The sequence below is a fragment of the Cellulomonas sp. GbtcB1 genome (genome assembly GCF_019091725.1).
Lineage (GTDB): Bacteria > Actinomycetota > Actinomycetes > Actinomycetales > Cellulomonadaceae > Cellulomonas.
Map to the genome: position 1 here is coordinate 1 of NZ_JAGXJG010000002.1, position 57,545 is coordinate 57,545.

Here is a 57,545-nt window from a genome sequence, read left to right on the forward strand (position 1 = left end):
GACCGCCTGCTCGTGCGCGTGGCGGAGAGGCTGCGGTCGGCGGTGCGCGAGGTCGACTTCGTCGCGCGGTTCGGCGGCGACGAGTTCGTGGTCGTGCTCGTCGGCGACCCGGACGGGCTCGAGGCGGAGGCGACGCGGCGGCTGGACATGGCGCTCGCCCGTGAGTTCGACCTCGGTGGGCTGACCACCGCCGCGCGCGCCAGCGTCGGCACCGTGGTGCTGCGCCCCGGGACCCGCACGACGGCCGAGAAGGTGCTGTCCGCCGCCGACACCCGCATGTACGCGACCAAGCGTCGCCGCCACGACGCGGCCCGCCCCACGAGCGGCGCGGCGATCCCGAGGCCGGCCCGCACCTGACAGGACCGGGCCCGCCGGGATACTCCCGGCGGCGGATGCCGGCACCCGCGGTCCTCGCGCACGATGGTGGTCCCACCGCGCGTCGGCTCCCGGCCGGCGGCGCACCCGAGACGAGGCGGACCTGCATGCCCTCGCGACCTGCTCGCGCGTCGTGGCGCGACGTCGCGCGCTCGACCGTGCTCCTCGGGAGCGGCGGCCGGCCCACGGCGGGGCAGCTGGCCCTCACCCTCGCCTGGCTCGGCGGCATGTACTGGACGACGTCGGTCCGCACGGGGGGGTGGGACGCGCCCGACACGCGCCTGCTCGTCTCGATCGTCGGGGCGTGGGCGCCCCTGCTGCTGCGGACCTACCGGCCCGTCCTGGCGCTGCTCGGCACGCTCGTCGCCGAGTCGATGATCCTCATCTTCCTCACGGTGCCGGACCCGATCTCCCAGATGCACAGCGGGATGGGCGCCTACCAGCCGGCTCCGCTCGCGACGATGCTCGCGGTCGCGACGCTCGCCTCGCGCGTGCCCCGGCGGGTCGGGTGGACCGCCGGGCTGGTCGGAGGGACCTGGCTGGCCGTCATCGGCGTCACGATGAACACCGGCGACACGCTGCTGACCGACCTGCTGTTGTTCTACCTCGTGGTCACGGCCGCGGCGGCCGGCGTCTGGCGGACCGGCCGCCGGGAGCGCGCGCTCCGGATCGAGGCCGAGAACGCCGAGCGCACGCAGACCGCGGTGCTGGACGAGCGCCTGCGCATCGCCCGTGAGCTCCACGACGCCCTGGCGCACAACCTGACGCTCGTCAACGCGCAGGCGGGGGTCGCCCGGTACCTCCTGCGCTCCGACGTCGACGCGGCCGAGCGCGCGCTGGGGGACATCGCCCAGCACACGGGCCGGGCGATCGACGAGCTCCGGGCGACGATCGGCCTGCTGCGTCGACGCGACGACCAGGAGGCTCGCCGGGCGGACGACGACCCCAACCGCTCGCTGCGGCCCGTCCCCGGGCTGGCGGCGCTGGACGAGCTCGTCGCCGGCCTCGCGAGCGCCGGGGCGCACGTCTCGGTGTCCGAGTCCGGGACGCCGGTGCCCCTGGCGCAGCACGTGGACCTCGCGGCCTACCGCATCGTGCAGGAGTCGCTGACCAACGCGACGAAGCACGCACCGGGCTCACGCGTGGATCTCGCCATCGCCTGGACCTCCGCCGGCGTGCGGCTGCGCATCACGAACCCCGTCGACCCGGAGCGCGCGCCCGGCCCGGGGACCCGGCACGGCCTGATCGGGATGCGGGAGCGCGCGGGCACGGCCGGGGGCACCTTCCGGGCGGGGCCGACGGCGGGGGGCGACTTCGAGGTGGTCGCCGCGCTGCCGGCGGCCCGGCGTCCCGTGGACGCGTGACCCGCCGACCCGTACGACAGGGGGCGTAGCCGCGGATACCGCGCCCGGGGGATCCGCGACGAGCGCCGGGTCGCGAGACTGACGACGCACCAGCCCCGCGGGAGCCGCCCTGCGGGTCGCGACGAGGGGAACCGCATGAGCCCGAACCCGATCACCGCCCGCTCGACCGTCGGCGAGTGGCTCGACCACCCGGTGGGCGGACCCGTGCTCGGCGAGCTGCTCGCGGCGGCCGGGAGGGACGCCGCTGCCCTCCAGCCGGCCCGCGCGCTGCCGCTCGAGCGCCTCGTCGAGCTGGGCGGGGGCGTCGTCCCGCAGGAGGTGGTCACCGACCTGGTGCGCCGTGCGAACGGCGGGGTCCTCCCCGAGGAGAGCGAGGCGCCGACCACCGGGTGGCGGGAGCGGATCGTGCCGGGCCGGTTCGACGGTCAGACGATCATCGTGACCGGCGCGGCGTCGGGGATCGGCCGGGCGACCGCGTCCCGGGTCGCCCGCGAGGGCGGTCGCGTGATCGCGGTCGACCTGACCGAGGAGGGTCTGCGTGCCCTCGCCGCGGAGCTCGACGCCTTCGCCGTCGAGGCCGTCGCCGCCGACATCACCGATCCCGAGGCCGTCGCCCGGATCGTCGCGGTCGCGGGCGACCGGGTCGACGGGCTCGCCAACGTCGCGGGCGTCACCGACGACGTCACGCCGCTGCACGAGGTGTCGGACGCCGTGTGGCGCCGGAACTTCTCGGTGAACGTCGACGGGACGTTCCTGCTGAGCCGCGCGGTGCTGCCACTGATGCTGGCGGCCGGTCGCGGGTCCGTCGTGAACGTCGCCTCCGAGGCCGCCCTGCGCGGTTCGGCCGCCGGGGTCGCGTACACCGCGTCCAAGCACGCGGTCGTGGGCATCACGAAGAGCTCGGCGTACATGTACGGGCCGTCGGGGATCCGGGTCAACGCGGTCGCCCCCGGCCCGACCCTGACCGCGATGCGCCCCGTCGTGGCGTCCGAGCTCGGCCGCGCCCGCGTCGAGACCGGCTCGGCCATCCGCCCGCCGGTCGCCGAGCCGGCGCAGCTCGCCGGCCCGATCGCGTTCCTGCTGAGCGACGACGCGGCCGACGTCTCGGGTGTGATCATGCCGGTGGACGGCGGCTGGTCGGCCGCCTGATCGTCCCTGCTCCCGCCCGCGCCGACGGACCCCGCGGTCCGTCGGCGCGCGACCGCACCTCCCGAGAGGCACGACCGATGACCATCCGCGTCCTGCTGGCCGACGACCAGACCCTGCTGCGCGCCACGTTCCGGCTCCTGCTCGACTCCGCCCCCGACCTGGAGGTGGTCGGCGAGGCCGCAGACGGGGCGGAGGCCGTGGCGCAGGTGCGCGCGACCCGTGCCGACCTGGTGGTCATGGACATCCGCATGCCCGGCGTCGACGGGATCGAGGCGACCCGCCGGATCACCGCCGACGAGGCCCTGGCCGGCGTCAAGGTGCTGATCCTGACGACGTTCGAGACGGACGACCTGGTGGTCGAGGCGCTCCGGGCGGGTGCGAGCGGCTTCCTGGGCAAGGGGGTGGACCCCGCCGACCTGATCGCCGCCATCCGCACGGTGGCGGCGGGGGACCAGCTGCTCTCCCCGCACGCGACGCGGGCGCTGATCGAGCAGGTGGTCAGCGCGCCGCGGGCGCGGGACCGCAGCCCGCTGCCAGGGATCGAGGACCTCACCGAGCGCGAGCGCGAGATCGTCGGGCTCGTCGCGCGGGGCATGTCGAACGACGAGATCGGCGAGCATCTCTACATCAGCCCCGCGACGGCCAAGACGCACGTCAGCCGCTCGATGCTCAAGACCGGGGCGCGCGACCGCGCCCAGCTCGTGGTCTTCGCCTACGAGAGCGGGCTGGTCGACGAGTCGCGGTGAGCGGCGTCGCGACGCCCCCCGGGCCCGCGTACGCCCGATGTCTGCTCATCCGCTCCCCGGGTCGTAGCCGCCGGCCCCTGGGCGTACCCCGGATGCGGTACCGGACGCGCTCTCCCCGGCCGATTCGCGGGACCGCTCGCGTTGCGACGATCGACGACGTCGAAGTCGGACCCGCAACGAGAGTAGAGACCCATGGCAACGTTCCTCGCAAGGCTCGGGCGCTTCGCCGCCCGACGCCGCCTGGTGGTGGTGATCGCGTGGGTCGCCGTCTTCGCCGGCCTCACCGGCATCCTCGCGGTCAACGGGATGGGGGAGACCGCGGACGACTCGATCCCCGACTCGCGCGCCTCGCTCGCGCTCGACCGCATGAACGAGGAGTTCCCGTCCGGGGGCTCCCCGGAGGGCGCCCAGACGCTGCAGCTCGTCTTCCACCCGGACGCCGGCGCGGTGACCGACCCGGCCGTCGCGCAGGAGATCCGGTCCGTGCTCGACGAGGCCGCGTCGCTACCCGGGGTGCAGTCGGTGAGCGACCCGCTCGACCCCGAGAGCCCGTCGGTCTCGCCGGACCAGACCCTGGCGATCTCGACGCTGACCTACGTCGGTCTCGACGAGGAGCAGCAGGAGACCTCCTACGCCGCGGCGCTCGACCTGCAGGAGTCCGCGCCGGCCGAGCTGGGGGTGGAGCTGGGCGGCAATCTCGTCCCGCTCGGCGCCCCCGAGCAGGGCGTGGGCGAGATGATCGGCGTCCTGGCGGCGTTCCTCGTGCTGCTGCTGACGTTCGGGACCCTGCGGGCCGCGGGCGCCAACCTGCTCACCGCGGCCTTCGGCGTCGGCGTCGGCCTGGTCGGGGTCTTCGCGTACGGGTCGATCACCCCGATCGGCGAGAACTCGATCATCCTGGCCGCGATGCTCGGTCTCGCGGTCGGCATCGACTACGGCCTGTTCGTCCTGTCCCGCTTCCAGCACGAGCTGCGTGGTGGGCGGACGGTCGACGAGGCCATCGGCCGGGCGACCGGGACCGCGGGGACCGCCGTGGTGTTCGCCGGCGCGACCGTGATCGTGGCCCTGGTGGCCCTGATGGTCGCCGACATCGGCTTCATCTCGGTGATGGGCTTCGCCGCGGCGCTCGCCGTCCTCATCGCCGTCCTGCTGTCGCTGACCCTGCTGCCGGTCCTGCTCAAGACGATGGGCCTGAAGGCGCTGCCGAAGAAGCACCGGCGGGCGCTCGCCGAGGGCCGCATCTGGACCGAGGGGGCGACCGGGAAGCGCGGCTTCCTCAGCCGGTGGGGCGCCACCGTCGTCAAGCACCCCGTCCTGGCCCTCGTCGGCGGCGCCGCGGTCCTGGTCACCGTCGCGATCCCCGTGCTCAGCATGAAGACCGCGTTCCACGTCCCGGGCGGCGCGGACCCCGCGTCCACCGAGCGCGCGGCGTACAACCTCGTCCTGGACGAGCTCGGCGGCGTGCAGAGCCCGCTGATCGTGCTCGCCGAGGGCGACGACGTCGCGGCCGACGCCGGGGCCGTCGAGGAGGCGCTGTCCGCGCTCCCGGGCGTGCAGATGGTGACGCCCGCCGAGATCAGCGCGAGCGGCGACGTCGCCCGGGTCACCGTGATCCCCACGGGTGGCCCGATCGACGACTCCACCAAGGACCTCGTCCACACGATCCGCGACCACGAGGACTCGATGGTCGACGGCGTGCGCCTGGAGGTGACCGGGGAGACCGCCATCGGCATCGACCAGGACGCGGCCCTGAACACCGCCCTGATCAAGTACGTGATCGTGATCGTCCTGATCTCGATGGCGCTGCTGGTCCTGATGTTCCGCTCGATCCTCATCCCCGTGATCGCCACCGCCGGCTACCTGCTGTCCGTCCTGGCGTCCTTCGGTGCGAGCACGGCCGTGTTCCAGTGGGGGTGGGAGTTCCCGCTCATCACGGCCGCGCAGGGCGACCCCATGATGAGCCTGCTGCCGATCCTGCTGGTCGGTGTGCTGTTCGGGCTCGCCATGGACTACCAGGTGTTCCTGGTCTCCCGGATCAAGGAGATGCACGACCGCGGCATGGCCCCCAAGGACGCGATCGTGGAGGGCTTCTCCCGGGCGGCCCCGGTGCTCGTCGCCGCCGCGTCGATCATGACCGTCGTGTTCGCCGGCTTCGCGTCCAGTTCCTTCGCCATCGCCGCGTCGATCGCCTTCGGCCTCATGATCGGGATCGTCGCCGACGCGTTCATCGTCCGGATGATCCTCATGCCGGCCGCCCTGTCGCTGCTCGGCAAGGCCGCCTGGTGGATCCCGGCGTGGCTCGACAAGGCGCTGCCCCGCATCGACTCCGAGGGCCACGCGCTGCAGGACACGGTCCACGAGCCCCAGCCCCAGCCCGAGCTGGTCCGTCCGTAGGGTGCGGCGTCGGCCGGGGTCACCGCACCGGTGACCCCGGCCGACCTCTGCGCGGGTGCGGGCGCCCCCGCACCTGTGCTTCGATGGGTAGACGAACTCGTCTACCCAGGGAGCGGACATGGCGGAGCAGCAGGCGCGGCGGGGTGGCGGCCTCGCACGAACGGTGGGCCGGGTCGGCCTCGGGGCGGTGCTCGCGTTCGCCGGGACCAGCCACCTGACGTTCGCACGCGAGGAGTTCCAGGCGCAGGTCCCGCCATGGGTGCCGCTCGACGAGGACCTCGTCGTCCTCGGCTCGGGGGTCGTCGAGATCGCGCTCGGCACGGCGCTCGCCGTGGCGCCCGCGCGGCACCGCGCGAAGGTGGGATGGGCCGCGGCGGCGTTCTTCGTCGCGATCTTCCCCGGCAACGTGTCCCAGTACCTGACGCACACGGACGCCTTCGGGCTCGACACCGACGCCAAGCGGCTCGCCCGGCTGCCCGGCCAGGGCGTCCTGGTCGCGTGGTCGCTGTGGTCGACCGGCGCCTGGCGCGCGTGGCGGGACCGCCGCCGGGACTGAGCGTGCTTTGGCGGCGGTGCGCGCCCGTGGCGTAGTCTTCGTGGGCCGGTGCGGCGAGCCATGCCCGCGCGCGCCGAAGCGTGCCGCCCCTCGGGGTAGAGCGGGGAACCGCCCGACCGGCCCGCCCCAGCGCCCACGCCGGGCACCCCGGCGCAGACGAATCCGAGCAGTTGGAGAGCACTGAAGTGAAGAGCGCCGTCGAGACCCTGGAGCCCACCAAGGTCAGGCTGACCGTCGAGGTTCCGTACGACGAGCTCAAGCCGAGCATCGATCACGCCTACTCGCACATCGCGGAGCAGGTGAACATCCCCGGCTTCCGCAAGGGCAAGGTCCCGCCGCGGATCATCGACCAGCGCGTCGGCCGCCCGGCGGTCATGGAGCACGCCGTCAACGAGGGCCTGTCCGGCTTCTACGCCGAGGCCGTCCGCGAGAACAAGCTGCGCCCGCTCGGCCAGCCCGAGGTCGACGTCACGAAGGTGCCCGGCCTGGTGCCCGGCGAGACCGACGGCGACCTGGTGTTCACCGCCGAGGTCGAGGTCCGCCCCGAGATCGAGATCCCGTCGCTCGACGGCCTGTCCGTGACCGTGGACGACTCGGAGATCACCGACGAGGACGTCCAGGCCCGCCTGGACACCCTGCGCGAGCGCTTCGGCACCCTGGTCGGCGTCGACCGCCCGGCCGCCGACAAGGACTTCGCGGTGATCGATCTGGTCGCCAAGATCGACGGCGAGGAGGTCGACACGGTCTCCGGCGTCTCCTATCAGATCGGCTCGGGCAACATGCTCGAGGGCCTGGACGAGGCGCTGACCGGCCTGTCGGCCGGCGAGACCACGACGTTCTCGACCACGCTGGTCGGCGGCGACCACGCCGGCGAGCAGGCCGAGGTGACCGTCACCGCGTCCTCCGTCAAGGAGCGCGAGCTGCCCGAGGCCGACGACGACTTCGCGCAGATGGCGTCGGAGTTCGACACGGTGGAGGAGCTCCTGGCGGACCTGCGCGAGCAGGCCACCAAGATCAAGGCGCAGAACCAGGCCGTCCAGGCCCGCGACCTGCTCCTGGAGCAGCTGCTCGAGCAGCTCGAGATCCCGGTCCCCGCCGGCGCCGTCGAGGCCGAGGTGCACCGCCACCTCGAGTCCGAGGGCCGCCTGGAGGACGACGTGCACCGCGCCGAGGTCACGGAGCAGGCGCAGACCGCGCTGCGCAACCAGATCCTCCTGGACACCCTGGCCGAGAACCTCGAGGTCAAGGTCAACCAGGGCGAGCTCGTCGACTACCTCGTGAGCGCGTCCCGCCAGTACGGCATGGACCCGAACACGTTCATCCAGACCATCGACCAGCAGGGCCAGATCCCCGCGATGGTCGCCGAGGTCGCGCGCTCGAAGGCCCTCGCGGTCGCGCTGCGGCACGTGGCGGTCGTCGACGGCTCCGGCGCGGCGGTCGACCTGTCGGAATACATCGGGACCGACGAGGAGGACGCGGCGCAGACCGCGCTCGAGGACGCTGCCACCGCGGCCGCCGAGGGCGACGAGGACGCGACCGAGGCCACCGAGGCGCCCGCCGAGGACGCCAAGGCCTGAGCCCCGGCACCTGCACGACGCGAGGGCCCCGCACCGTCACCGGTGCGGGGCCCTGTGCGCGTCCCGGGCCGGGTGCACCCCCTGCGCCGACAGCGAAACGGGGCCCGACCGGGACTGATGCCGGGCGGGCCGGGCGTTAGGGTCGCTGACAAGCAACCAGTCCTGATCGAGGGAGCGTTCGTGAACGACCAGACGCCGGCCATCGCCCGGGCAGAGTCCGGGGGACTCGGCCTCAACGACTCCATCTACAACCGGCTCCTCAAGGAGCGGATCATCTGGCTGGGGTCGGAGGTCCGGGACGAGAACGCGAACGCCATCTGCGCCCAGATGATGCTGCTCGCGGCGGAGGACCCGGACAAGGACATCTTCCTGTACATCAACTCGCCCGGCGGCTCGATCACCGCGGGCATGGCGATCTACGACACCATGCAGTACATCCAGCCGGACGTCGCCACGGTGGCCATGGGCATGGCGGCCTCGATGGGGCAGTTCCTGCTGTCCTCGGGCGCCAAGGGCAAGCGGTACGCCACCCCGCACGCCCGCGTGATGATGCACCAGCCCTCCGGCGGCATCGGCGGCACCGCCACCGACGTGCGCATCAACGCCCAGCTGATCCTGCACATGAAGACGGTGCTCGCGGAGCTGATCGCCGAGCAGACCGGCAAGTCGGTCGAGCAGATCACGGCGGACTCGGACCGCGACCGCTGGTTCACCGCCCCCGAGGCCCTCGACTACGGGTTCGTCGACAAGGTCGTCACCCACGCCGGCGCCGTCACCGGCGGCGGCGGCACCGCGGCCTGACCCACCCCCGTCGACCACCACAGACCTAGTCAGGAGAACTCGTGAGCACCGAGTCGCAGTTCATCGCCCGCGCCGGGCGCCTCGCCGGCGGCTGGGGCGGCACCGCCGGGTCCGTCGCGACCTCGCCGTCGTCCCGCTACGTGCTGCCCCAGTTCGAGGAGCGCACCGCCTACGGCTACAAGCGGCAGGACCCGTACACCAAGCTGTTCGAGGACCGGATCATCTTCCTCGGCGTGCAGGTGGACGACGCCTCCGCGGACGACATCATGGCCCAGCTGCTGGTCCTGGAGTCGACCGACCCCGACGGCATCATCACGCTGTACATCAACTCGCCCGGTGGCTCGTTCACCGCGCTGACCGCGATCTACGACACGATGCAGTACATCAAGCCGCAGATCCAGACGGTGTGCCTCGGCCAGGCGGCCTCGGCCGCGGCGGTCCTGCTGGCCGCCGGCACCCCGGGCAAGCGCCTGGCGCTGCCGAACGCCCGCGTGCTGATCCACCAGCCCGCGATGGAGGGCGGCGGCTACGCCCAGGCGTCGGACATCGAGATCCACGCCAACGAGCTGATCCGGATGCGCGAGTGGCTCGAGGAGACCATCGCGCACCACACCGGCCAGCCGCTGGACAAGGTCCGCCAGGACATCGAGCGCGACAAGATCCTCACCGCCAAGCAGGCGCACGAGTACGGGATCGTCGACCAGGTGCTCGAGAGCCGCAAGGGCGCGATCGCCACCCGCGTCGAGCCGTGACGCCGCCCGGGGGCCGCTGAGGTCCCCGCGGTAGCCCGCGCGCCCCGCCGCGACCGCCTCCAGGGCGGCCGCGGCGGGGCGCGCGACCACCTCCGGACGGGCGAACCCGGCCGACACGCCCGGCGCCCGGTGCGTGGCGGGCTGACACCGGGCCCGCCGTGGTGTGCAATGGACCGATGGGCGGTCGGCCGTGGTCGGCCCGCCCAGGAGCGCAGTGACTCGCGACCGACCGGTCGCACCGAGGGAAGGGGACGCACGTGGCTCGCATCGGGGACGGCGCGGACCTTCTCAAGTGCTCGTTCTGCGGGAAGTCGCAGAAGCAGGTGAAGAAGCTCATCGCGGGTCCGGGCGTCTACATCTGCGACGAGTGCATCGAGCTCTGCAACGAGATCATGGAGGAGGAGCGGGCGGAGGCCACCGAGATCGGGATGGTCGAGCTGCCCAAGCCGAAGGAGATCTTCGGGTTCCTCGAGCAGTACATCGTCGGCCAGGAGCCCGCCAAGCGGTCGCTCGCGGTCGCGGTCTACAACCACTACAAGCGGATCCAGGCGGGCGAGGCGACCCCGTCGGTCGGCACCGCGCAGGCCGAGGACTCGGTCGAGATCGCGAAGTCGAACATCCTGCTGATCGGCCCCACCGGCTGCGGCAAGACGTACCTCGCCCAGACCCTCGCGCGGATGCTCAACGTCCCGTTCGCGATCGCGGACGCCACGGCCCTCACGGAGGCGGGCTACGTGGGCGAGGACGTCGAGAACATCCTGCTCAAGCTCATCCAGGCCGCGGACTTCGACGTCAAGAAGGCCGAGACCGGGATCATCTACATCGACGAGATCGACAAGATCGCCCGCAAGAGCGAGAACCCGTCGATCACGCGCGACGTCTCCGGCGAGGGCGTGCAGCAGGCGCTGCTCAAGATCATCGAGGGCACGACGGCCTCGGTGCCCCCGCAGGGCGGCCGCAAGCACCCGCACCAGGAGTTCATCCAGATCGACACGACGAACGTCCTGTTCATCGTGGCCGGCGCCTTCGCCGGGCTGGACGAGATCATCACCAGCCGCTCGGGCCGCAAGGGCATCGGCTTCGGCGCCCCGCTGCACAGCGCGGACGACAAGGACGTCTACGGCGACGTCATGCCGGAGGACCTGCTGAAGTTCGGGCTGATCCCCGAGTTCATCGGCCGCGTCCCGGTCATCACCACCGTGTCGCCGCTGGACCAGTCCGCGCTCGTCCGGATCCTCACCGAGCCGCGCAACGCCCTGGTCAAGCAGTACCAGCGGATGTTCGAGATCGACGGCGTCGAGCTCGAGTTCACGCAGGACGCCGTCGAGGCCATCGCCGACCAGGCGCTGCTGCGCGGCACCGGCGCGCGCGGCCTGCGGGCGATCATGGAGGAGGTTCTCCAGCAGGTGATGTTCGAGGTGCCGAGCCGCGACGACGTCGAGCGCGTCGTCGTCAACCGCGGCGTGGTCCTGGAGAACGTCAACCCGACCCTGGTCCCGCGGCAGGCGCCCGCCAAGCGCACGCCCCGCGAGAAGAGCGCCTGACCTCGTCGTCGCGCCCCCTACGATCGGGGGCGTGACGACTCCCAGCACCCCGGTCGGCGCCCCCGCGCTCCCGCCCGAGCTCGCGCGCCTGCGCGGCAGCATCGACAACATCGACGCGGCCCTCGTCCACCTGCTCGCGGAGCGGTTCAAGGCGACGCAGCAGGTCGGGGTGCTGAAGGCCCGCCTCGGCCTGCCCGCGTCCGACCCGGGCCGCGAGGCGCGCCAGGTCGCCCGGCTGCGGGACCTGGCGCACCAGGCCGACCTCGACCCGGTGTTCGCGGAGAAGTTCCTCGCGTTCATCGTCGAGGAGGTCATCCGGCACCACGAGGAGATCGCGGCGGGCCCCGACGGCCAGCGCGCCCCGGCGACGGCCTCGGACGACCCGGTCACCGACTGACGGCACCGCCCCGGGACACGCCCGGCCGCCAGCTCGTCGCGCTCCGGGGTGGCGCGGTGCGACCGGCTGTCAGAGGGTGGGAGGGGTCAGGACCGGTCGGTCGGTGCGGCCCGGACGGCGCTGCGCCGGCACGACCCACGCAACCGGACCCTCGGAGGTCGCTCGTGGAACTGCACTGGCTCAAGCCCCTGCTCGGACGTCCCGCCCCGTTCATCACCATCCACCTGGACGCGACGCGTGCCGACGCGTCCGGTGACGAGGAGGTCTCGGGCCGGTGGCGGGCCCTGCGCAAGGAGCTGGAGCGATCGGGGGCGGCCGCGGCCGTGCTGGACGAGATCGAGGAGCGGGTGACCCGGCCCACCGGGGTCGCCGGCCCGCACGGGCGCGTGGTGATCGCGGACGCCGAGGGCGTCGTCGTCGACCGCGTGCTCAAGGAGTCGCCGGCGCAGTCGACCGCGCACCTGGACGACGTGCCGGTGCTGCTGCCGGCCGTGCGCGCCGCGGACCAGGCCACGCGGTTCCTGCTGGTCGAGGTCGACCGGCAGGGCGCGGACCTCACCTGGTCGGACGGCTCGGGCCTGCGCACCGCGCAGAAGGAGTCCGTCGAGGGCGACCACGACGAGCTCCGGAAGGTCAAGGAGAGCGGCGACGGTTGGAAGGCCCGGCGGGTGCAGATGCGCGCCGAGGACTCCTGGGAGCGCAACGCCGAGACCGTCGCCGCCGAGCTCGACAAGCAGGTGGTCGAGAAGAAGCCCGAGATCGTCCTCGTCACCGGTGACGTCCGCGCGGTCTCGCTGCTCTGCCACGCCGTGGCGCCGCGGACCAAGGACATCCTCGTCGAGGTCCCGGGCGGCTCCCGCGCCGACGGCGTCAAGCAGGACGTGTTCCACCAGCGGGTCGCCGAGGCGCTCGAGGCGTTCCGGCAGCGCCGGCGCGAGGAGACCCTCGCGCGCTACCGCGAGGAGCTCGGCCGCGGGGGAGCGGCGGTGACCTCCGTCGACGACGTGGTGACCGTGCTGCAGCGCGGCCAGGTCCGCGAGCTCGTCCTGCACGAGGACGTCACGCTGCCCGGCTCGGCGCTCGGCGAGCGGCAGCTGTGGGTCGGCCCGGACCCGCTGCAGATCGCGTCCAGCGAGGACGACCTGGCGGGCATCGGTGTCACGGAGGGCGCGCGGCGGATGCCGGCGGACGTGGCGCTGCTGCGCGCCGCGCTCGGGCAGGACGCCGGGCTGGCGATCGCGCTCGACGGGCAGGTCGAGGCGGTCGACGGGGTGGGCGCGGTGCTGCGCTACACCGACGGGTCGACGCCGAGCGAGGCGGTGCCCACGCAGTCGGCCGACCAGCGCCGGCTGCACGACGTGGTCTGACGGTCGCAGGGAGAGGTCCGGCCCGGCACGCGCACGGCGTGCCGGGCCGGACCTCTTCCTGCTCGAGCGGTGGGGCGTCAGTGCTCCCGGGTGTCGACGTAGAGCTCCTCGACGTCGGCCGCGAAGTCCTTGAGCACCAGCGCGCGCTTCACCTTGAGCGACGGGGTCAGGTAGCCGTTCGCCTCGGTGAAGTCGCCGTCGAGCACGCGCACCTTGCGGATGGACTCCGCGCGGGACACGGCCTCGTTGGCGCGCGCGGCGGCGCGGTCGAGGGCCGCCAGCACCTCGGGGTGCTTCCCCGCGGCGCGGACGTCCATCGGCGGCAGGCCGTGCATCGACAGCCAGCCGGGGAGCATGTCGGCGTCCAGGGTGACCAGCGCGCCGATGAACGGGCGGCCGTCGCCGACGACCACGACCTGGCTGACCAGCGGGTGGCCGCGGAACCGGTCCTCGAGCACGGCGGGCGCGACGTTCTTGCCGCCCGCGGTGACGATGAGCTCCTTGGCGCGGCCGGTGAGCCGCAGGTAGCCGTCGTCGTCCAGGGTGCCGATGTCGCCGGTCGCGAACCAGCCGTCGGCGTCCAGGACCTCGGCGGTGGCCTCGGCGTTGTCGTGGTAGCCGCGGAACACGTGCGGGCCCTTCGCGAACACGTTGCCGTCGTCGTCGACCCGGAGTGAGGTGCCCGGGTAGGCGGGGCCGACGGTGCCGATCTTGATGAGCCCGGGGCGGTTGACCGCGGACGGCGCGGTGGTCTCGGTCAGCCCGTAGCCCTCGAGCACCACGAGGCCGAGGCCCCGGTAGTAGTGGCCCAGCCGCTCGCCCAGCGGGGCGCCGCCGGAGATCGCGTACCGCAGCGAGCCGCCCATCGCGTCCCGGAGCTTGCGCAGCACCAGGGACGACGCGAGGGCGTGCGCGGCCTTGAGCTGCGCCGACGGCCCGGCGGCGGTGTCCAGGGCGCGGGAGTAGGTGATGGACACCTTGGCGGCCCAGCGGAACAGCTTGAGCTTCGCGCCGTGGCCGGCCTTCTGCTCGGCGGAGTTGTAGACCTTCTCGAACACCCGCGGCACGGCCAGGATGTACGTCGGCCGGAACGACGCGAAGTCGGCGAGCAGGTTCCGGGTGTCGGGGGTGTGGCCCAGCGGGGAGCCCGCCTCGATCGCGACCATCTGGATGAACCGCGCGAACACGTGCGCGAGCGGCATGAACAGCAGGGTCCGGGACCCCGGGGTCGCGCACACCTCGGCCAGCGCGGCGACGCCGTTGCGGGCGTTGTCGACGAAGTTCCCGTGGCTGAGCTCGACGCCCTTGGGCCGGCCCGTCGTGCCCGAGGTGTAGATGATCGTCGCGAGGTCCGCGGCGGTGGCCAGGGACCGGCGGCGCTCGATCTCGGCGTCCTCGACGTCCGCGCCGTCGGCGACAAGGCCGGCGAGCCCGCCCTCGTCGATCACCACGACCTCGCGGACCGCGGGCACGGCCTCGCGCACCTGGCCGACGACCGCGGCGTGCGCGGCGGTCTCGACGACGACGAGCGAGGCGCCGGAGTTCGACAGGATCCACTCGACCTGCTCGGCCGAGGACGTCTCGTAGACCGGCACGCCCACGCCGCCGGCGAACCACACCGCGAAGTCGGTGAGCGTCCACTCGTACCGGGTGCGGGACATGATCGCGACGCGGTCGCCCGGCTCGAGACCCTGCGCGACCAGGCCCTTCGCGAGGGCGGTCACCTCGCGGACGAACTCGGCGACCGTCACCGGCGCCCAGGAGCCGCCGAGCCCGGTCGAGCGCTCGAAGATCACGCTCGACGCACCGCGGGCCAGGCGCCGCAGCAGCAGGCCGGGCACGTTGAGCGCGGGGTCGTGCGGGGCGGGCGTGTCGGCGCTGAACTCGCGCATCGGTGCTCCTGGTGCGGGGGTCGGGGGACCGGGGCGCGCACCGCGCTGACGAGCGGCGACGACCGTTCGCGCCATGCTATCGGCCCCCTGTGCGCCCACCCGGGACCCGGGGACGACAAGACCGGGCCGCCGGGATCGTGGGATCCCGACGACCCGGTCGGGGTCGTGCGTGCCGTCGCCCGGCGGCCGTCGTGCGGCCGGTCAGGCCACGTCGGTGTGCGTCGGGTCGAGCACCCGCTGCAGGAACGTCCGCGTGCGCGCCTCCCGGGGCGCCCCGATGACCTGGTCCGCGGGACCGTCCTCGACGATGACGCCGCCGTCCATGAACACCACGCGGTCGCCCACGTCGCGCGCGAACGCCATCTCGTGCGTGACGACGATCATCGTCATGCCGCCGTCGGCGAGGTCCCGCATGACGCCGAGGACGTCGCCGACGAGCTCCGGGTCGAGGGCCGAGGTCGGCTCGTCGAAGAGCATGAGCTGCGGGTCCATCGACAGCGCCCGGGCGATCGCGACCCGCTGCTGCTGCCCGCCGGACAGCTGCGCCGGGTGCGCGTCCGCGCGGTCAGCGAGGCCGACGCGCTCGAGGTTGGCGCGGGCGATCCGGTCCGCCTCCGCCGCAGAGCGCTTGAGCACGCCCCGCTGGGCCATCGTGCAGTTCTCCAGCACGGTCTTGTGCGCGAACAGGTTGAACTGCTGGAACACCATGCCGACGTGGGTCCGGACCTGGTCGATGTCGACGTCCGGGTCGGTCACGTCGACGCCCAGCACCTCGACGGCGCCGCCGGTCGGCTCCTCCAGGAGGTTCACGCAGCGCAGCAAGGTCGACTTGCCGGAGCCCGACGGGCCGATGACGCAGACCACCTCGCCGGCGTGCACGTCCAGGTCGATGCCGGTGAGCACCTCGCGCTCGCCGAACGCCTTGCGCAGGCCGGTGATCCGGACGACGGGGGCGCCGGTGGGGGAGGTGGCGGTCATGTGCGGCTCCTCGCGCCGGTGCGCTTCTCCAGGTACCGCGCGAGCTGGCCCAGGGGGAGCGTGATGAGCAGGTAGCAGGCGCCGATGAGGAACAGCGGCGTCAGGCCGCCCTGCGCGCTGTTGAGCGCGTCGCGGCCGATCTTGGTCAGGTCGTACTGGCTGACGGCGAGGCCGAGCAGGAACACGAGCGAGGTGTCCTTCGTCAGCAGGATCAGCTCGTTCGTCATCGGCGGCAGCACGATCCGGAACGCCTGCGGGATCACGACCTGGCGCAGCGTGCGCCCGTGCGACATGCCGAGCGAGCGCGCCGCCTCGACCTGGCCCTTCGGCACGGCCTGCAGGCCGGCGCGCAGCGTCTCGGCGATGTAGGCGGCGGAGACCAGGCCCAGCGCGAGCGCGGCCTTCGTCGTGACCGACGGGATGTTCACGCCGAACGCGATCGGCACGGCGTACCCGAACGAGATCACGACCAGCAGCGCCGGGATGCCGCGGAAGAACTCGATGTAGACGATCGCGATCCACCGGTACAGCGCGACCGACGACATCCGCATCAGGGCGAGGGCCGTGCCGAGCGAGAGGCCGACCGCGAACCCGGCCGCGGTGTACGTGATCGTGTTGAGGAACGCCCGCGGCAGCTGCGGGGCGATCGCCGCGATCGCGTCGGTGTTGAAGAAGTTCGTCCCGACGTTCTCCCAGTCGATCGCCAGCGCGACCGCCACCAGGACGACCACGAGCAGCGCGTACTGGGCGAGCCGGAAGACCCGCGCGCGCCGGCGCGGGCTCCACCGGCGCCGGGACGCGGGGAGCGTCCCGGGCGCCGGCGTGGACGTGGTCGTCACGTCAGCCGTCCGACGGGCTCGGCGACGCCGACGCGGTCTCCGAGGTCATCGGCGCGGTGCCGATGTACTGGGTGTAGAGGTCGTCGTACGTGCCGTCCTCGCGGATCCGCTCCAGGGTGGCGTTGATCTGGTCGAGCAGCGCGGTGTTGCCCTGCTTCACGCCCAGGCCGTACTGCTCGCCGGTCGAGAAGTTCGCGCTGACCTCGAAGCCCTCGGAGACGTACGGGCCGAGCACCGCGATGTCGTTGACGACCGCGTCGACCTGGCCGGTCTTCAGCGCCTGGATCTGCAGGCCGAGGTCCTCGAACTGGACGGTCTGCAGGCCGTTGTCCGTGGCCCAGGTCTCGCCCGTCGTGGCCTGCTGCACGCCGATCGTCTTGCCCTCGAGCGACTCGACGCTGTCGAGGTCCGAGCCCTCCGGGACCAGCAGGCCCTGGTCGGCGTCGAAGTACGGGTCGGAGAAGTCGATCTTCTGCTGACGCTCCGGGGTGATGGTGATGCCCGAGGCGACGACGTCGCAGTTGTTCGTGTTCAGGTCCGCGCCCGACTGGATGCCCTCGAACGGGGTCACCTTGGTGGTGAGCGTGACGCCCAGGTCGGTGGCGACCTCGTTGACGATCGCGATGTCGAGGCCGACGACCTCGCCGTCCTCCTCGTACTCGAACGGCTCGTAGGGCGGGTTCGTGCAGACGGTGAGGGTGCCGTCGCTGACGAGCTGGACCCCGCCGTCGGACGAGGCGGCGTCGTCGCCGCTGCCGCCGCAGGAGGCGAGCAGGAGCGCCGCCGCGACGGCGGCGGGCAGGGCGGCGAGGGTGCGGGTGCGCATGGGTGACTCCTGGTGGGGGAAGACCGGCCGCAAGACTATACATTCGCGACGATACGTATGCATAACCAGTCCCGGTGGGGACGAGAGTCCCAGACTGCCACGCCGGCGCGCACCCGCACGGCGGCCGCAGACGCCACGAGGGCGCACCCCCGCGCGGGGGGTGCGCCCTCGTGTGCGCGTGGAGCCGTCAGGCCGTGGGCTTCTGCTTCGGCTCCGGCGGGAGCAGCTCGGCGTCCCGGGCCACGACCGTCGCGTCCGGGGCGTCCGGGACCTCGACGACGTCGAGCTCGCCCGTGGCCCGGCCCGCGGCGCGGACGTCGCCGAGCGCCACCTGCACGCCCGGCAGCAGCGCCGCCGGGACCTCGAGGCGGGCCCGCAGGATCTCGGTCCGCATCGAGACCTTGGCCTCGGACTTGAGCTTGCGCAGCGCGGCCAGGGCCGAGCCCGCGGCCGCGACCACGGCGTAGTCCCCGTCGCCGGCGGCGGCGCGCAGCGGGTCGGCGTCCGGCCACGGCGCGCGGTGCACCGAGCCCTCGCGCCACCAGGACCAGACCTCCTCGGTCGCGAACGGCAGCACCGGGGCGAACAGCCGCAGCAGCACGTCGAGCGCGAGGTTCAGCGCGGCCCGCGCCGACGCCGTCTCGGCCGTGACGTCCGCGTCGGCGGCGCCCGCGCCGTACGCGCGGTCCTTGACCAGCTCGAGGTAGTCGTCGCAGAACGTCCAGAAGAACGTCTCGGTCAGCTCGAGCGCGCGGGTGTGGTCGTACGCCTCGAGCGCCGCCGTCGCGCGGTCGACCACGTCCGCCAGGCCGGCGAGCATCGCGCGGTCCAGCGCCTCGGTGACCAGGGCCGGGTCGAGCGCCGCGGCGCCCTGCTCGGCCGAGCCGAAGCCCAGCACGAACTTCGACGCGTTGAGCACCTTGATCGCCAGGCGGCGGCCGATCTTCATCTGGCCGACCTCGAACGCCGCGTCGGTGCCGAGACGGGCCGAGGCCGCCCAGTACCGGACCGCGTCCGAGCCGTGCTCCTCGAGCAGGCCCATCGGCGTGACGACGTTGCCCTTGGACTTCGACATCTTCTTGCGGTCGGGGTCCAGGATCCAGCCCGAGATCGCCGCGTCCTTCCACGGCAGCGAGCCGTGCTCCAGGTGCGAGCGGACGACCGTCGAGAACAGCCACGTGCGGATGATGTCCTGGCCCTGGGGGCGCAGGTCCATCGGGAACACCCGCTCGAACAGGTCGGGGTCGGTGCGCCAGCCGCCCGCGATCTGCGGGGACAGCGACGACGTCGCCCAGGTGTCCATGATGTCGGGGTCGCCCACGAAGCCGCCCGGGACGCCGCGCTGCTCGGCGGTGTAGCCGGCGGGCACGTCGGACGACGGGTCGACCGGCAGCTGGTCCTCGGACGGGAGGATCGGGTGGTCGTGGTCGACCTCGCCCTCCGCCGACACGGGGTACCAGACCGGGAACGGCACGCCGAAGAACCGCTGGCGCGAGACGAGCCAGTCGCCGTTCAGGCCGCCGACCCAGTTCTCGTACCGGACGCGCATGAAGTCGGGGTGGAAGCCGAGCTCGGTGCCGCGGGCGAGCAGCTGCTCGCGGAGGTCGGCGTCCCGGCCGCCGTTGCGGATGTACCACTGGCGCGAGGTGACGATCTCGAGCGGCTTGTCGCCCTTCTCGAAGAAGTTCGCCTTGCGCTGGGTCGTCTGCGGCTCGCCGTCCAGGTCGCCCGACTCGCGCAGGCCGGCCACGACCGCCTCGCGCGCCGAGAACGTCGTCTTGCCGGCCAGCTCGCCGTACAGGGCGCGGCCCGCCTCGTCGGTGATCCAGTCCGGGGTGTCCCGGACCAGGCGGCCGTCGCGGCCGATCACCGAGCGGGTCGGCAGCTGCAGCTCGCGCCACCACTGCACGTCGGTCAGGTCGCCGAAGGTGCAGCACATCGCGATGCCCGCGCCCTTGTCCGGCTCGGCGGCCGGGTGCGCCAGCACCGGGACCTCGACCCCGAACAGCGGGCTGGTCACCGTGGTGCCGAACAGGTGCTGGTAGCGCTCGTCGTCGGGGTGCGCGATGAGCGCGACGACGGCGGGCAGCAGCTCCGGGCGGGTGGTCTCGATGTGCACCGGGTCGGCGCCGGCTCGGTGGAAGGCCACCTTGTGGAACGCGCCCGGGTAGTCCCGGGCCTCCAGCTCGGCCTGCGCCACAGCGGTCTGGAACGTCACGTCCCACAGGCCCGGGGCCTCGGCCTGGTACGCCTCGCCGCGCGCGAGGTTGCGCAGGAACGCCTGCTGGGCGACGGCGCGGGCCTCGCCGGAGATGGTCTGGTAGGTGCGCGACCAGTCGACCGACAGGCCGAGCCGGCGCCACAGCGCCTCGAACTGCTGCTCGTCCTCGACGGTCAGCCGCTCGCACAGCTCGACGAAGTTGCGCCGGCTGATCGGCACCTGGTCGGCGGCCTTGACGCTCTTGCCCTCGCCGCCGACGTGCGGCGGCTCGAAGCCCTCGTCGTACGGCAGCGACGGGTCGCAGCGCACGCCGAAGTAGTTCTGCACGCGGCGCTCGGTGGGCAGGCCGTTGTCGTCCCAGCCCATCGGGTAGAACACCTCGGCGCCGCGCATCCGGCGGTACCGGGCGACGACGTCGGTGTGCGTGTACGAGAACACGTGGCCCACGTGCAGCGAGCCGGAGACGGTGGGCGGCGGGGTGTCGATGGAGTACACCTGCTCGCGGGTCTTCGACCGGTCGAACGCGTACGTGCCCTGCTCGGTCCACGCGCCGTCCCAGCGGTCCTCGACGCCGTCGAGCGACACCCGGTCCGGTACCTCGCGCACCGCGCGTACGGCCGCGGCGGCGGTCGTCGGGGGTGCGGCGGGCGTGGCGGCGGGGGACAGGTCGGTCATGGGCACACATCTTCCCAGATGTCCGGGCCTGCCCCGACGCCGCTCCCGGTGACCGGGACGCGAACGCCGGGCGACGCCCCGGTGAACCGTCGTGGGCCGCCGCGACCCGCGCGGGGAGGCTGTGTCACAGTGCCGGTCGGCCGCCCGGGACCTGGCGCGGCCGACGGGCGGGAGGAACACGTGGGCGAACCGGACGGGCTGCTGCGGTCGGGGCTGGCGGCGGCGCCGCGGACCCTGGCGGACGTGCTCGCGGCCACGGTCGCGGCGCACGGCGACGCGCCGGCGATCGACGACGGCACCACGGTGCTGACGTACGCGGAGCTGGACGGGGTCGTGCGGTCGGCTGCGGCGGCGCTGGCGGCCGAGGGGATCGGGCCGGGGTCGCGGGTCGGCGTGCGGGTGCCGTCGGGCACCGCCGAGCTGTACACGGCGATCCTGGCGGTGCTGGCCGCGGGCGCGGCGTACGTGCCGGTGGACGTCGACGACCCTGACGAGCGGGCACGCACCGTGTTCGCCGAGGCGGCGGTCGACCGGGTGCTGGCCGAGGGCGACCTGCGGGCGCTGGTGGCGGCGGGGCGGCGGCGCGGCGCGGGCGCGGGCGGGCCCGTGCGCGGTCCCGGGCTCGGCGACGACGCCTGGATCATCTTCACCTCCGGGTCGACCGGCGCCCCGAAGGGCGTGGCCGTCACCCACCGGTCGGCGGCCGCGTTCGTCGACGCCGAGGCGCGGCTGTTCCTGCAGGACCGCCCGCTCGGCCCGGGGGACCGGGTGCTCGCGGGGCTGTCGGTGGCGTTCGACGCCTCCTGCGAGGAGATGTGGCTGGCCTGGGCGCACGGCGCCTGCCTGGTGCCCGCGCCGCGCGCGCTGGTCCGCACCGGCATGGACCTCGGCCCGTGGCTGGTGGCGCAGGGGATCACGGTCATCTCGACGGTGCCGACGCTCGCGGGCCTGTGGCGGCCCGAGGAGCTGGCCGGCGTGCGGCTGCTGATCTTCGGCGGCGAGGCGTGCCCGCCGGAGCTCGCGGCGCGGCTGGTCACCCCGGCCCGGGAGGTGTGGAACACCTACGGGCCCACCGAGGCGACCGTCGTGGCGTGCGCCGCGAGGATGTCCGGCGAGGGCCCGGTCCGGATCGGGCTGGCGCTGGACGGCTGGGACCTCGCGGTCGTCGGCGAGGACGGCACCCCGGTCGCCGAGGGCGAGACGGGCGAGCTGATCATCGGCGGCGTCGGGCTGGCGCGGTACCTGGACCCGGCCAAGGACGCCGAGAAGTACGCGCCGGCGCCCGGGCTGGGCTGGGAGCGGGCGTACCGCAGCGGCGACGTCGTCCGGCTGGACCGCGCCGGGCTGCTGTTCGTCGGGCGCGCGGACGACCAGGTCAAGATCGGCGGCCGGCGGATCGAGCTCGGCGAGGTCGAGGCGGCGCTGGGTGGGCTGCCGGGCGTCGCGGGCGCGGCCGTCGCCGTGCGCCGCACCCCGGCGGGGACCGCCGTGCTGGCCGGGTACCTGGTGCCGGCCGAGGGCGCGACGCTCGACCTCGGCGACGCGCGGGCGCGGCTCCGGGAGGTGCTGCCCGCGGCGCTGGTGCCGCTGCTCGGGGTCGTCGACGCGCTGCCCACCCGCGGGTCGGGCAAGGTCGACCGGGACGCCCTGCCGTGGCCGCTGCCCGGGGCGGGGTCGCCGGGCGGGGACGGGTCGGGCGATGGTGCCGGGCCGGTGGGCCTGTCGCCGACCGCCGCCTGGGTCGCCGAGCGGTGGACGGCCGCGCTCGGCGCGTCGGTGTCCGGGCCCGACGACGACTTCTTCGCGGCCGGTGGCGGCAGCCTCGTCGCGGCCCAGCTGGTGTCGGCGCTGCGCGAGCGGTTCGGCACCGTGACCGTCGCCGACGTGTACGAGTACCCGCGGCTCGCGGACCTCGCCCGCCGGCTGGACGAGCTGGAGCCGGCGGCGCCCGCCACGGAGCGGGTCGTCGTGCCCACCCCCGGGCGCGCGCAGGCGCTGCAGACCCTGCTCGGCGTGCCGCTCGCGGCGCTCGTCGGGCTGCGCTGGCTCACCTGGCTGCTCGCGGCGGAGCAGCTGCTCGCCGTCACCGGGGCCGTGCCCTGGCTCGAGCCCGTGCCGGCGTCCTGGTGGTGGCTGGCCCTGGGGTGGCTCGTGCTCATCAGCCCGCTCGGCCGGATGGGCTCGACCGTCCTGGTCGCGCGGACGCTGCTCCGGGGGCTCAGGCCCGGGCGGTACCCGCGGGGCGGGTCGGTGCACCTGCGGCTGTGGTTCGTCGAGAGCTGGGCCGCGGCCGCGGGCGCCGAGAACCTGTCCTGCGCGCCGTGGACCGCCGTCTACGCCCGGGCGCTCGGGGCCAAGGTCGGGGTCGACGTGGACCTGCACACCGCGCCGCCCGTCACGGGCCTGCTGACGCTCGGCGACCGGTGCGCCGTCGAGCCCGAGGTCGACCTGCGCGGGCACTGGCTCGACGGCGACGTCCTGCACGTCGGGCGGGTGCGGATCGACAAGCGCGCGACCGTCGGCACCCGGAGCACGATCGCCCCGGGCGTCCGCATCGGGCAGGGCGCGCAGGTCGCGGCCGGCTCGGCGGTGCTCTCCGGGGTCGCGCCGGGCGAGCTGTGGGCGGGGTCGCCGGCCGCGTTCGTCGGGCCGGCCGCGGAGCCGTGGCCCGAGGGCCGGGCGCCGCGCGGGCGTCGGTGGGTCGGCGTGTACGGGGGCACGGCCGCGGCGCTCGCGGCGCTGCCGGTCGTCGCCGCGACCGTCGGCCTGCTGGCGGTCGCCGCGGGGGTGCGCGACGCGGGGTCGTGGGGCGGGGCGTGGGACGACGCGCTGCTGGCCGTGCCGCTCGCGGCGCTGGCGTCGTTCGCCGTGCTCGCGCTGGTCACGCTCGTGGGCGTCCGGCTGCTCGGGATCGGCGTCGCGGAGGGCTACCACCCCGTGCGCAGCCGGGTCGGCTGGCAGGTCTGGGCCACCCAGCGGCTGATGGACGACGCGCGCAGCACGCTCTACCCGCTGTACGCGAGCACTCTGACGCCGCTGTGGCTGCGGGCCCTCGGCGCACGGGTCGGCCGGGACGTCGAGGCGTCGACCGTCCTCATGCTGCCGTCGCTCACCACGGTCGGCGCCGGGTCGTTCCTGGCCGACGACACCCTGATCGGCTCCTACGAGCTCGGGCGCGGGTGGCTGCGCGTCGAGCGGGCGAAGGTCGGCAAGCGGGCGTTCCTCGGCAACTCCGGGATGATCGCGCCGGGCCGGGCGGTGCCCAAGCGCGGGCTCGTCGCGGTGCTGTCGGGTGCGCCCGAGCGGGCCAAGCCGGGCACCTCCTGGCTCGGCTCCCCGCCGGAGCCGCTGCGCCGCACCCCGGGGGACTCGGACACCTCGCGCACCTTCGACCCGCCGGCGCGGCTGCGGGTCGCCCGGGCGCTCGTCGAGGCGTGCCGGCTGCTGGCGGTGGTCGTGGCGTTCGGGATCGGCGTCGCGGTGCTGCTGGTGCTCGGGGAGGTCGCGCACGCGCGCGGCCTCGGCGCGGCGGCGCTGCTGTCGCCGGTGGTCGTCGTGGGCGCCGCGGTCCTCGCGTGCGCCGTGGCCGTCGTCGCCAAGTGGGCGCTGGTCGGCCGGATCCGGGCGGGGGAGCACCCGCTGTGGAGCGGGTTCATCTGGCGCAACGAGCTCGCCGACGCCTTCCTCGAGGTCGTCGCCGTGCCGTGGCTCGGCCCCGCGACGGTCGGCTCGCCCGCGATGAACCTGTGGCTGCGGGCGCTCGGCTCCCGGATCGGCCGCGGGGTCTGGTGCGAGACGTACTGGCTGCCCGAGGCCGACCTCGTGACCCTCGGCGACGGGGCCACGGTGAACCGCGGGTGCGTGCTCCAGACGCATCTGTTCCATGATCGGGTGATGAGCATCGACACCGTCCGCCTGGACGACGGCGCGAGCGTGGGCCCGCACGGCGTGGTCCTGCCCGCCGCGAGCCTCGGCGCGGGCGCCTCCGTCGGCCCCGCGTCGCTCGTGCTGCGCGGCGAGTCCATCCCGGCGGGCAGCCGCTGGACCGGGAACCCGGTCGCGCCGGTGACCGCGTGACGGGGGGTGCGGGGGCGGTCCCGGTGACGGCCGCGGCACAGGGCGTCGACCCGTACCTGCCCGACCGCGGCCCCGGCGGGCTCGACGTGGCGCGCTACGAGCTCGACCTGGACTACCGGGTCGCGACCAACCGGCTCGACGCGCGCGCGGTCGTGCACGCCACCGCCGCGACCGACCTGGACCGGCTGTCCCTCGACCTGGTCGGGCTGCAGGTGTCCCGGGTCCTGGTCGACGGGCGGCGCCCCGGGCGGTTCGCCGTGCGGGACGGGCGCCTGGAGGTGCGGCTGGCGCGGCCCGTCGCGGCCGGGGCCCCCGTCACCGTCGAGGTGCACTACGGCGGCAGCCCCGGCCCGCGCCGCGGACCGTGGGGCGAGGTCGGCTGGGAGGAGCTGACCGACGGCGTCATCGTCGCCGGCCAGCCCGACGGCGCGCCGTCCTGGTTCCCGTGCGACGACCGGCCGTGCGCCAAGGCCGCGTTCCGGATCGCCGTCACCACCGAGGTCGGCTACGAGGTCGTGTGCAACGGCGCGCTCGTCTCCCGCCGCCAGCGGTCGAGCCGGGTCCGCTGGGAGTTCGAGCAGCGCGAGCCCACCGCGCCCTACCTCGCGACGGTCCAGATCGGGCGGTACGAGCGGACCGCGCTCGCCGGCGGGCCCGTCCCGCAGGACGTCGTCGCCCCGCCGCGGCTGCGGGCCGCGCAGGCGCACGACTTCGCCCGGCAGCCCGAGATGATGGCGCTGTTCGTCGACCGGTTCGGGCCGTACCCGTTCGACCGGTACGACGTCGTCGTCACCGACGACCCGCTGGAGATCCCGCTCGAGGCGCACGGCCTGTCCGTGTTCGGCGCCAACCACGTCGACGGCCGGCGCGGGACCGAGCGGCTGGTCGCGCACGAGCTGGCCCACCAGTGGTTCGGCAACAGCCTGACCGCCGCGACCTGGCGGGACATCTGGCTGCACGAGGGGTTCGCCGCGTACGCGGAGTGGCTGTGGGAGGAGGCCTCCGGCGGCCGGTCCGCCGACGCCCAGGCGCGCTCCGTCCGGCAGCGGCTCGCCGGCCTGCCGCAGGACCTCGTCATCGGCGACCCCGGCCCCGACCTCATGTTCGACGACCGGCTCTACAAGCGCGGCGCCCTCACCCTGCACGCCCTGCGGACCGACCTCGGCGACGGGGCGTTCTTCGACGTGCTGCGCGCGTGGACGGCGCGGCACCAGCACGCCACGGTGACGACGGCGGCGTTCGCGGCGTGCGTCGCGGACCTGGCGGGTGTGGACCCGAGCGCGCTGCTGGGCGCGTGGGTGGGCGCGGCGCCGCTCCCGGCGCTGCCGCGGAGGCGCTGACGCGGAGGCGCTGACCCGCCCGCCGCCGCTGATCCGCTGCCGGACCATCCCGCCCCGCCGAGTTCGGTGGTTCCTGCCGAGTTCGGTGGTCCCTGCCACCGAACTCGGCGAGGACCACCGAACTGGGCGAGTCGGTCCGCGGACCGTGTGCGCGGTGCCGCTCGGGACGGCCAGTTGCGGGGTCGACGTCGGCCCACCGGCGGCAGTGCGACGTCAGGCCAGGGTGCTGGCGCGGTCGTCGACCGTCGGGCGCGCGCCCTGCGGCAGCAGCGCGGCGAGCGCGGCGATGTGGTCGGCGCCGGCGTCGAGGTCGGTCAGCCACCAGCGGGTTCCGGGCGCGGGCGCGAGGGCCGCACCGGCGGCCGGGTCCACGACCCGCACCTCCGGCCGGCCGGCCGCGTCGGACACGCGCAGCGCCCGCGGGTCGACCGCGAGGCCCGTGCCCGCGGCCTTGAGCACCGCCTCGGTGCGCGCCCACGTGCGCAGCAGCCCGTGCGGCCCGGTGGCAGGCGGTTCGCCGGGCGCGAGGACGACGCGCGCGAGGTCGTCGCCGCCCCGGGCGCGCACCCCCGCACCGTCCCGCGGGTCGCCCTCGGTCCGGCGCACGGGCTCGACATCCACGCCGACCGGCCCGTCGTCGCTCAGCGCGACGACGACCAGGTCGCCCCGGCGGGTCAGCGACACGTGCGGCACCGGCCCGCCGTCCGCGCGGTCCGCGACCGGGACCCCGTGCGCCGCCGACCCGCAGCGGGGGCAACGGCGCCGCACCCGGACGGCGTCCGGCTCCACCCCGCACGCCTCCGCGACGGCGCGGCGCGCGAGCAGCAGCACCGAGGCGACGGCGGCCCGGTCGGCGGGCGCGGCGCGGTCGAGGCGCGCGTGCTCGTCGGGGGTCAGCCGCCGGCGCAGCACCGCGGCAGGGACGACGCCGGAGCGGCGCACGCGGATCAGGGGCACGGCGCCATCCTCCCGCGGCGGGGTCCCCACCCGGTTCTCGCCGTGCCACCCGAACGAGAGGGTGGCAGGGCGAGAACCGGGTGGGGACCAGGAGGGGCGGGCGTCGTCCCCGGGCGAGACTCGCGAGGCGTCAGGCGGCGACGGCCTCGCGGGCCGGCTCGACAGCCTCGTCCGTGGGGGCGCGGTGCGTGAAGCGGTGGAACGTCGCCCGGGTGCCGCCCTCGCTCCGCCGAGCCAGGGCCAGGCCGACGACCACCGCGCCGAGCAGCGGGCCGACGCCGCACGCGACCATGCCGGCGCGGGCGCCCAGGTGCTCGCACACCCAGCCGATCAGCGTCCCGGACACCGCCTGCGCGCCGAGCAGCACCAGCACGTAGAGCGCCATGACGCGGCCGCGGACGTGCGGGGCGACGGTCGTCTGCACGAGCGTGTTCGACCCCGTCAGGTAGAGCAGGGTCACGACGCCCATCGCGATCAGCACGGTGATGAACACCGGCCGGGACGGCGCGGCGGCGGCGAGCAGCTGCAGCAGGCCGATCGCGCCCGCGAGCAGCACCAGGTGCGTGATCCGGCTGCCGCGCCGGCGGGTCGAGAGCAGCGCCCCGGTGAGCGCGCCGACCGCGAGCATCGAGGTGAGCAGCGCGTAGCCGCCGGCGTCGGTGCGGAACACCTGGTCGGTGTAGGCCGCGAGGACGGTCGCCATGTTGACGCCGGTGACGGCGACGAACCCGACGAGCACCACGGACCACAGGATCCGCGGGCTGCGCCGGACGTACGCGAGGCCCTCGCGGAGCTGGCCCTTGGCGCGCGCGACGACGGGCGTCGCGGTGAGCTCGGCGGTCCGCATGACCGAGAGCAGCGCGACCGCCGCGAGGCAGGCCACCGCGTTGAGCAGGAAGGTCCAGCCCTCGCCGACCGCGCTGATCAGGCCGCCGGCGACCGCCGGACCCACCAGGCCGCCCAGCTGGAACACCGCGGAGTTCACGCTGATCGCCTGGCGGAGGTGCTGCGGGCCGGCGACCTCGTGCACGAACGCCTGCCGCGCCGGGTTGTCGAACACCGTCGCGAGCCCGCTGACGAACGCGGCGACCAGCACGTGCCAGGCCTGGACGTGCCCGCTGAGCGCGAGCACGCCGATCGCGAGCGTCGAGAGCCCGAAGATCGACTGGGTCACCATGAGGACGCGCCGGCGGGGGAACCGGTCCGCGACGACGCCGCCGACGAGCCCGAGCAGCAGCATCGGCACGAACTGCAGCGTGACCGTGAGACCGACGAGCGCGGCCGAGCCGGTGAGGCTGAGCACGAGCCAGTCCTGGGCGACGCGGGCGGCCCAGCCGCTCGTGTTCGTCAGGACCTGCGAGAAGACGTAGAGCCGGAAGTTCCGGACGCCGAGCGCGGCGAGCGTCGCGTTCCGGGGCTTCGGCGCGGCGGGCGCCGAGGAGGCGGCGGCCGCGGCGTCGGCGGGGGTGTCGGCCACCGGCCGGGGGCGGCGGTGCAGCGCGAGGCGCGGGCCGTGCAGCGTGCGGCTCAGGCGGCTCGAGGCGGCGGTGGCGGTGCGGCGGGTGCGGGTCGGGGACGGGGCGTGGCGGCGAGCCGAGGGCACAGGTGTTCCTTGCTGAGGCGATGCGGTGAGGTGTCGGTGCGGAACTCAGGTCCGTGACGAGTCGTGTCCCTCTAGGCTACGGCGCCCGCCGCGATTTCTTGAGGTGATGGCGGCAATCACTGTGATCACGTTCTGTAATGATGTGGTGGAGGCGCCGCAGGTCAGCAGGCCGCCGCTCGAGCCGGAGGATCGTCGTGTTTGACCCCGACCAGCTGCGCACTTTCCTCGCCGTTTCCGAGACGTTGAGCTTCACGCGCGCCGCGGCCCGGCTGTCCCTGTCGCAGCCCACGGTGAGCCAGCACGTGCGCAAGCTCGAGGACGCCGCCGGGCGTCGCCTGCTGGGCCGCGACACCCGCGGGGTCGCCCTCACCGACGACGGCCAGGCGATGGCGACGTTCGCCCGGACGATCCTCGCGGCCCACGACGAGGCGACCCGGTACTTCACGGGCTCGGCGATGCACGGCCGGCTGCGGTTCGGGGCGGCCGACGACCTCGCGCTCGCCCAGCTGCCGCGCGTGCTCCGCGACTTCCGCCGCCTGCACCCGCGGATCAACCTGGAGCTGACCGTCGCCCAGAGCGGCGCCCTGCACCGGCGGCTGCGCGCGGGCCAGCTCGACCTGGTCTACATCAAGGAGGCCACCGGCCAGGCCGAGGGCCAGCTGGTCCGCCGGGACCGGCTCGTGTGGGTCGCGGTGCCCGGGACGGCGGTCGACGCCGAGGCGCCGGTGCCGCTCATCACCTACCAGGGCGCGTCGTTGACCCGGCAGGCCGCCGTCCGGGCCCTGACCGAGGCCGGCCGGCCGTGGCGCACGACCTGCAAGGTGGTCGAGATCAACGGCGTGCTCGCCGCGCTCCGCGCCGGGCTCGGCATCGCCGTGCTGCCGCAGAGCCTCCTGCCGGAGGACCTGGTGCAGCTGCCGGCCGCCGCGCTCGGGCTGCCGGACCTCGGGGACGTGGACATCACGCTGGTGGCCAACCCGCAGTCGCCGCGCGAGCCGATCGACGCGCTGACCTCGGCGATCCTGGGCCAGGCGCCGCGCTGACGTCAGCCCGGGTCGCCGATCCGCTCCAGGGCGTCGACGACCAGGTCCCAGAACCGGTCCCGGTCCAGCTCGAGCGCGATCGCCGTCGGGCAGTCGTCGGGAGCGGGGGCGCGCAGGTCGACGACCGTCATCCCGGTGGTCAGCTCGCCCGCCAGCTCCACGTCCACGGGCGCCCGTCGGACCGTCATCACCGACGGGTCGATCACGTAGGCCACGGCGCACGGGTCGTGCACCGGCGGCGCGTCGAACCCCATCGTGTCCCGGTACGACGCGGTGAAGAAGGCGAGCAGCTCCTCGACGAACCGGGCGGGAGCGGTGCCGACGTCCGCGATCCCGCGCACGACCTCCGGGGTGGCGAGCGCCTGGTGCGTCAGATCGAGCCCGACGACCACGACGTCCCACCCGGCGCGCAGCACGACCCGCGCGGCCTCGGGGTCCTCGCGGATGTTGAACTCCGCCACCGGCGACCAGTTCCCGGTCCGGTACGCGCCGCCCATGAGGACCACCTGCCGCACCCGGCCGACGATGCGGGGCTCCCGCAGCACGGCCAGCGCGATGTTGGTGAGCGGCCCGGTCGGGACGAGCGTCACGGTGCCGGGCTCCCGGCTCATCACCGTCTCGACGATCAGGTCCACCGCGTGCCGCGGGTCGAGCGCCTGCGCGGGCTCGGGCAGGACCGGGCCGTCGAGGCCCGACTCGCCGTGGATGCTCGGGGCGTGGTCCCGGACCCGGACGATCGGGCGGTCTGCGCCCGCGGCGACCGGGACGCCCGTCAGACCGGCCACCCGGGCGACGGCGAGCGCGTTGCGGGTGACCTTGGCGAGGTCCTGGTTGCCCGCGACGGTCGTGACGGCCAGCAGCTCGACCTCCGGGCTGCCGTGCGCCAGCAGCAGCGCCACCGCGTCGTCGTGGCCGGGGTCGCAGTCGAGGATGATCGGGCGGGGCATCGGTGCTCCTCACGTCGGCCGGGGGAGCGTCGCAGCGGGCGGCGGGGCGGGTCAAGACCCGCGTGTCGCGCAGCCGGAATGTCCCGGTAACACCCGCTGGTTAGGCTCGACGGTGGGGCGCGCGTCCGCGCGGCCCGGGCACGAGGGAGAGCGTTCGTGGCACAGGGTGTGGTGGCCGAGGGCCTGCAGGTCGGGTACGCGGCGATGCTGGAGCAGTTCCATCCGACCGAGGCGGTCGAGCTGTCCGCCTACGCGGAGTCCCAGGGGTTCCTCGGCACGATGGCGGCCGACCACTACCAGCCGTGGGTGCCGCAGCAGGGGCAGTCGGCGTTCGTGTGGAACGTGCTGGCCGCGCTCGGCGAGCGCACCACCGGCGACATGGGCCCCGGCGTGACCGCGCCGACGTTCCGCTGGCACCCCGCGATGGTCGCGCAGGCGTCGGCGACGCTCGCCGCGATGTACCCGGGGCGGCACTGGCTGGGTCTGGGCTCCGGCGAGGCGCTGAACGAGCACATCACGGCGCAGTACTGGCCCGAGGCGCCCGAGCGCATCAACCGGATGTTCGAGGCCATCGACATCATCAAGAAGCTGTTCACGGCGTCGCTCGCCGGCAAGGACGTCAAGCACGCGGGCCAGTTCTACAAGGTCGAGTCGACCCGGCTGTGGACCATGCCCGAGGTCGCCCCGGAGATCCTGGTCGCCACGGCCGGCCCCGTCACGGCCAAGCGCGCGGGCAAGCACGCGGACGGCCTCATCACCGTCGGCGCCCCGCTGGAGAAGATCAGCGGCCTGTTCGGGAAGTTCGACGAGGGCGTCCGCGAGTCGGGCCGGAACCCCGAGGACCTGCCCAAGGTGCTCCAGCTGCACCTGTCCTGGGCGGACACCGACGAGCAGGCGCTCGAGAACGCCATGGTCGAGTGGCCCAACGGCGGCATGAAGTTCCCCAAGGGCGACATCCGGTCCCCGTTCGACTTCGCGCAGATGGCGAAGCTCGTGCGCCCCGAGGACTTCGAGGGCCGCATGGTCATCTCGGCCGACCCCGACGTGCACCGGGCCGAGATCCAGAAGTACGTCGACCTCGGCTTCGACCGCATCTACCTGCACAACGTGGGCCGCAACCAGCGCGAGTGGATCGACGTGTTCGGCCGCGACGTGCTGCCGAAGCTGGTGCGCTGACGGTGACCGACGCCGGCGCCGGCCCGGTCTCCGCCACGGCCGACCTGCTCACCGCCTGGGGCGTCCCCGGCATCGGCGAGGTGCGCCCCGGCGACGACCTGGCCGCGCTGCTCGGCGACGCCCTGGCGGCGGACGCGTCGGCCAGACCGGCGACGGCGCTCGCGGACGGCGACGTGCTCGTCGTGACGAGCAAGGTGGTGTCCAAGGCCGAGGGGCGCGTCGTGCAGGCCGAGGACCGCGAGGCGGCGATCACCGCCGAGACCGTGCGCGTCGTCGCGACCCGGGAGCACCCCGGCGGCGTCACGCGGATCGTCGAGAACCGGCTCGGCTTGGTGATGGCCGCCGCCGGGGTCGACGCGTCGAACGTCGACGAGGGCACGGTCCTGCTGCTGCCCGAGGACCCCGACGCGACGGCCCGGGCGCTGCGCGCGGCACTGGGGGAGCGGTTCGGGGTGACGGTCGGGGTCGTGGTGTCCGACACGGCCGGGCGACCCTGGCGCCAGGGGCAGACCGACATCGCCATCGGGGCCGCGGGGGTGCGGGTGCTGGACGACCTGCGCGGCTCGACCGACACCCACGGCCGCCCGCTGCAGGTGAGCATGGCGGCCGTCGCCGACGAGATCGCGGCCGCCGCCGAGCTGGTCAAGGGCAAGGTGACCGGGCGGCCCGTCGCGGTGGTGCGTGGGCTGGCGCACGTCGTGACCGTCGAGGACGGCCCGGGCGCCCGGGTGCTGGTGCGGACGGGGCCGGACGACATGTTCGCCGAGGGCACCGCGGAGGCGTACGCGCGCGGGTGGAAGGACGCGGCGGGGGCCGCGGGTCGGTGAGCCCGACGCGCCCCGGCGAACACCTACCTCATCCGTGCTCCGGAGCACTCAACTGGAGATGCACGGGAAACTGAGTTCCGTATCTCGCGCAGCGGGCGGGGGCCCGCGAGGCAGGAGCGGAGCAGGTCCGATGGGTCAAAGACCTCAGGGGTGGTCGACGCACGCCGTGGCAGACAGGCCGCTGCTGCATGCCTTCTCCCACGCGGGAGGTGGGCCCGACACGTTCCGACGCTGGCCCGACGCCTTCCGCGCGTGCCAGATCGTCCCGGTCCGCACCGAGGGCGCCGGTACGGAGCACTCGAGCTCTGTCGCTCAGCTCGCGCGCCGGTGGCGGCGACGGACCGCACAACGGTCGGGGGTGTACTACGGGCACAGCCTGGGAGCGCTCGTCGCGTTCGAGGCCGCCGCCCTCGCGATCGCCGGTCGCGACCTGTCGCAGGCACCGCGCGCCGTCGTGCTCGGGGCGCCGCCCGCGCCGGGACAGGATTTGGCGGAGCGCCTACCCGCCCGGGCGGGGGCGGCGGTCGCGTCCGCTCTGGACCTGGTCCGGCGCTACCAGCCATCCAGAAAGCAGCTGCCGCTGCCCGTGGTCGTGCTGTGGGGTGAGCTCGACCAGCTGGTGCGCGAGGACGAGGCTCGAGGCTGGGTGCAGCGGGGTGGGACGGGCTCGGGCTGGTTGCGCGTCCCGCACGCCGGACACCTGTTCCACCTCGCACCTCACGCGTCGTGGGTGGAGCCGCTGCAGCGCGTCGTGATGGCGCCGATGCCCGGGGCGCGCACGTGAGCGAGACAGCGCACGCGCGGGCGCGTCGGTTCCGCCGCTCCGAGCTGGCCAGCTTCTTGCGCGCGCGGCGCGAGGCGGTGCTCCCGCAGGACGTCGGTCTGCCCGCCGGCGGGCGTCGGCGCACCCCCGGGCTGCGCCGCGAGGGGGTCGCGGTCCTCGCTCAGGTGGGAGCCTCCTGGTACACCTGGATGGAGCAGGGACGAGAGCTCACCGTCTCCCCGGCGGTTCTCGACGGCATCGCGCGCGCCCTGCTGCTCAGCCCGGCAGAACGCACCTACCTGTTCGAGGTGGCCGGCGCCGCCGCACCGGCCGGCGGCACCGACGCGCGTGACCTCGCGAGGATCGCCGACCTGGTGAGCTCCGTGCCGGGACGGCCGGTGTACGCCGTGGACCGCTACTGGAACGTCCTGGTGGCGAACTCTCTCGCCGAGCACGTGTTCGGCATCGCCCCCGGGCACAACTGCCTGGTCAGCTTCTTCACGGACGAGCAGGTGGCGCAGCGGTACCCGTTCCGGGGGGTCGCGGGCCCGATGATGGTCGCGCAGTTTCGTGCCCACGCCGCCCGCTTCGCCGATGATCCCGGATTCGAGACCATCGTGGACGACCTGAAGGAGAGGTCCGAGGAGTTCCGGATGCTCTGGGCGCGGCACGTCGTCGGGGTGACCCCGCACGTCGACCTGGTGTACGACCACCCGACGCTCGGTCGACTGAGCTTCGTCCCCACCGTCCTCTCACCGGCGAGCGGGTCGGACCTGCGCCTCTTCGTCTACGCGCCGAAGGCGGGCACGCCCACGGCCCAGGCCCTGGGGAGCGTCGTGTGACGCCCGCGGCCGTCCGGTGGGCCCGTCCCGGCCGGCTCCAGCAGGTCGTGCTCGGTGACGTCGTCGTGACGTATGTGCCGGACGGGTTCGTCGAGCTCGATCCGGGCGCGTGGTTCTCGCGGGATGATCCGAACCGCGTGTTCCGCACCCACAAGGAGCTGCTGGGCGATGCGGGCATGCTCGTCGCGTCGGTCGGGGTCCTTCTGCTCGAGGGACCGGGGTGGCGTCTTCTCGTGGATGCGGGGCTGGGGCCCACTCGGGTGCCGGCCTCGGACACGCACCCGGCGCTGGGGGCGATGCACGGGGGCGATCTCGTCGACCACCGTCCACGGCTGCGCGACGTCGACGCCGTGGTCGTCACGCACTGGCACGACGACCACGTCGGCTGGGCGCGCGCGGGGTGGCCGGGCTTCGGGAACCTGCGAGAAGCACCGCACCTCGTCGGCACGGGCGAGCCTGCACCGTCGCACTGGGGGCGGGTGTCCGACGGGGACGAGGTCGCACCCGGGGTGCGGGTCCTGGCAACCCCGGGGCACACCGCGGGTCACGTGTCGCTGGTGGTCGCCGGAACCGAGCAGCGTCTCGTCGTCCTCGGCGATGTGATGCACAGCCCCGTCCAGGTCGCGCAGCCTCATCTGGGCTCGTGCTTCGAGCTCGACGCGCACGAATCGCGGCGCTCTCGGTCGAGGGTGCTGGACGAGCTCGCCGTCCCGGGGACGCTCGGCGCGGCGACACACTTCGCCGACGTCCCGTTCGGGGTCGTGCGAGGAGGGCGATGGGAACCGTCCGACGGCGCGAGCATGGTGGTCCCGCCACCAGGATGACGGCTCCTACCTCCGAGGGACTCTGGATCCCAGGGGCAGCCGGGTCGACGGTGAACGCATGTCCACCACCACACCACGCCTGACGCGGGGCGACGTCCTCGTGCTGGTCGTACTGCTGGCCGCCCAGTTCATGTTCGCGCTCGACTTCTCGATCGTGACCGTAGCCCTGCCGGTCATCGGCGCCGAGCTGAACATGGGCCCGGGGGCGCTGACCTGGATCGTCACGCTGTTCGCGCTCTCCGCTGCCGGTCTCATGCTGCTGATGGGGCGCATCGGTGACTACTACGGCCGCAAGCGGCTCTTCCTCATCGGGATGGCGCTCCTGACCGGCGGGTCGTTGGTCGGCGGCCTGGCGAACAGCGCCGAAGTCATCTACCTCGCCCGCGTCCTGCAGGGCGTCGCCACCGCCATCACGACGCCGTCGGCGCTCGCCCTGCTCACGACGTCCTTCCGCGAGGGGCCGGCACGTAATCGTGCGCTCGGCCTCAACGGGGCGTTGCTGTCGCTGGGTTTCGCCGCGGGTTCCGTCCTCGGTGGGGTGCTGACGGAGCTCTTCGGCTGGCGGTTCACCTTCCTCATCAACGTGCCGGTCGGCCTGGCCGTCCTCGCGGTGGCGCCCTTCGTCATCCGGAACTCCTCCGAACCGTCGCGGCAGCGGCTCGACGTCCCGGGCGCCGTCACCCTCACGGGTGCCCTGCTGACCCTCGTGCTGGGGCTGGCGCGGGCGGAGGAGCACGGGTGGGCCGCCGGGACCACGCTCGCCCTGCTGGCCGGAGCGGCCGTGCTCGCAGTCGCCTTCTGGGTGATCGAGTCTCGATCGCCGCACCCGCTGGCGGCCGTGACGATCCTCAGAGGCCGTTCGGTCGCTCTGGGCAACCTGGGAGGCCTGGCGACGTTCTCGATGGAGAGCGGCAAGGTCTTCCTGCTCACCATCTACCTGCAGCAGGTCCTGGGGGCGTCCGCGCTCCAGACCGGCATCGCCTTCACCGTCCTCGGCGCAGGCGCGTTCACAGGCGGGCTCGTCGCCGCCCGGGTGATCAACCGGGTCGGCGCGCGCGCCACCATGGTCGGCGGACTCCTGACGCAGGCGGTGACCGTCCTGACGTTCCTCGCGCTCGGGCACGACTTCAGGTTCGGGTACGGGCTCATCCTGGTGATGACCGCCATCGGCGGCTTCGGGCACGTCCTGGTGATCGTCTCCTACACGGTCGCGGTCACCTCAGGGCTGCCTGACTCCGAGCAAGGTCTCGCCACCGGGCTGACCGCGATGACACAGCAGGTCGCGTTCACCCTCGGCACTCCCGTCCTCGCCGCGGTCGCCATCGGAGCGGGCGTCTCCGCCGTCGCGAGCGCCGGCGAGAAGCTCGCGGGCGTCCAGGCCGGACTCGTCGTGAGCGGGGTGGTACTGCTGGTGGTCGCCGGGCTGGTGGCGGCCCTGTACCGAGGCCCGCTGCCGACGCCGCCGAAGGGCGGAGGGTCTTCGGCCCGCGACCTGCGTCGGGTCGGCTCCGCCACTGAGGCCGGCCGGTGAACGGCCGGACCGCCGAGGAACTGCCCGCGCGGTACTCGTCGATCGACGACGTGCTCGGCCCTGCCTCGCTGCGCTTCTTCGGCGAGGGCTACCGCCGCACGAGGCCGAGGCTCTGGAACATCGCGGTCACTCACGACACGACCGCCTCGCGGCTGTCCGCGTCGGGGAGCATCGCGATCGGGCATGCGTGGTCGGTGAAGCACGGGCAGCAGCAGCGCCCGCACCTCGCGACCACCGACGCCGTGGCCCTGACCGCTCAGGGCGTCGGCGCTCTCCTCACCGCCCGGTTCGACGCGGCGACCGCGGCGGCCGCGCTGATCACGGACCTGGGCGTCCGAGCGGCCGGCGAACCGATGGAGGACGACCTGGGAGAGTTCCCGATCACCGTGGAGCTGCGGGGCAGTGCCGGCGAGAGTGCGGCAGAGTTCACCGCACAGATCGGTTCCATGACCACCACGGGGTCCGTCACCAGGCCCCAGGGCACGGCCGATCTCGCCGCCCCGGCACGAAGCTTCGCGACGCCATGGAGTGGTCCCTACGGGAGAGGCCTCGCCGCGCGCTCGCAGCAGCTGACGGACGTATGTGTGGACCGGGACGTCGCCTTCGCCACGTCCTCGCTCGTGTCACCAGCCGCGGACGCCGTCCGGCGAGGCCTCGAGTCCCAGGCGCAGCCGGCGTACACCCTGGTCGACGTCTTCGTCGCGGCGCTGCAGCTCGGCCAGGTGGTGCTCTACGACCTCGACTCCGTCGAGCGCGGATCCAGCAGCACCCTCTGGATGCGTCGGACCGAGATCTGCACCGATCGAGCACTCCCCGCACGGATCGATCCGGTCCCGGTCCGGGTCGCGCTCGAGCGCGCCAGGCTCGTGGAACGCGGCGGCGAGACCTGGCGGCTGGCCGACGTCGTCGGCGAGCTCGGACCGTACCGGACGCGTGTGGCGGTCGCGCACCGCCTCGGCCCGCCCGACCCGTGAGCAGCTGCACGCACCTCCGGGGTGTCGCTCGATCCGCCCGCCCGAACCGCACTCGACCAGCGAGAGGACCCGCATGAGACTCGCAGTCTCCGGTACGTACTCGACCGGCAAGACGCTGACCACCATGGCGTTGTCGCACTACACCGGGATCCCGCGTAGCGCCGCGATGACCATGCGCGAGCTGCTTCCGATCTCGGTTCCCGGCAAGACCCTCGAAGAGTGCACCGGGGCCGAGATCCTCATGCTCATCACCCGCCGCAACACCGAACGAGCCGTCAACGAGTCGCATCTCGGCGACCGCTTCATCTCCGACGGCTCGTCGTTGCACGAGTGGATCTACGGCACGGTGCGCGTCCTCGTCGGGATCAACCCATCGGCGACCGCGACTCTCGCCGACGTGGAGCGCACGCCCGAGCTGGGCTTCTTCGAGGACGTGATCACCCAGCTCGGCGTCCCCGCGAAGCAGCACGCGCAGGCGGGTTACGACGCCTTCGTGCGCCTCCCGGTCGAGTTCGCGATGGTCGAGGACGGCCACCGGCCGGTCAACGAGCGGTTCCGGGTGCTCGCCGACACCATGATCCAGGAGCAGGTGGACGCGCTCGGGATCCCGACCTTCACCGCAGGAGGGAGCGTCGGGGACCGGCTCGTCGCGATCACCGAGCACTTCGGGCTGCCGCGCGTTCTCAGCCTGGACGAGGCGGTGCGACGAGCCGCTGCGGAGTACGCGGCGATCGACACGCGCAGCGAGCTCGAACGTGCGGCCACCCATGCCTAGTCCCCGGGCGGTGCTCGCGGGATGGGGCGCGTACGCCCCACCCCGAGTCGTCACCAACGCGGACCTGGGGCGGACGCTCGACACCACCGACACCTGGATCACGACCAGGACCGGCATCCGCGAACGCCGCTGGGCCGACGAGGCGACCACCACCGGGGACATGGCGGTGCGCGCGGCGAGCCAGGCCCTCGCGGCGGCGGGCATCGCAGAGGTCGACCGGGTGGTGCTGGCGACTTCGACCCCCGATCACCGGTGCCCTGCGACCGCACCGTGGGTGGCGCACCAGCTCGGTCTCGGAGCAGTCCCGGCGCACGACGTGGCTGCCGTCTGCTCGGGTTTCCTGTACGCGTTGGGCAGCGCGCGCGACGCGGTGCTCGCCGGTTCCGCCCGCCGAGTACTCGTCATCGGCGCTGACCGCTCACCGACCTCGTCGACCCCGTCGACCGGGCGACACGCGTGCTGTTCGGCGACGGCGCCGGTGCGGTCGTGGTCGAACGCGCGACCACCACGGTCGACGGCGTCCTCGGAGAGGTCGTCCTCGGTGCCGACGGCTCGACGTACCGGCACATCATCGTCCCGGCCGGCGGAGCCCGTGTCCCGCTCTCGCTCGATACCCGGCCGAGTGAGCGGTACCTCGCGATGGCCGGGCGCGAGGTGTTCGCTGCCGCCGTCACCCGACTCACCGGCGCGGCAACCGAGGCGCTGGCGATCGCGGGCTGGAGCACGGCGGACTCGCCGTGGCTCGTGGCTCACCAGGCCAACCAGCGGATCCTGTCCGCGGTCGCGCGCGCCCTCGGCCTGAGCGAGGACCGCGTCGTGCGTGACCTGGACCGGTACGGGAACACCTCGGCAGCGTCGATCCCGATGGCGCTGACGCACCACGCCCACCGGTTCCGTCCTGGAGACCGGATCGTGCTCGCCGCCTTCGGCGGCGGCACCACCTGGGGCGCGACGACCCTGACCTGGCCCGAGCGGCCGCCGACCACGCCGTCGCCCGATGAGGGCTGAGAACGAGGACGACCATGACGCCCACCACCATCCCCGACGCCGCCACGATCGGAGCACGCATCGTCCGGGACATCCCCGAGGTCCCGCGGACCCTCTCGCTCGACGAGCCCTTCGACCACGCGGACATCGACTCGCTCGTCCTGGCCGAGGCCGCCGTCGTCGCGACACGCGAGTACGGCGTCCTCGTCCACGACTGGGAGCTCCGCACCGCGGGCACCCTGCGTCGGGCGGGCGAGCTCGTCCACGCGCGGCTGGTCGCCGAGCGACCGCAGGCGTGAGGAGCAACGGTGCGGATCGCCGTCGTCGGCGCCTACGGCGCGGGCAAGACCACGCTCTCGCGCGCGCTCAGCCGGATCACCGGCTGGCCGGTGGTGCCCGTCGGCCCGATGGCAGACCCGGTCCGGGGACGGCCCCTTCCGCTGGAGCGGTGCAGCCTGGCGCAGACCTTCCAGCTCACGTTGCGCCGGCACGAGGAGCGCGTCCGTGGTCAAGCCGTGCTCGGTGCTGCGTTCATCTCCGACGGCTCGGTGCTGCACGAATGGGTCTACCTCCTGACGCTCGCACGTTGGACGCTGCGCAGACCGACCGGCGATGGGCGCCACCCGGATGAGCGTCGCCAGGCAGCAGCGGTCGGACGCCTCGCCGCCTGCGCCCTCGCGGAGATGGGACAGCAGATGGGCCATCGCTACGACCTCGTCGTACGGGTCCCGGTCGAGCACACGCTGCCGTCCGGGGCGCCGATCACGGTGGAGTTCCAGCGCCAGCTGGACAGCATCACGGCGGCCGTGCTCGCGAGGACCGGTGCGCGACTCGTGCGAGCCGAGGGGACGACGACCGCGCGCGCCCGTGCGGTTGTCAGCTCGGTGGTGGTGACGCCTGGTGGATGACTGCGCGCGAACAGCTGAGTTGGGCGGGTCGTCCCGACTCACGCAGGTCACCGCCCCGGCTGCTGCCCCGCGATCTGCGCCGACTGCCCCGTCGCGCCCGGCTCGCCCGCCGGGATCGGCTCGGCGATCACCGCGGTGCCGTAGGCGCACACCTCGCTGAACTGCCCGATGGAGTCGGTGTCGAACCGCATCGCGACGATCGCGTTCGCCCCGCGCTGGGCGGCCTCCTCGGTCATGCGGCGCATCACCTCGTGCCGGGACTCGTACATGATCTTGGTGTACTCGGGGATCTCGCCGCCGCCGATCGAGCGGAAGCCCGCCGTGAAGTTGGCCCCGATGTTGGTCGAGCGCACGGTCAGGCCCATGACCTCGCCGAGCACCGCCTGGATGCGGTAGCCGGGGATCTCGTTGCTGGTCACCACGATCATGCGGCGATCGTGCCAGCACCGGCCGGTGGGCCGCGAACCCGGCGCGCAGGATCACCCGGGCGCCGGGTGCGCCGCCACCCACCCGGGCGCGGCTAGCATCGCGACGCCGGGCCCGCGGGCGCGGTGACGACGGCGGGGGCACGACGAGAGGGAGGCCCGGGTTGGGCACGTCCGAGAAGTTCCAGTACGGCGACGGTCGGTGGGGCGGCGACCTCGCGGCCACCCCGAGCCTGGCGATCGAGGTCCAGGACAGCGACATCGCGGTCATCGACTACCGGCCGGCCCCGGAGGGCCTGGGCCGGTTCTACCTCGGGTTCCAGCCGCGCGACCTGTACGACGACCCGGCCGAGAGCGAGCCGGTCGACATCGAGGCCGAGGCGGAGGCCTTCGCCACGTGGGCCGAGTCGGTGGGCGCGCTCGACGTGCAGCCGAACGAGGTCCGGCGGCTCATGGCGATCGAGGGCGAGGAGCCGGAGGACACGTTCGTCGAGGAGACGGTGGTCCGGCTGCTGCGGCTGCTCGGGCTGTCGGTGCCGAAGGGGCTCGCGGGCTAGGTAGCCGCCGGGGAGACCTCACACCCAGGTGCGCTGCGTCGTCGACAGGGCGACGCGCGGCACCCGCCGTGCGCGAGCACGAGCACGAGGAGCGAGAGATGAGGATCGCCGTCTGCGGCGGGACCGGGGTGGTCGGGCGGCACGTGGCCCGCGTCGCGGCCGAGCGGGGGCACGACGTCGCCGTCCTGAGCAGGGGAGCGGGCGTCGACGTCGCCGGCGGTCCCGACACCGCGGTGGACGCCGCGCTCGCCGGGGCCGACGTGGTGGTCGACGTGCTCAGCACGACGACGCTGTCGGCGCGGCGCGCGGTCGCGTTCTTCGAGGCGACGACGCGCCGGCTGCTCGCCGCGGAGGAGCGCGCCGGGGTGCGGCACCACGTCGCGCTGTCGATCGTCGGCGTCGACGGGATCGACGCGTCGTACTACGCGGGCAAGCTGGCGCAGGAGCGGCTGGTGGCCGCCGCGTCGGTCCCGCACTCGATCGTGCGCGCAGCGCAGTTCCACGAGTTCGCGGGGCAGATCGTCGCGCGGGCGTCGCTCGGGCCGGTGACGCTCGCGCCGCGGACGCTGACCCGCCCCGTGGCGGCGGCCGAGGTCGCTGAGCACCTCGTCGAGGTAGCCGAGGGTGGGCCGGTCGACCGCGCCCCCGACCTGGTCGGTCCCGCGGACGACACCCTGGCGGGGATGATCCGCCGCCTGTCCGCGCACGACCGCACGGGGCGCCGGGTGCTGGAGGTGCGGCTGCCCGGCGGGTACGGCGCGGGCCTGGCGTCGGGGGCCCTCCGCGGCGGCCCCGACGCGCTCCGGGGGCGCCTGACGTTCGACGACTGGCTGCGCTCGCCGACCCGAGACGTCTGACCCGCGCGCCCCGCCCCGGCAGCCTCGTGCGTCGAGCGAGCAGTCGACGCGTCGAGCGAGCAGTCGGCGAGTACTCGCTCGACGCGTCGAGTACCCCCTCGGCGGCAGGCGGGGCCGGGCGCGCTCCCCGGCGTCAGGCCTTGGCGGCCCGCGCGGCGGCCTTCGCGGCCTGCTTGGTCTCCCGGACCCGGCGCAGTGACTCCGGGTCGCGCACGTCGGCGATCGACCGCGGCACGTCGTCGGCGTAGGCGCCCGCCGCCTCCTGCCAGCCGGCGGGGGTCACCCCGCGCTGCTTGGCGAGCAGCGCCAGGAAGATGCGGGCCTTCTGGTCGCCGAACCCGGGCAGCGCCTTGAGCCGCTTCAGCACGAGCGCGCCGTCCGGGTCGCCGTCGACCCAGATCCGGGTCACGTCGCCGTCGTAGTCGTCGACCACAGCGCGGGCGACCGCCTGGATGCGGCCCGCCATCGACCCGGGGAACCGGTGCACGGCCGGGGGAGTGGCGCACAGCGCGGTGAACTCGTCGGGGTCGGCCTCGGCGATGCGCCGGACGTCGAACCCGCCCATGCGCTGCTCGATCTTGGCCGGGCCCGCGAACGCCGACTCCATCGTGACCTGCTGGTCGAGGAGCATCCCGACGAGCAGGGCGAACGGGTCGGAGTCGAGCAGGCGGTCCGCGTCGGCGTCGCCGGTCAGCCAGAGGGTCATCGCGCCATTGTGCCCGAGCGCCGCGCGCGGCCGATCTCACCCGCCGCGGGTGCCACGGGGCGTTGACCGGGCGGCGGCGCGGGCGGACCGTGGACGGGGTACGAGGGGGTACCGCCATGCGCCGCCGACTGCTCGCCCTGCTGTCCGTCCTCTCGCTGCTGCTCGGGGTCGCCGTGCTCACGGCACCCGCGGCGTCGGCCCATCCCTACTGCGGCCAGGTCTGGGGCTCGCTCGCGAAGGGCGTCCCGGGCATGTCGGCCGGCCAGCTCACGAACGTGCGCGCGGGCCGGCACGACTGCTACGACCGGCTCGTGCTGGACGTGGACCGGCCGCTCACCGCGTGGTCGGTGCGGTACGTCGACCAGGTCACGGCCGACGGCTCCGGCGCCGTGGTCCCGGTCCGCGGCGGGGCGCGGCTCGAGGTCGTCGCGCGGGTGAACGTCGTCCCGACCGACGCGTTCTTCGTCGGCGTCGGCACCGACCTCGTGAGCACCGCGGGCTACCGGACGTTCCGGCAGGTGGCCTGGGCGGGGAGCTTCGAGGGCGTGTCGACGGTCGGGCTCGGCGTGCGCGCGCGGCTGCCGTTCCGGGCGTTCGTGCTGGCCGGCCCGGGCGCCGGGTCGCGGCTGGTGGTCGACGTCGGGCACCAGTGGTGCGCGACGGGGCACACCGACTGCTGAGGGCCCGGGGCCCTCAGGGAGCGGCGGGCGCGGCGGCCGCCACCGGCGGGACGGCCGTGTCGACCGCGCCCGGGTCGCCGAGGACCGTCGACCAGCGCAGGTCCGGGCAGTCCGCTGCGGTGGCGCAGAACCGCGCGGGCTCGTGCGCGCCCCAGCCCAGCGGGATGCCGACGACCCCGAACAGGCAGCCCGCGATAGTGAGCACGGACATGACGCGTTGCCGCACGCTCATCGCCCCGCCTCCTGCCCGGCCCGTCGACATCCTGTCCCCCCACCCATCGGCGACGCACCGCTCGGGTGGAGCGCGCATCCGGGTGATCGCGAGGGGCTGACCCGGCGGACGCGCTTTGCCAGGATCGGGGGAGGACGGCCCGCGCGGAAGAGGGAGAGCACCCATGACCGAGGTCACGGAGTACGTCGCGGCGCTGCCCGACCCGGAGCGGGCGGTCGTCGCCGGGCTGCTCGACCGGGTGCCGGCGCTCGTGCCCGACGCCGAGCAGGGCACGAGCTACGGCATGGCCGCGTACCGCCACCGGGGCGGCCGCTCGTGGCGGTGGCGGTCGGACCGCGCGGGTGCACGGCGTACCCGTTCAGCTCGGACGTCACGGCCGCGGTGCTGGCGACGCTCGACGGGTTCGACGCCACCAAGGGCGGCATCCGGTTCACCGTCGACCGGCCGCTGCCCGGCGAGGCGTTCGACGCGCTCGTCACCGGCCGGCGGGCGGAGATCGACGCGGCGCTGGACCGGCGTCGCGGCTGACGGCGCGGGGGCCGGTGCCGGGGGCGAGCGTGGCCGGGCCGACGACGCCGTGCGGGCGCGTCCGAGGACGGGCGCCCGCCGGCACGCGCTCGTCGGCACCCGGTCGCCGGCGGCGGACGCGCGCGCCGCCGGGCCGCGGCCCCGCGTAGGGTGCGTCCGTGCTGCTCGGTCGGTGGGTCCTGGTCGTCCCGGTGAAGGACGCGCGGCGCGGCAAGACCCGGCTGGCCGACGTGCTGGAGCCGCGGGCGCGGGCCGCGCTGGTGCGGGCGATGGCCCTGGACACGGTCGAGGCGGTGCTCGCGAGCCCGCGCGTCGCACGGGTCGTGGTGGTGACCGCCGATCCCGAGGTGACGTCGGCTGCGGCCGCGCTGCCGCGGGTGCGCGTGCTGCCCGAGCCGCCGCCGGCGCCCGAGGACGCCGCGGGCGGCTGGGCGTCGCTCGACCGGGCCGTGTCCGCCGGGGTGGCCGCCGCCCGCGGTGAGGCGCCGACCGCGCACGTCGGGGTGCTGCTGGGCGACCTGCCCGGGCTCGACCCGGCCGAGCTCGACGCGGCGCTCGCGGCCGCGGAGGCGCACCCGCTCGCGGTGCTGCCGGACGCCGAGGGCACGGGGACGACGCTGCTCACCGCCCGGGCGGGGGCGGCGCTGCGGCCGGCGTTCGGCGGCGGGTCGGCGGCGGCTCACCGGGCGCTCGGGCACGCCGAGATCGAGCTGCCCGCGGACGCGACGCTGCGGCACGACGTCGACGTGCCGGCGGACCTGGCGGCGCTCGTCGCGCGCGGGGTCGGCGGGCGGACAGGGGCGCTGCTCCGGCGGCTGGGGCCGCTGGGCTGAGAGCCCTTCGCGTCAGTCCTCGGGCCCCAGCACGGTGATCGGCGAGTACCCCGCTCGGTCGGCCAGGCACGCCACGACCCGCTGCGCGTCATCGCGCGTCGCGCCCTCCACCAGCTGCACGGTGACGGGCGCCGGCGGCCAGACCGCAGGTGTGATCGCCGAGAGCATGGCCGGGTCGTCCCAGCAGGCCGCGGCGTCGCCGGCGACGTCCGGGCCGGCGACGACGGTCCACGGTCCGGGCTCCGCGACGACCGGGATCCGGGGGAGGCCGTCGGCGAACACCAGCACGAGAGCCGCGATCCCGCCGGCCGTCACCGCCGCCCGCACCGCCGCCCTCCGCCGTCGCATGCCGCCTCCCGGGTCCGTGGTGCTCTCGCGTCGACGGTAGCGGGGCGCTCGGCCGCGCGAGGGCGGTTCGGCGGGTCCGTCCTTACAGGCGCGCCCCGGCGCGGTGACCGGCTCGCCGCCCGGGCGCGTCAGAGCCCGACGAGCGCCAGCGCCTCCGCCGCGATCCGCGTCGTCGCCGGCACGTCCGTCATCAGCGTCGGCGCAGCCGCCGTGCGCCAGCCGTCCGCGGCCAGCTTCTCCGCGGCCTCGGCGTCGACCGTGTCCACCAGCCACGCGTCCAGCACCCCGGCGTCGGCACCGGTGCGTGCGACGTCGTCGCGGCGCCCGTAGTACCGCGCGACCGCCTCGGCCGTCGCCTCGACGCCGATCGTCGCCAGGCACTGCGCCGCCATCCCGCGCACCGGCGCGCCCCCGACGATCGGGGACACGCCCACCACCGGGGCCGCGGTCGCGGCGAGCGCCGCGCGGACCCCCGGCACGGCCAGGATCGTCGACACCGACACGACGGGGTTCGACGGCGGGACGACCACGACGTCGGCCGACGCGATCGCGTCCAGCACGCCGGGCGCCGCCTGCGCGGAGTCGAGCCCGACCTGCACGAACCGCAGCGCGGGCAGCGCGGCGCGGTGCCGGACCCACCACTCCTCGAAGTGGATCGTCCGCTCGGCTCCCGGGTCGCCGTCGGGGTCGGCGACGACGACGTGCGTCTCGACCGGCTCGTCCGCCATGGGCAGCAGCCGCACCCCCTGCTCGGCGAGGCCCCACCGGCGTGTCAGCAGCGCGGTGGCCTCGGACAGCGTGCGGCCCTCGCGGAGCCACTGGCTCCGGGCGAGGTGGGTGGCGAGGTCGAGGTCGCCGAGGGTGAACCAGTCCCAGCCGACGCCGTACGCGGCGAGGTCGGTGCTGACCCGGCTGGTCTCCTCGCGCCGGCCCCAGCCCTGCTCCTCGTGCACGGCGCCCCCGAGCGTGTACATGAGGGTGTCGAGGTCCGGGCAGACACGGACGCCGTGCAGCCACATGTCGTCGCCGGTGTTGGCGATCACGGTGACCTCGGCGGTGCTGCCGCCGCGGCCGTCGGGAAGCCGGTCGCGCAGCAGGGCGAGCAGGCCGCGGGTGAACCGGGCGCCGCCGACGCCGCCGGACAGGACGGTGATCCTCATCGTGCTCCTTCGGGGACCGGCTCGGGCCGGGGGGTGCGGGAGTCGGGGGCGTCCGGCACCGGGTCGCCGAACGCGATCACCGGCCGCCCCGTCCGCGGGTGGGTCAGCACGGCGCAGTCGACGCCGTAGACCGCGCGGACCAGGTCGGCGGTGAGCACCTCGCGCGGGTCGCCGGCCGCGACCAGCCGGCCCTCGGCCAGCACGAGCACGTGCGCGCAGTACGCGGCGGCCAGGTTGAGGTCGTGCAGCGCGGCGACCGTGGTGCGGCCGAGGTCGCGGACGAACGCCAGCAGCGACAGCTGGGCGCTGACGTCGAGGTGGTTGGTGGGCTCGTCGAGCAGCAGCAGGTCGGGCTCCTGCGCGAGCGCGCGGGCGATGTGCACCCGCTGCCGCTCGCCGCCGGACAGCGCGGACCACGCCCGGTCGGCCAGGTGCGCGGCGTCGGCGGCGGCGAGCGCGCGGTCGGCGGCGGCCTCGTCGGCGTCGGCGCCCCACAGCGTCCGGTACGGGATCCGGCCGAGCGCGACGACCTCGCGGACGGTGAGCGGGACGGTCGACGACGACTCCTGCTCGAGCAGGGCGACCCGGCGGGCGCGCTCGCGCCTCGGCACGGTGTGCACGGGGACGTCGTCGAGCAGCACGGCGCCGGCCTCGGGGTCGAGCAGGCCGGCGATCAGCCGCAGCAGGGTGGTCTTGCCGGCGCCGTTCGGCCCGAGCAGGCCGGTCAGCGCGCCGGGCGGCGGGGTGGCGTCCACGCCGTCGACGACCCACCGGCCGCCCAGCCGGGTGCCGACGCCCGCGATGCTCAGGTCCACGCCGACCCCCTCCCGCGCCGCAGCAGCACCGCGAACACCGGCACGCCGATCAGCGCCGTGACGATGCCGACCGGCAGCTCCCGCGGGTCGAACAGCGTGCGGGCCCCCGTGTCCGCCCAGACCAGGAAGATCGCGCCGACGACGGCGGCGACCGGCAGCAGCCGCCGGTGCGCCGGGCCGGTGAGCGCGGACACGGCGTGGGGGAGCACCAGGCCGACGAACCCGATCGACCCGCTCACCGCCACCATCGCCCCGGTCAGCAGCGCGACCAGGGTCATCAGCACCCAGCGGGTCCGGTCGACGTGGATGCCGAGGGCCGCCGCGGCGGTGTCGCCGAACGCGAACGCGTCGAGCCGGACGGCGGAGGCGACCAGCACCGTGCCGACGAGTACCAGCGCCCCGGCCGCGATCGCCACGCTCTGCCAGGTCGACCCGGCGAGCGAGCCGAGCAGCCAGTTGAGGATCTCCCGGTAGGAGTCGCCGGTCGCCGACCAGAAGATGACGAACGACGTCCCCGCGGCGGCGAGCTGCGACACCGCGAGGCCGGCCAGCACCGCGCGCCCGGGCGTCAGCACGCCGCCGACCCGGGCCAGGCTCAGCGTCGCCACGAGCGCGGCGAGCGCGCCGGCGAACGCCGCGACCGGCAGCAGCAGGCCCACGCCGACGACGAGCACCGCCACCGCTCCGAGCGACGCGCCCGACGACAGCCCGAGCAGGTACGGGTCGGCGAGCGGGTTGCGGGTCAGGCTCTGCATCACCGCGCCCGCGAGGGCCAGGCCCGCGCCGACCGCCGCGCCCGTGAGCACCCGCGGCAGCCGCAGCTCCCAGACGATCGCGTCGGTCAGGACCGGCACCCCGCCGTCCGCGCCCGCCGCCGGGCCGAGCCCGAGGTGGCCGGCGATGCTCCGTGCGACGTCGGCGACCGCGATGTCCGCCGGGCCGATCGTCACGCACACGAGCACGGTGGCGACGAGCAGCGCGAGGCCCACGAGCAGCGTGGGCACCAGCGGCGGCCGCCACGGGGGCCGGTTCCCGGGGGCGGCGCGCGCGTCGAGCGGACGATCCTGACCGGCACGCCGACGGCGTGTCCGGCCGGGTCGTCCACCCGGGGGCGCGGTGGTCGTCATCGGTGCGGTCAGCCCTCCAGGTCCGCGAGCTGCTCGGACAGGCTCACCACGGCGTCGGCGTTCCGGACGCCCGCCTCGGCCGCGGGGAACGGCACCGTCAGGTAGCGGTGCTCCTTGACGGCGGTGAGCTGGCTGGTGGCCGGGTTGCCCTCGAGCATCGCGATCTTGCTCTCGGCGGTGTTCCAGGTGGCGTCGACCAGCACGATGACGTCGGGGTCGGCCGCGACGACCTGCTCCCAGCCGGCCGACGTCCAGGTGTCGTGCACGTCCGCGAAGATGTTGGTCAGCCCGGCGGCGTCCATCATCATCTGGGGCGCGCCGATGCCCGCGCCGACGTACGGGGTGTCCGTGCCCGACGAGTACCAGAGCGCGGTGGTCTCCTCGGCCGGGGGCTCGACGGCGTCGAGCGCGGCCTGCTGGTCGGCGATCAGGTCCTCGGCGCGGTCCTCGACGCCGAACACCGAGGCGATCTCGCGGATCTCGTCGAACAGGCCGTCGAAGGTCAGCGGGTCCGGCATGTACCCGTCCCCCTTGCACGCGGCGGGGGAGACGTAGGTGCCGATGCCGAGGCCCTGCAGGGCGGAGCGCTCGCCGGCGCCGTCGTCGGAGAAGTTCGACTCCCAGCCCGCGTAGACGAAGTCGGGCTGCACCTCCAGCAGCGCCTCCTGTCCGGGGACCTTGTCGGACAGCACGGGGACCGCGTCGTAGGCGGCGGCGTACTCCTCGGGCACGGGGCCGTCGGCGAACGCCGTGCCGACCAGCCGGTCCTCCAGGCCGAGAGCGAGCAGCATCTCGATCGAGGTCGACTTGATCGCGACGACGCGCTCCGGCGGGCTGTCGACGGTGACCTCGGTGCCGCAGTTGTCGAGGGTGACGGGGGTGAAGCCGTCCGCGGACGCGCTCGCGGCGGGGGAGGTGCCGTCCGCGGAGGCGGTGCCGCCGGCGCAGGCGGCCAGGGCCGCGACGGCGAGGACGGCGGGCGCGACGAGGACGAGGCGGGCGGCGCGGGCGCGCCGGGCCGGGGTGCCGGTGCGGGGGGTGGTGCGAGGGGTGCTGCGCACGGGGTGGGGCTCCTGACGGGATGCGGCGACGGCGCGGGCGGGCGGGGCCGCGGCGACGTCGTCGGCGGTCCGGGCGCCCGCGTCGGACGCACGGTCCGACGGTGGACGCTGGGGGAGACGGACCCGTGGGCGACGCCGGAGGGCGTCCGCCGCTGCGGGCCGGGGGAGGGTGCACGTCGCGCCCGGTGGCCGCGCCGCCCATGCGCGGGCGACGACACCCAGGCCACATCCGGCCTGGTCCGCGACCACCCTACGCCCGCACGCGACCGCGTGGCGCGCCCCGCCGCGCTCTGCGCGCCACCCGCGCACGCCGCACACGCCGCACACGCCGCACACGCCGCGCGCGCCGCCCGCGCCGCCCGCGCCGCGCTGAGTCTCCACTTCCGGCCTGCACGCCGGCGCCGCCGCAGAGGCCTCATGTGGAGACTCGGCGACACCACCTCGCCGAGACGGCAACTCTCGGCTGTGCGGACGCTGCGCGCTGCAGCCGAGAGTTGCCATCTCGGCGGGGGCGCGGCGAGGGGGCGCGAGGGAGGAGGTGCGGCGCGCCGGGGTGCGCGCGGCGCTACGCGCCCGCGGCCAGGGCCAGGGCCGTCGCGACGCGGGCGACCTCGTCCGGGCCGCCCGCCAGGGCGCCGACCGTGATGCGGACGTGGCCCGAGCCGACCGCGTCGTCGGCGACCTCGCCCGCGCGGAACGGCCGGCCCGGCGCCACGCGGATCCCCGCCGCCGCCAGCCGGACCAGCGCGGTCGCCTCGTCGGCCACCGGCACCCACAGGTTGATCCCGTCGCCCGGCTGCACCTCGACGCCGCGCTCGGCGAGCGCCGTGGTCAGCGCCCGCTGCCGCGCGTAGTAGGTCCGGCGGGCCTGAGCCACGGCCGCCAGCGCCTCGCCGTCGTCGAGCAGGTCGGCGAGCACGTGCTGCAGCAGGCGACTGGTCCAGCCCGGCCCGAGCATCCGGCGCGCGACCACCCGGTCCAGCACCGCGGCCGGCCCGCCGACGGCGGCGATCCGCAGGTCCGGACCGTGCGACTTGGAGTACGACCGCACGTGCACGACGCGGTCCGGCAGGTGGCTGCCGAGCGACACGTCGGCGGACGACGCGATCTCGCCGGAGTGGTCGTCCTCGACGATCGTCAGCCCCGCGCCGGGCGTCGCCGCCAGGTGCCTCCGGACCACCGCCGCGAGCTCCCGGGCCCGGGTCGACGTCATCGAGACGCCGGTGGGGTTGTGCGCGCGCGGTTGCAGGACGACCACCTCCGCGCCGGTGCGCAGGGCCGCCGCGAGGGCGTCCGGGCGCAGGCCCTGGCGGTCGAGCGGCACCGGCACGCGCTCGAGGCCGAGCTGGTCGCACAGGTCGAAGATCGGCGGGAACGACGGGTCCTCGACGACGACCCGGTCGCCGAACCCCGCGAGCTGCTCCAGCGTCCGGCTCATCGCGTCCACCGCGCCGTCGACGACCGTGACCCGCTGCGGCGTGAACGGCCAGGACGCGCGGAGCAGGCGCTCCAGCGGCTCGACGACGGGCGCGCCCAGGTAGGACCCGGTGCCCGCCGCGGGGGTGGCCGCGGCGACCCGGGCCAGCGCGCGCCCCAGCGGGGGCAGCAGCGCGGGGTCGGGGGTGCCGGCGGACAGGTCGATCGGCGGGCCCGGGCGGCGGGTCGGCGCGAGGGGCGCGGACGGCGGTCCCGACGGCGCGCCGGGAGCGTCCGGGTGGACCCGCGGCTTCCCGGCGGACGCCGGTCCCGGCGTGCCGACCCCGACCCCGGCCCCGACCCCGGCCCCGACCCCTCCGAACCCGGCCCCGGGCAGCCCCGCCCCGGTGTCCGACCGCCCGCCCGCCGCGAGGTCCCGGTACCGCGGCGGCAGCCACGACGCCGGCTCCGGCAGCACGACCGTCCCCGCCCGCCCGCGCGACGCCACCAGCCCGACGGCGGCCAGCGCCTGCCACGCCCCGCTGACCGTCGCGGGGCTCACCCCCAGGTCGGCGGCGAGCCGCCGGACGGTGGGCAGGCGGTCGCCCGGCCGCAGGTCGCCGCTGCGCACCAGGCGCGAGACGGCGGCGGCGATCCCCCGGGGACTGCGGTCCTCCACGTGCTGGGCCACGTCCATGGGCGTCATCGTGCCCCCGCGCGACCCCCGCACGGCCTGCCCCGGACCCCGGCGCCGCAGTGTTTACAGCCCCGTCATCGACGTTCTCGGGGTCGTTACGGGCAGAAACGCCGCAGAAATGTTCAACCCCCACAGTCACATTCCCATCGGGCCCTCGCGGCCCGGTCCCAGCACCCGGCATCACCCACTGCGGAGGTCCCTCATGTCAGTCGTGCGCGTCGCCTTCACCCAGGCCACCTGGACCGGCGACAAGGAGTCGATGATCCAGCTGCACGAGGACTGGACGCGCAAGGCCGCGGCCGAGGGCGCGCAGGTCATCGGCTTCCAGGAGCTGTTCTACGGCCCGTACTTCGGCATCACGCAGGACACGAAGTACTACGAGTACGCCGAGACGGTCCCGGGCCCGACCACCGACCGGTTCAGCGCGCTGGCCAAGGAGCTGGGCATCGTGATCGTGCTGCCCATCTACGAGGAGGACCAGCCGGGGGTGCTCTACAACACCGCGGCGGTCATCGACGCGGACGGCACCCTGCTCGGCACGTACCGCAAGCACCACATCCCGCACCTGCCGAAGTTCTGGGAGAAGTTCTACTTCCGGCCCGGCAACCAGGGCTACCCGGTGTTCGAGACCGCGGTCGGGAAGATCGGCGTGAACATCTGCTACGACCGGCACTTCCCGGAAGGCTGGCGGGTGCTCGCGCTGAACGGCGCGGAGATCGTGTTCAACCCGAACGCCACCGCCCCCGGCATCTCGAACAAGCTGTGGGCGGTCGAGCAGCCGGCGGCGGCGATCGCGAACGGGTACTACGTCATCGCGAACAACCGCGTCGGGCTCGAGGACAACGAGTACGGCGACGAGGCGGTGAACTTCTATGGCTCGTCGTACGCGGTCGGTCCGGACGGCAACTACGTGGGCGAGGTCGGCTCGACGACCGAGAACCAGCTGCTGATCCGCGACCTCGACCTGGACGTCATCCGCACGACCCGCGAGCGGTGGCAGTTCTTCCGCGACCGCCGGCCGGACGCCTACGGGCCCATCGTGGCGCCGTGAGCGGAGGACGAGGCATGAAGACCCTCATCACCGGCGGCACCGTCGTCAACGCGACCGGCCGCGGCGCCGCGGACCTGCTGATCGACGGCGAGACCATCGTCGCGCTGCTGCAGCCCGGCTCGACCGCCCTCGGCGTCGACCTGACCGCGACGGTCGACCGCGTGATCGACGCGACCGGCAAGTACGTGATCCCCGGCGGCATCGACGCGCACACGCACATGGAGATGCCGTTCGGCGGCACGTTCGCGTCCGACACGTTCGAGACCGGCACCACGGCCGCGGCCTGGGGCGGGACGACCACCATCGTCGACTTCGTGGTGCAGTACCCGCACGAGAACCCGGTCGACCAGTACGCGCTCTGGCACCAGAAGGCCGCCGGGAGCTGCGCGGTCGACTACGCGTTCCACCAGATCCTGTCCGACGTGCAGGACTCGTCGCTGCACGCGATGGACGAGCTGATCGCGGAGGGCGTCACCAGCTTCAAGCTGTTCATGGCCTACAAGGGCGTCTTCCTGTCGGACGACGGGCAGATCCTGCGGGCCATGCAGAAGGCGTCCGACAGCGGCGCGATGATCATGATGCACGCGGAGAACGGGTCGGTCATCGACACCCTCGTGCAGCAGCACGTCGCCCGCGGCGAGACCAGCCCGTACTACCACGGCGTCTCCCGGCCCTGGCAGGCCGAGGAGGAGGCGACGCACCGCGCGATCATGCTCGCCGACCTCACCGGGGCGCCGCTGTACATCGTGCACGTCTCGGCCAAGCAGGCGGCCGAGCAGATCGCCCAAGCCCGGGACCGCGGCCAGAACGTGTTCGGCGAGACCTGCCCGCAGTACCTGTACCTGTCGCTCGAGGACCACCTCGGCGCGACCAGCGAGCAGTGGGGCGACTTCGAGGGCGCGAAGTACGTGTGCTCGACGCCGCTGCGGTCGAAGCACGAGGGCCACCAGCACCAGATGTGGAACAGCCTGCGCACGAACGACCTGCAGCTCGTGTCGACCGACCACTGCCCGTTCTGCATGAAGGACCAGAAGGAGATGGGGATCGGCGACTTCTCGAAGATCCCCAACGGCATCGGCTCGGTCGAGCACCGGATGGACCTGCTGTACCAGGGCGTCGTCACCGGCGAGATCAGCCTGGAGCGCTGGGTGGAGATCTGCTGCACCACCCCGGCGCGGATGTTCGGCATGTACGGCCAGAAGGGCGTCCTCGCGCCCGGCGCCGACGCCGACGTCGTGGTCTACGACCCGAACGGGCACACCTCGATCGGCGTCGGGAAGTCGCACCACATGGCCATGGACTACTCGGCCTGGGAGGGCTTCGAGGTCGACGGCCACGTCGACACGGTGCTGTCCCGCGGCGAGGTCGTCGTCGACGGCGGCCTGTTCCTCGGCCGCGCCGGCCACGGGAAGTACGTCAAGCGCGGCCTGTCCCAGTACCTGATCTGACGACCGGCCCCACCCGACCCCCCGCACAGAAGGAGGCACACCCATGGAGTTCGGCGTCGTCCTGCAGAACGACCCGCCCGCCTCGAGGGTGGTCGACCTGGCCCGCCAGGCGGAGACCCACGGGTTCGACTACGTCTGGACCTTCGACTCGCACCTGCTCTGGCAGGAGCCGTTCGTCGTGTTCTCCCAGATCCTCGCGGCCACCCGCAAGGTGATCGTCGGGCCCATGGTCACCAACCCGGCGACCCGGGACTGGACCGTGCTGGCGTCGTCGTTCGCCACGCTCAACGAGATGTACGGCAACCGGACGGTGTGCGGCATCGGCCGCGGCGACTCGGCGGTGCGCACCCTGGCGGGCAAGCCGTCCAACCTGGCGACGCTGCGCGAGTCCATCCACGTCATCCGCGAGCTCGCGAACTCCCGGCCGGTCGAGCACAACGGCCGCAAGGTGCAGTTCCCGTGGTCCCGCGGGTCGGCGCTCGAGGTGTGGGTCGCGGCCTACGGGCCGCTGGCGCTCAAGCTGACCGGCGAGGTCGGCGACGGCTTCATCCTGCAGTGCGCGGACCCGGACGTGGCGTCCTGGATGATCCGCACCGTCCGCGACTCCGCCGAGGCGGCCGGGCGCGATCCCGACGCCATCAAGTTCTGCGTCGCCGCCCCGATGTACGTCGGCGACGGCGACTCCCCGGCGGCCCGGGCGCACATGCGCGAGCAGTGCCGGTGGTTCGGCGGCATGGTGGGCAACCACGTCGCGGACATCGTCGCCAAGTACGGCCAGGGGTCGCAGGTGCCGAAGGCGCTGACCGACTACATCGAGGGCCGGCAGGGCTACGACTACAACGAGCACGGCCGCGCCGGGAACTCGCACACCCAGTTCGTCCCCGACGAGATCGTCGAGCGGTTCTGCCTGATCGGGTCCCCCCGCGAGCACGTCGAGAAGCTGCAGGCGCTGCGCGCGCTCGGGGTCACCCAGTTCGCCGGTTACCTGCAGCACGACAACAAGGACGAGACCCTGCGGATGTACGGCGAGCGGGTCATCCCGGCGATGGCCGAGCACGTCGTGGCGACGGCATGACGACGGGGGTCGCGGGCCCGGGAGTCGCGGAGGCCGGGGACGCGGCGGTCGTCGCGCCGTCGGCAGCCGCGCTCGCACCGGCCGCCCGCCGGACCCGGACGCTGCCCGCGCCGCTCCGCGCGCTCCGCCCGGTCGCCCTCGGCCTCGCCGCCCTGGTCCTGCTCGCCGCGCTGTGGGAGCTGGTCAAGGCCGTCGTCCCCGAGGACGGCTGGAGCGTCGGCGAGCTCCGCGTCCTGCCGCGCACCACCGACCTCGCGATGCCGCACGTGACCGAGATGCTGGCGCGGCTCGGCGAGCCGCTCACGTCCCAGCCGGGCGCCGACCCGCTGTGGCTCGCGGTGCTCCGCGCGGGTGGCGCCAGCCTGCGGATCGCCGCGGTGTCCTGGGTGCTCGGCGTGGTCGTCGGGTTCGCGCTCGCCCTGCTGATGACCCGGTTCCGCGTCGCGCGGTCCGCGGTGCTGCCGCTGGTCGTGCTGAGCCAGACCGTCCCGCTCATCGCGCTCGCCCCCCTGGTGAAGGGCTGGGGCTCGAAGCTCGAGCTCGGCTTCACCTGGGAGCCGTGGATGTCCGTCGCCGTGATCGCCTCGTACCTGGCGTTCTTCCCGGTCGCGGTCGGGGCCCTGCGCGGCCTCACCTCGCCCGACACCCTGCACCGCGAGCTGTTCGCCGGCTACGCCGCCTCCTGGTCCCAGGAGCTGGTCCGGCTGCGGCTGCCCGCGAGCGTGCCCCACCTGCTGCCCGCCCTCCGCCTGGCGGCCACGAGCGCCGTGCTCGGCGTCGTCGTCGCGGAGGTCTCGACCGGGATGCCCGGAGGTATCGGACGCATGATCCTCGAGTTCGCCAACTTCGCCAGCAGCGACCCCGCCAAGCCGTGGGCGCCGATCTTCGGGGCGGTGCTGCTCGGCCTGGTCGCCTCCGGGGCGGTCGCGCTGCTCGGCACCGCGCTGCGCCGGTTCCGCCGGGCGGAGGCGGCGGCGTGACCGCGCCGACCGCCGCGGGGGCGCCCGGTGCCGCGCCCGCCGGGCCGACGGCCACCGCCGCAGCCGTCCAGGTCGCCGGCGTCGGCCGGGTGTTCCCCGGCGAGGGCGGCCGGTCCGTCACCGCCCTGGAGCACGTCGACCTCACGGTCGGCGCGGGCGAGTTCGTCTCGCTGATCGGCCCCTCCGGCTGCGGCAAGTCGACCCTGCTCCGGCTGGTCGCCGACCTGGACCGCCCGACCTCCGGCTCGATCGCCGTCTTCGGCAAGCCGGCCGAGCAGGCCCGGCTCGGCCACGACTACGGCATCGCGTTCCAGCAGGCCGGCCTCCTGCCGTGGCGCACCGTCCGCGCCAACATCGAGCTGCCGCTGCAGCTGCACGGCGTCGGCCGCGGGGCCCGCCGGGAGCGCGCGGACGAGATGCTGGCGCTGGTCGGGCTGACCGACTTCGCCGACCACTTCCCGGACCAGCTGTCCGGCGGCATGCAGCAGCGCGTCGCGATCGCCCGGGCGCTGGCCGAGCGGCCCAGCCTGCTGCTGATGGACGAGCCGTTCGGCGCGCTCGACGAGATGACCCGCGAGCGGCTGCAGTCCGAGCTGGTGCGGATCTGCGCGGAGACGCAGGCGGCCGTGGTGTTCGTGACCCACTCGATCCCGGAGGCGGTGTTCCTCTCGGACCGCGTCGTGGTGATGTCGGCCCGGCCGGGGCGGATCGCGGGGATCGTCGACGTCGGGCTCGGTCGGTCGGGGTCGCGCGACGACGGGCTGCGCGAGGACGAGGCGTACTTCCAGGCGGTCACGGCGGTGCGCGAGGCGCTGCACGGCGGATCCGAAGTCCCGAGCCGCGGGGTGGAGACGCGGTGAGCGCCGCGTCCTGGGGCCACCGCGCCGCGCCCGTCCTGCTGCTCGCCGCGCTGGTCGCCGCGTGGCAGGCCGTGGTGACGCTCGGCGACGTCCCGCCGTTCCTGCTGCCCAGCCCGGCGGCCATCGCGGGCGAGTTCGCCGAGTTCCTGCCGACGATCGCCTCGGCCGCGCTCGTCACCGGCACGAACGCGCTGGTCGGCCTCGTGATCGGCGCGGTGGTGGCGATCGCGGCCGCGATCCTGGCCTCCGCCGTGCGCGCCGTCGACCTGCTGCTGGACCCGGTGGTCGCGGGGCTCGCGGTGCTGCCGGTCGTGGCGCTCGCCCCGGTGCTCTACACGATGTACGGCGCCTCGGTGGAGACCGGGCGGCAGATCGTGGTGGCCGTCGCGGTCGGGGTGCCCGTGTTCGTGAACACGCTGCGCGGGCTGCGGCAGGTCCGGCCCGTGCACCGCGACCTCATGCGGGCGTACGCGGCCACGCCACGGCAGGCGACCCGGGCCGTGACGATCCCGACGGCCCTGCCGTTCGTGTTCACCGGCCTGCGGCTCGCGTCCTCGCTCGCGGTCATCTCGGCGATCGTCGCCGAGTACTTCGGCGGTCCGCGGTCGGGCATCGGGTCGTTCATCACCACGGCCGCGGCGGGGTCGAACTACGCCCGCGCC

Annotated in this window: 54 protein-coding genes and 1 pseudogene (1 of these 55 running past the window's edge); 38 read left to right on the forward strand and 17 right to left on the reverse strand. The window is 74.5% G+C overall.

The features are described from left to right. From KVT14_RS01250 to KVT14_RS01305, 12 genes are all read left to right on the forward strand, one after another. On the forward strand, positions 1-357 hold a 357-nt coding region (locus tag KVT14_RS01250; RefSeq protein WP_217614000.1), incomplete at its 5' end, for a diguanylate cyclase. A 125-nt stretch (positions 358-482) separates the two neighbouring features. Then, positions 483-1,739 (forward strand): sensor histidine kinase, encoded by a 1,257-nt coding sequence (locus KVT14_RS01255; protein ID WP_217614001.1) that lies wholly within the window; start codon positions 483-485, stop codon positions 1,737-1,739. A gap of 135 nt (positions 1,740-1,874) precedes the next feature. Continuing rightward, a complete protein-coding gene (locus KVT14_RS01260; RefSeq protein WP_217614002.1) occupies positions 1,875-2,888 on the forward strand; it encodes an SDR family NAD(P)-dependent oxidoreductase in 1,014 nt (337 codons plus the stop codon). A 77-nt stretch (positions 2,889-2,965) separates the two neighbouring features. Further along, entirely contained in the window at positions 2,966-3,634 is a 669-nt protein-coding gene (locus KVT14_RS01265) for a response regulator transcription factor (RefSeq protein ID WP_217614003.1), read from the forward strand. 192 nt (positions 3,635-3,826) lie between these two features. Continuing rightward, positions 3,827-6,028 (forward strand): MMPL family transporter, encoded by a 2,202-nt coding sequence (locus KVT14_RS01270; protein ID WP_217614004.1) that lies wholly within the window; start codon positions 3,827-3,829, stop codon positions 6,026-6,028. Between the two features lie 118 nt (positions 6,029-6,146). After that, entirely contained in the window at positions 6,147-6,584 is a 438-nt protein-coding gene (locus tag KVT14_RS01275; protein WP_217614005.1) for a hypothetical protein, read from the forward strand. Between the two features lie 185 nt (positions 6,585-6,769). Next, a complete protein-coding gene (gene tig / locus KVT14_RS01280) occupies positions 6,770-8,161 on the forward strand; it encodes a trigger factor (protein ID WP_217614006.1) in 1,392 nt (463 codons plus the stop codon). Positions 8,162-8,341: 180 nt separating this feature from the next. Continuing rightward, the gene (locus KVT14_RS01285) at positions 8,342-8,962 is read left to right on the forward strand and encodes an ATP-dependent Clp protease proteolytic subunit (RefSeq protein WP_217614007.1); all 621 of its coding nucleotides are present in this window, start codon (positions 8,342-8,344) and stop codon (positions 8,960-8,962) included. Positions 8,963-9,003: 41 nt separating this feature from the next. After that, entirely contained in the window at positions 9,004-9,714 is a 711-nt protein-coding gene (locus KVT14_RS01290; RefSeq protein WP_217614008.1) for an ATP-dependent Clp protease proteolytic subunit, read from the forward strand. A 257-nt stretch (positions 9,715-9,971) separates the two neighbouring features. After that, on the forward strand, positions 9,972-11,258 hold the full coding sequence (clpX, locus tag KVT14_RS01295; protein WP_147796220.1) for an ATP-dependent Clp protease ATP-binding subunit ClpX: 1,287 nt from the start codon (positions 9,972-9,974) through the stop codon (positions 11,256-11,258). Between the two features lie 31 nt (positions 11,259-11,289). Continuing rightward, on the forward strand, positions 11,290-11,655 hold the full coding sequence (locus tag KVT14_RS01300; RefSeq protein ID WP_217614009.1) for a chorismate mutase: 366 nt from the start codon (positions 11,290-11,292) through the stop codon (positions 11,653-11,655). Between the two features lie 164 nt (positions 11,656-11,819). After that, on the forward strand, positions 11,820-13,022 hold the full coding sequence (locus KVT14_RS01305; protein ID WP_217614010.1) for a hypothetical protein: 1,203 nt from the start codon (positions 11,820-11,822) through the stop codon (positions 13,020-13,022). 77 nt (positions 13,023-13,099) lie between these two features. On the opposite strand, the gene KVT14_RS01310 is transcribed toward KVT14_RS01305, so the two are convergent. From KVT14_RS01310 to valS, 5 genes are all read right to left on the reverse strand, one after another. Further along, on the reverse strand, positions 13,100-14,914 hold the full coding sequence (locus KVT14_RS01310) for a long-chain fatty acid--CoA ligase (RefSeq protein WP_217614011.1): 1,815 nt from the start codon (positions 14,912-14,914) through the stop codon (positions 13,100-13,102). 201 nt (positions 14,915-15,115) lie between these two features. Next, on the reverse strand, positions 15,116-15,892 hold the full coding sequence (locus tag KVT14_RS01315) for an amino acid ABC transporter ATP-binding protein (RefSeq protein WP_217614012.1): 777 nt from the start codon (positions 15,890-15,892) through the stop codon (positions 15,116-15,118). Then, a complete protein-coding gene (locus KVT14_RS01320) occupies positions 15,889-16,731 on the reverse strand; it encodes an amino acid ABC transporter permease (RefSeq protein WP_217614013.1) in 843 nt (280 codons plus the stop codon). Before KVT14_RS01320 ends, KVT14_RS01315 begins: the two co-directional genes overlap by 4 nt. Position 16,732: 1 nt before the next feature. Beyond that, entirely contained in the window at positions 16,733-17,557 is an 825-nt protein-coding gene (locus tag KVT14_RS01325) for a transporter substrate-binding domain-containing protein (protein WP_217614014.1), read from the reverse strand. Positions 17,558-17,744: 187 nt separating this feature from the next. Beyond that, complete coding sequence (gene valS / locus KVT14_RS01330; protein ID WP_217614015.1) at positions 17,745-20,453, reverse strand: valine--tRNA ligase; 2,709 nt, start codon at positions 20,451-20,453, stop codon at positions 17,745-17,747. A 180-nt stretch (positions 20,454-20,633) separates the two neighbouring features. Between valS and KVT14_RS01335 the strand changes: the two genes are divergently transcribed. Both KVT14_RS01335 and KVT14_RS01340 read left to right on the forward strand, forming a co-directional pair. Then, positions 20,634-24,530: a Pls/PosA family non-ribosomal peptide synthetase gene (locus KVT14_RS01335; RefSeq protein WP_308160813.1), complete on the forward strand. Its 3,897-nt coding sequence runs from the start codon at positions 20,634-20,636 to the stop codon at positions 24,528-24,530. A gap of 23 nt (positions 24,531-24,553) precedes the next feature. After that, positions 24,554-25,870, forward strand: a complete 1,317-nt coding sequence (locus KVT14_RS01340; protein WP_217614017.1) for a M1 family metallopeptidase — start codon at positions 24,554-24,556, stop codon at positions 25,868-25,870. Positions 25,871-26,083: 213 nt separating this feature from the next. On the opposite strand, the gene KVT14_RS01345 is transcribed toward KVT14_RS01340, so the two are convergent. Together KVT14_RS01345 and KVT14_RS01350 are read right to left on the reverse strand one after the other, a co-directional pair. Then, entirely contained in the window at positions 26,084-26,827 is a 744-nt protein-coding gene (locus KVT14_RS01345; protein ID WP_217614018.1) for a 4'-phosphopantetheinyl transferase superfamily protein, read from the reverse strand. A gap of 130 nt (positions 26,828-26,957) precedes the next feature. Beyond that, on the reverse strand, positions 26,958-28,430 hold the full coding sequence (locus KVT14_RS01350) for an MFS transporter (protein WP_308160814.1): 1,473 nt from the start codon (positions 28,428-28,430) through the stop codon (positions 26,958-26,960). Positions 28,431-28,624: 194 nt separating this feature from the next. Here KVT14_RS01350 and KVT14_RS01355 point away from each other — a divergent pair, with 194 nt between their 5' ends. Next, the gene (locus KVT14_RS01355) at positions 28,625-29,473 is read left to right on the forward strand and encodes a LysR family transcriptional regulator (RefSeq protein WP_217614019.1); all 849 of its coding nucleotides are present in this window, start codon (positions 28,625-28,627) and stop codon (positions 29,471-29,473) included. Positions 29,474-29,475: 2 nt separating this feature from the next. Here the strand turns inward: KVT14_RS01355 and KVT14_RS01360 are convergent, their stop codons facing one another. Beyond that, entirely contained in the window at positions 29,476-30,420 is a 945-nt protein-coding gene (locus KVT14_RS01360; protein WP_217614020.1) for a nucleoside hydrolase, read from the reverse strand. A gap of 156 nt (positions 30,421-30,576) precedes the next feature. Between KVT14_RS01360 and KVT14_RS01365 the strand changes: the two genes are divergently transcribed. From KVT14_RS01365 to KVT14_RS01415, 12 genes and pseudogenes are all read left to right on the forward strand, one after another. Then, positions 30,577-31,596 carry a TIGR03557 family F420-dependent LLM class oxidoreductase gene (locus KVT14_RS01365; protein WP_308160815.1) on the forward strand — a complete coding sequence of 340 codons (1,020 nt, stop codon included), beginning with the start codon at positions 30,577-30,579 and terminating at the stop codon, positions 31,594-31,596. A 44-nt stretch (positions 31,597-31,640) separates the two neighbouring features. Beyond that, positions 31,641-32,423: a coenzyme F420-0:L-glutamate ligase gene (locus tag KVT14_RS01370; RefSeq protein WP_217614104.1), complete on the forward strand. Its 783-nt coding sequence runs from the start codon at positions 31,641-31,643 to the stop codon at positions 32,421-32,423. 130 nt (positions 32,424-32,553) lie between these two features. Next, positions 32,554-33,207, forward strand: coding sequence for a thioesterase domain-containing protein (locus tag KVT14_RS01375; RefSeq protein WP_254630212.1), 654 nt, complete (start codon positions 32,554-32,556; stop codon positions 33,205-33,207). Continuing rightward, the gene (locus tag KVT14_RS01380) at positions 33,204-34,028 is read left to right on the forward strand and encodes a helix-turn-helix transcriptional regulator (RefSeq protein WP_217614022.1); all 825 of its coding nucleotides are present in this window, start codon (positions 33,204-33,206) and stop codon (positions 34,026-34,028) included. Before KVT14_RS01375 ends, KVT14_RS01380 begins: the two co-directional genes overlap by 4 nt. Beyond that, on the forward strand, positions 34,025-34,852 hold the full coding sequence (locus KVT14_RS01385; protein WP_217614023.1) for an MBL fold metallo-hydrolase: 828 nt from the start codon (positions 34,025-34,027) through the stop codon (positions 34,850-34,852). The genes KVT14_RS01380 and KVT14_RS01385 overlap by 4 nt, the downstream gene beginning before the upstream one ends. A 58-nt stretch (positions 34,853-34,910) precedes the next feature. Beyond that, a complete protein-coding gene (locus tag KVT14_RS01390) occupies positions 34,911-36,383 on the forward strand; it encodes an MFS transporter (protein WP_217614024.1) in 1,473 nt (490 codons plus the stop codon). Further along, positions 36,380-37,357, forward strand: a complete 978-nt coding sequence (locus KVT14_RS01395) for an AvrD family protein (RefSeq protein ID WP_217614025.1) — start codon at positions 36,380-36,382, stop codon at positions 37,355-37,357. Before KVT14_RS01390 ends, KVT14_RS01395 begins: the two co-directional genes overlap by 4 nt. 73 nt (positions 37,358-37,430) lie before the next feature. After that, entirely contained in the window at positions 37,431-38,132 is a 702-nt protein-coding gene (locus KVT14_RS01400) for an AAA family ATPase (protein ID WP_217614026.1), read from the forward strand. A gap of 160 nt (positions 38,133-38,292) precedes the next feature. After that, positions 38,293-38,624: pseudogene (locus tag KVT14_RS23095) on the forward strand (3-oxoacyl-ACP synthase); the annotation flags it as partial. A 147-nt stretch (positions 38,625-38,771) separates the two neighbouring features. Continuing rightward, positions 38,772-39,140, forward strand: coding sequence for a 3-oxoacyl-[acyl-carrier-protein] synthase III C-terminal domain-containing protein (locus tag KVT14_RS22185; RefSeq protein WP_306795676.1), 369 nt, complete (start codon positions 38,772-38,774; stop codon positions 39,138-39,140). 14 nt (positions 39,141-39,154) lie between these two features. Then, the gene (locus KVT14_RS01410; protein ID WP_217614028.1) at positions 39,155-39,418 is read left to right on the forward strand and encodes a hypothetical protein; all 264 of its coding nucleotides are present in this window, start codon (positions 39,155-39,157) and stop codon (positions 39,416-39,418) included. A 9-nt stretch (positions 39,419-39,427) separates the two neighbouring features. Continuing rightward, positions 39,428-40,027, forward strand: coding sequence for an AAA family ATPase (locus KVT14_RS01415; RefSeq protein WP_217614029.1), 600 nt, complete (start codon positions 39,428-39,430; stop codon positions 40,025-40,027). Positions 40,028-40,074: 47 nt separating this feature from the next. Here the strand turns inward: KVT14_RS01415 and KVT14_RS01420 are convergent, their stop codons facing one another. After that, the gene (locus tag KVT14_RS01420) at positions 40,075-40,455 is read right to left on the reverse strand and encodes a YbjQ family protein (protein WP_166943435.1); all 381 of its coding nucleotides are present in this window, start codon (positions 40,453-40,455) and stop codon (positions 40,075-40,077) included. Positions 40,456-40,616: 161 nt separating this feature from the next. Here KVT14_RS01420 and KVT14_RS01425 point away from each other — a divergent pair, with 161 nt between their 5' ends. Continuing rightward, positions 40,617-41,009, forward strand: a complete 393-nt coding sequence (locus KVT14_RS01425; RefSeq protein WP_217614030.1) for a hypothetical protein — start codon at positions 40,617-40,619, stop codon at positions 41,007-41,009. A gap of 98 nt (positions 41,010-41,107) precedes the next feature. Beyond that, entirely contained in the window at positions 41,108-41,866 is a 759-nt protein-coding gene (locus KVT14_RS01430; RefSeq protein WP_217614031.1) for an NAD(P)H-binding protein, read from the forward strand. 133 nt (positions 41,867-41,999) lie between these two features. On the opposite strand, the gene KVT14_RS01435 is transcribed toward KVT14_RS01430, so the two are convergent. Next, the gene (locus tag KVT14_RS01435; RefSeq protein WP_217614032.1) at positions 42,000-42,572 is read right to left on the reverse strand and encodes an HhH-GPD-type base excision DNA repair protein; all 573 of its coding nucleotides are present in this window, start codon (positions 42,570-42,572) and stop codon (positions 42,000-42,002) included. A gap of 116 nt (positions 42,573-42,688) precedes the next feature. On the opposite strand from KVT14_RS01435, the gene KVT14_RS01440 reads away from it, so the two are divergent. Then, complete coding sequence (locus tag KVT14_RS01440) at positions 42,689-43,252, forward strand: hypothetical protein (protein WP_217614033.1); 564 nt, start codon at positions 42,689-42,691, stop codon at positions 43,250-43,252. A 13-nt stretch (positions 43,253-43,265) separates the two neighbouring features. Here the strand turns inward: KVT14_RS01440 and KVT14_RS01445 are convergent, their stop codons facing one another. Further along, a complete protein-coding gene (locus KVT14_RS01445; protein ID WP_217614034.1) occupies positions 43,266-43,463 on the reverse strand; it encodes a hypothetical protein in 198 nt (65 codons plus the stop codon). Positions 43,464-43,805: 342 nt separating this feature from the next. On the opposite strand from KVT14_RS01445, the gene KVT14_RS01450 reads away from it, so the two are divergent. Together KVT14_RS01450 and cofC are read left to right on the forward strand one after the other, a co-directional pair. Then, positions 43,806-44,012 carry a hypothetical protein gene (locus KVT14_RS01450; RefSeq protein WP_217614035.1) on the forward strand — a complete coding sequence of 69 codons (207 nt, stop codon included), beginning with the start codon at positions 43,806-43,808 and terminating at the stop codon, positions 44,010-44,012. 158 nt (positions 44,013-44,170) lie between these two features. Then, positions 44,171-44,845: a 2-phospho-L-lactate guanylyltransferase gene (gene cofC / locus KVT14_RS01455; RefSeq protein ID WP_217614036.1), complete on the forward strand. Its 675-nt coding sequence runs from the start codon at positions 44,171-44,173 to the stop codon at positions 44,843-44,845. A 12-nt stretch (positions 44,846-44,857) separates the two neighbouring features. On the opposite strand, the gene KVT14_RS01460 is transcribed toward cofC, so the two are convergent. The 6 genes from KVT14_RS01460 to KVT14_RS01485 form a co-directional block, all read right to left on the reverse strand. After that, positions 44,858-45,193 (reverse strand): hypothetical protein, encoded by a 336-nt coding sequence (locus KVT14_RS01460; RefSeq protein WP_217614037.1) that lies wholly within the window; start codon positions 45,191-45,193, stop codon positions 44,858-44,860. A gap of 128 nt (positions 45,194-45,321) precedes the next feature. After that, complete coding sequence (gene cofD, locus KVT14_RS01465) at positions 45,322-46,353, reverse strand: 2-phospho-L-lactate transferase (protein ID WP_217614038.1); 1,032 nt, start codon at positions 46,351-46,353, stop codon at positions 45,322-45,324. After that, the gene (locus KVT14_RS01470; RefSeq protein WP_217614039.1) at positions 46,350-47,168 is read right to left on the reverse strand and encodes a putative F420-0 ABC transporter ATP-binding protein; all 819 of its coding nucleotides are present in this window, start codon (positions 47,166-47,168) and stop codon (positions 46,350-46,352) included. Before KVT14_RS01470 ends, cofD begins: the two co-directional genes overlap by 4 nt. After that, positions 47,159-48,172, reverse strand: coding sequence for a putative F420-0 ABC transporter permease subunit (locus KVT14_RS01475; RefSeq protein ID WP_308160816.1), 1,014 nt, complete (start codon positions 48,170-48,172; stop codon positions 47,159-47,161). Before KVT14_RS01475 ends, KVT14_RS01470 begins: the two co-directional genes overlap by 10 nt. Positions 48,173-48,303: 131 nt before the next feature. After that, positions 48,304-49,251, reverse strand: a complete 948-nt coding sequence (locus tag KVT14_RS22190; RefSeq protein WP_254630233.1) for a putative F420-0 ABC transporter substrate-binding protein — start codon at positions 49,249-49,251, stop codon at positions 48,304-48,306. Positions 49,252-49,921: 670 nt separating this feature from the next. Continuing rightward, on the reverse strand, positions 49,922-51,469 hold the full coding sequence (locus tag KVT14_RS01485) for a PLP-dependent aminotransferase family protein (RefSeq protein WP_217614042.1): 1,548 nt from the start codon (positions 51,467-51,469) through the stop codon (positions 49,922-49,924). A 202-nt stretch (positions 51,470-51,671) separates the two neighbouring features. On the opposite strand from KVT14_RS01485, the gene KVT14_RS01490 reads away from it, so the two are divergent. The 6 genes in view from KVT14_RS01490 to KVT14_RS01515 are tightly spaced (at most 43 nt apart) and all read left to right on the forward strand, a layout consistent with a single transcriptional unit that may run on beyond the window. Further along, positions 51,672-52,520 carry a nitrilase-related carbon-nitrogen hydrolase gene (locus KVT14_RS01490; RefSeq protein WP_217614043.1) on the forward strand — a complete coding sequence of 283 codons (849 nt, stop codon included), beginning with the start codon at positions 51,672-51,674 and terminating at the stop codon, positions 52,518-52,520. 14 nt (positions 52,521-52,534) lie between these two features. Beyond that, positions 52,535-53,968 (forward strand): dihydropyrimidinase, encoded by a 1,434-nt coding sequence (gene hydA / locus KVT14_RS01495; RefSeq protein ID WP_217614044.1) that lies wholly within the window; start codon positions 52,535-52,537, stop codon positions 53,966-53,968. Positions 53,969-54,011: 43 nt separating this feature from the next. Continuing rightward, entirely contained in the window at positions 54,012-55,043 is a 1,032-nt protein-coding gene (locus KVT14_RS01500) for a TIGR03842 family LLM class F420-dependent oxidoreductase (RefSeq protein WP_217614045.1), read from the forward strand. Continuing rightward, positions 55,040-56,023: an ABC transporter permease gene (locus tag KVT14_RS01505; protein ID WP_217614046.1), complete on the forward strand. Its 984-nt coding sequence runs from the start codon at positions 55,040-55,042 to the stop codon at positions 56,021-56,023. The genes KVT14_RS01500 and KVT14_RS01505 overlap by 4 nt, the downstream gene beginning before the upstream one ends. Next, positions 56,020-56,883 carry an ABC transporter ATP-binding protein gene (locus KVT14_RS01510; RefSeq protein ID WP_217614047.1) on the forward strand — a complete coding sequence of 288 codons (864 nt, stop codon included), beginning with the start codon at positions 56,020-56,022 and terminating at the stop codon, positions 56,881-56,883. Before KVT14_RS01505 ends, KVT14_RS01510 begins: the two co-directional genes overlap by 4 nt. Then, positions 56,880-57,545, forward strand: partial view of an ABC transporter permease gene (locus KVT14_RS01515; protein ID WP_217614048.1) — the 5' portion only. The gene runs 99 nt beyond the window's last position; the window shows 666 of its 765 coding nt (coding positions 1-666); the start codon lies at positions 56,880-56,882; its stop codon lies off the right edge, out of view. Before KVT14_RS01510 ends, KVT14_RS01515 begins: the two co-directional genes overlap by 4 nt.

Coding starts and splice junctions, on each gene's coding strand:
- KVT14_RS01255 (WP_217614001.1), top strand. CDS start 483: ATGCCCTCGCGACCTGCTCGCGCGTCGTGGCGCGACGTCGCGCGCTCG.
- KVT14_RS01260 (WP_217614002.1), top strand. CDS start 1,875: ATGAGCCCGAACCCGATCACCGCCCGCTCGACCGTCGGCGAGTGGCTC.
- KVT14_RS01265 (WP_217614003.1), top strand. CDS start 2,966: ATGACCATCCGCGTCCTGCTGGCCGACGACCAGACCCTGCTGCGCGCC.
- KVT14_RS01270 (WP_217614004.1), top strand. CDS start 3,827: ATGGCAACGTTCCTCGCAAGGCTCGGGCGCTTCGCCGCCCGACGCCGC.
- KVT14_RS01275 (WP_217614005.1), top strand. CDS start 6,147: ATGGCGGAGCAGCAGGCGCGGCGGGGTGGCGGCCTCGCACGAACGGTG.
- KVT14_RS01310 (WP_217614011.1), bottom strand. CDS start 14,914: ATGCGCGAGTTCAGCGCCGACACGCCCGCCCCGCACGACCCCGCGCTC.
- KVT14_RS01315 (WP_217614012.1), bottom strand. CDS start 15,892: ATGACCGCCACCTCCCCCACCGGCGCCCCCGTCGTCCGGATCACCGGC.
- KVT14_RS01325 (WP_217614014.1), bottom strand. CDS start 17,557: ATGCGCACCCGCACCCTCGCCGCCCTGCCCGCCGCCGTCGCGGCGGCG.
- valS (WP_217614015.1), bottom strand. CDS start 20,453: ATGACCGACCTGTCCCCCGCCGCCACGCCCGCCGCACCCCCGACGACC.
- KVT14_RS01360 (WP_217614020.1), bottom strand. CDS start 30,420: ATGCCCCGCCCGATCATCCTCGACTGCGACCCCGGCCACGACGACGCG.
- KVT14_RS01375 (WP_254630212.1), top strand. CDS start 32,554: ATGGGTCAAAGACCTCAGGGGTGGTCGACGCACGCCGTGGCAGACAGG.
- KVT14_RS01390 (WP_217614024.1), top strand. CDS start 34,911: ATGTCCACCACCACACCACGCCTGACGCGGGGCGACGTCCTCGTGCTG.
- KVT14_RS01400 (WP_217614026.1), top strand. CDS start 37,431: ATGAGACTCGCAGTCTCCGGTACGTACTCGACCGGCAAGACGCTGACC.
- KVT14_RS22185 (WP_306795676.1), top strand. CDS start 38,772: ATGGCCGGGCGCGAGGTGTTCGCTGCCGCCGTCACCCGACTCACCGGC.
- KVT14_RS01410 (WP_217614028.1), top strand. CDS start 39,155: ATGACGCCCACCACCATCCCCGACGCCGCCACGATCGGAGCACGCATC.
- KVT14_RS01420 (WP_166943435.1), bottom strand. CDS start 40,455: ATGATCGTGGTGACCAGCAACGAGATCCCCGGCTACCGCATCCAGGCG.
- KVT14_RS01430 (WP_217614031.1), top strand. CDS start 41,108: ATGAGGATCGCCGTCTGCGGCGGGACCGGGGTGGTCGGGCGGCACGTG.
- KVT14_RS01435 (WP_217614032.1), bottom strand. CDS start 42,572: ATGACCCTCTGGCTGACCGGCGACGCCGACGCGGACCGCCTGCTCGAC.
- KVT14_RS01440 (WP_217614033.1), top strand. CDS start 42,689: ATGCGCCGCCGACTGCTCGCCCTGCTGTCCGTCCTCTCGCTGCTGCTC.
- KVT14_RS01445 (WP_217614034.1), bottom strand. CDS start 43,463: ATGTCCGTGCTCACTATCGCGGGCTGCCTGTTCGGGGTCGTCGGCATC.
- KVT14_RS01460 (WP_217614037.1), bottom strand. CDS start 45,193: ATGCGACGGCGGAGGGCGGCGGTGCGGGCGGCGGTGACGGCCGGCGGG.
- cofD (WP_217614038.1), bottom strand. CDS start 46,353: ATGAGGATCACCGTCCTGTCCGGCGGCGTCGGCGGCGCCCGGTTCACC.
- KVT14_RS01485 (WP_217614042.1), bottom strand. CDS start 51,469: ATGGACGTGGCCCAGCACGTGGAGGACCGCAGTCCCCGGGGGATCGCC.
- KVT14_RS01490 (WP_217614043.1), top strand. CDS start 51,672: ATGTCAGTCGTGCGCGTCGCCTTCACCCAGGCCACCTGGACCGGCGAC.
- hydA (WP_217614044.1), top strand. CDS start 52,535: ATGAAGACCCTCATCACCGGCGGCACCGTCGTCAACGCGACCGGCCGC.
- KVT14_RS01500 (WP_217614045.1), top strand. CDS start 54,012: ATGGAGTTCGGCGTCGTCCTGCAGAACGACCCGCCCGCCTCGAGGGTG.
- KVT14_RS01505 (WP_217614046.1), top strand. CDS start 55,040: ATGACGACGGGGGTCGCGGGCCCGGGAGTCGCGGAGGCCGGGGACGCG.